This is a genomic window from Nonomuraea harbinensis (assembly GCF_019396385.1).
Classification (GTDB): Bacteria; Actinomycetota; Actinomycetes; order Streptosporangiales; family Streptosporangiaceae; genus Nonomuraea; species Nonomuraea ferruginea.
In genome coordinates, this window is sequence record NZ_JAHKRN010000053.1 from 1 (window position 1) to 56,078 (window position 56,078).

The 56,078-nt window shown below is 68.0% G+C and carries 54 protein-coding genes and 2 tRNA genes (1 of these 56 running past the window's edge); 25 read left to right on the forward strand and 31 right to left on the reverse strand.

The window, feature by feature from the left end; translation table 11 throughout:
- Nucleotides 1-687: 687 nt before the first annotated feature.
- From KME79_RS36545 to KME79_RS36560, 4 genes are all read left to right on the forward strand, one after another.
- Complete coding sequence (locus KME79_RS36545; RefSeq protein ID WP_219549931.1) at nt 688-1,572, forward strand: DUF2637 domain-containing protein; 885 nt, start codon at nt 688-690, stop codon at nt 1,570-1,572.
- On the forward strand, nt 1,572-1,871 hold the full coding sequence (locus tag KME79_RS36550) for a hypothetical protein (protein WP_219549933.1): 300 nt from the start codon (nt 1,572-1,574) through the stop codon (nt 1,869-1,871). The genes KME79_RS36545 and KME79_RS36550 overlap by 1 nt, the downstream gene beginning before the upstream one ends.
- Nucleotides 1,868-4,039: an FtsK/SpoIIIE domain-containing protein gene (locus KME79_RS36555; RefSeq protein WP_219549935.1), complete on the forward strand. Its 2,172-nt coding sequence runs from the start codon at nt 1,868-1,870 to the stop codon at nt 4,037-4,039. The genes KME79_RS36550 and KME79_RS36555 overlap by 4 nt, the downstream gene beginning before the upstream one ends.
- 212 nt (nt 4,040-4,251) lie before the next feature.
- Nucleotides 4,252-4,998, forward strand: a complete 747-nt coding sequence (locus KME79_RS36560) for a hypothetical protein (RefSeq protein WP_219549937.1) — start codon at nt 4,252-4,254, stop codon at nt 4,996-4,998.
- Nucleotides 4,999-5,101: 103 nt separating this feature from the next.
- On the opposite strand, the gene KME79_RS36565 is transcribed toward KME79_RS36560, so the two are convergent.
- The 8 genes from KME79_RS36565 to KME79_RS36600 form a co-directional block, all read right to left on the reverse strand.
- Entirely contained in the window at nt 5,102-6,982 is a 1,881-nt protein-coding gene (locus KME79_RS36565) for an NAD-dependent epimerase/dehydratase family protein (protein ID WP_219549939.1), read from the reverse strand.
- Nucleotides 6,979-7,626, reverse strand: coding sequence for a histidine phosphatase family protein (locus KME79_RS36570; RefSeq protein WP_219549941.1), 648 nt, complete (start codon nt 7,624-7,626; stop codon nt 6,979-6,981). The genes KME79_RS36565 and KME79_RS36570 overlap by 4 nt, the downstream gene beginning before the upstream one ends.
- Nucleotides 7,623-8,366, reverse strand: coding sequence for an aminoglycoside phosphotransferase family protein (locus KME79_RS36575; protein ID WP_219549943.1), 744 nt, complete (start codon nt 8,364-8,366; stop codon nt 7,623-7,625). Before KME79_RS36575 ends, KME79_RS36570 begins: the two co-directional genes overlap by 4 nt.
- The gene (locus KME79_RS36580) at nt 8,363-9,202 is read right to left on the reverse strand and encodes a class I SAM-dependent methyltransferase (protein ID WP_219549945.1); all 840 of its coding nucleotides are present in this window, start codon (nt 9,200-9,202) and stop codon (nt 8,363-8,365) included. The genes KME79_RS36575 and KME79_RS36580 overlap by 4 nt, the downstream gene beginning before the upstream one ends.
- 31 nt (nt 9,203-9,233) lie before the next feature.
- Nucleotides 9,234-9,746, reverse strand: a complete 513-nt coding sequence (locus tag KME79_RS36585; RefSeq protein WP_219549947.1) for a P-loop NTPase family protein — start codon at nt 9,744-9,746, stop codon at nt 9,234-9,236.
- Between the two features lie 63 nt (nt 9,747-9,809).
- Nucleotides 9,810-10,865 carry a glycosyltransferase family protein gene (locus KME79_RS36590; protein ID WP_219549949.1) on the reverse strand — a complete coding sequence of 352 codons (1,056 nt, stop codon included), beginning with the start codon at nt 10,863-10,865 and terminating at the stop codon, nt 9,810-9,812.
- A complete protein-coding gene (locus KME79_RS36595) occupies nt 10,862-12,544 on the reverse strand; it encodes a carbamoyltransferase family protein (RefSeq protein ID WP_246641033.1) in 1,683 nt (560 codons plus the stop codon). Before KME79_RS36595 ends, KME79_RS36590 begins: the two co-directional genes overlap by 4 nt.
- 29 nt (nt 12,545-12,573) lie before the next feature.
- Entirely contained in the window at nt 12,574-13,500 is a 927-nt protein-coding gene (locus KME79_RS36600; protein ID WP_308249183.1) for a thymidylate synthase, read from the reverse strand.
- 214 nt (nt 13,501-13,714) lie between these two features.
- Here KME79_RS36600 and KME79_RS36605 point away from each other — a divergent pair, with 214 nt between their 5' ends.
- Complete coding sequence (locus tag KME79_RS36605) at nt 13,715-14,923, forward strand: NsdA family TPR-like regulatory protein (protein ID WP_219549953.1); 1,209 nt, start codon at nt 13,715-13,717, stop codon at nt 14,921-14,923.
- The gene (ribD, locus tag KME79_RS36610) at nt 14,923-15,843 is read left to right on the forward strand and encodes a bifunctional diaminohydroxyphosphoribosylaminopyrimidine deaminase/5-amino-6-(5-phosphoribosylamino)uracil reductase RibD (protein WP_219549955.1); all 921 of its coding nucleotides are present in this window, start codon (nt 14,923-14,925) and stop codon (nt 15,841-15,843) included. The genes KME79_RS36605 and ribD overlap by 1 nt, the downstream gene beginning before the upstream one ends.
- Nucleotides 15,844-16,118: 275 nt before the next feature.
- On the opposite strand, the gene KME79_RS36615 is transcribed toward ribD, so the two are convergent.
- Entirely contained in the window at nt 16,119-17,174 is a 1,056-nt protein-coding gene (locus KME79_RS36615) for a site-specific integrase (RefSeq protein ID WP_308249184.1), read from the reverse strand.
- 285 nt (nt 17,175-17,459) lie between these two features.
- Between KME79_RS36615 and KME79_RS36620 the strand changes: the two genes are divergently transcribed.
- A complete protein-coding gene (locus tag KME79_RS36620; protein WP_219549957.1) occupies nt 17,460-18,422 on the forward strand; it encodes a phosphotransferase enzyme family protein in 963 nt (320 codons plus the stop codon).
- A 376-nt stretch (nt 18,423-18,798) separates the two neighbouring features.
- On the opposite strand, the gene KME79_RS36625 is transcribed toward KME79_RS36620, so the two are convergent.
- The 4 genes from KME79_RS36625 to KME79_RS36640 are packed head-to-tail and all read right to left on the reverse strand — an operon-like array spanning nt 18,799 to nt 28,185.
- Nucleotides 18,799-21,786 carry a DUF499 family protein gene (locus tag KME79_RS36625; RefSeq protein WP_219549959.1) on the reverse strand — a complete coding sequence of 996 codons (2,988 nt, stop codon included), beginning with the start codon at nt 21,784-21,786 and terminating at the stop codon, nt 18,799-18,801.
- A gap of 51 nt (nt 21,787-21,837) precedes the next feature.
- Entirely contained in the window at nt 21,838-24,558 is a 2,721-nt protein-coding gene (locus KME79_RS36630; protein ID WP_219549961.1) for a hypothetical protein, read from the reverse strand.
- On the reverse strand, nt 24,555-27,782 hold the full coding sequence (locus KME79_RS36635) for a helicase-related protein (RefSeq protein ID WP_219549963.1): 3,228 nt from the start codon (nt 27,780-27,782) through the stop codon (nt 24,555-24,557). The genes KME79_RS36630 and KME79_RS36635 overlap by 4 nt, the downstream gene beginning before the upstream one ends.
- Nucleotides 27,775-28,185: a hypothetical protein gene (locus tag KME79_RS36640; protein WP_219549965.1), complete on the reverse strand. Its 411-nt coding sequence runs from the start codon at nt 28,183-28,185 to the stop codon at nt 27,775-27,777. The genes KME79_RS36635 and KME79_RS36640 overlap by 8 nt, the downstream gene beginning before the upstream one ends.
- Nucleotides 28,186-28,322: 137 nt before the next feature.
- Here KME79_RS36640 and KME79_RS36645 point away from each other — a divergent pair, with 137 nt between their 5' ends.
- Complete coding sequence (locus KME79_RS36645) at nt 28,323-29,162, forward strand: hypothetical protein (protein ID WP_219549967.1); 840 nt, start codon at nt 28,323-28,325, stop codon at nt 29,160-29,162.
- A 92-nt stretch (nt 29,163-29,254) separates the two neighbouring features.
- Nucleotides 29,255-29,785 carry a hypothetical protein gene (locus tag KME79_RS36650; RefSeq protein ID WP_219549969.1) on the forward strand — a complete coding sequence of 177 codons (531 nt, stop codon included), beginning with the start codon at nt 29,255-29,257 and terminating at the stop codon, nt 29,783-29,785.
- Between the two features lie 57 nt (nt 29,786-29,842).
- Here the strand turns inward: KME79_RS36650 and KME79_RS36655 are convergent, their stop codons facing one another.
- The 5 genes from KME79_RS36655 to KME79_RS36675 all read right to left on the reverse strand — a co-directional run bounded on the left by KME79_RS36655 (nt 29,843) and on the right by KME79_RS36675 (nt 33,644).
- Nucleotides 29,843-30,379, reverse strand: a complete 537-nt coding sequence (locus KME79_RS36655; protein ID WP_219549971.1) for a helix-turn-helix domain-containing protein — start codon at nt 30,377-30,379, stop codon at nt 29,843-29,845.
- Entirely contained in the window at nt 30,379-30,642 is a 264-nt protein-coding gene (locus tag KME79_RS36660) for a hypothetical protein (RefSeq protein ID WP_219549973.1), read from the reverse strand. Before KME79_RS36660 ends, KME79_RS36655 begins: the two co-directional genes overlap by 1 nt.
- Before the next feature lie 49 nt (nt 30,643-30,691).
- Nucleotides 30,692-32,098 carry a DNA primase family protein gene (locus KME79_RS36665; protein ID WP_219549975.1) on the reverse strand — a complete coding sequence of 469 codons (1,407 nt, stop codon included), beginning with the start codon at nt 32,096-32,098 and terminating at the stop codon, nt 30,692-30,694.
- Complete coding sequence (locus KME79_RS36670) at nt 32,095-33,099, reverse strand: bifunctional DNA primase/polymerase (protein ID WP_219549977.1); 1,005 nt, start codon at nt 33,097-33,099, stop codon at nt 32,095-32,097. The genes KME79_RS36665 and KME79_RS36670 overlap by 4 nt, the downstream gene beginning before the upstream one ends.
- Before the next feature lie 254 nt (nt 33,100-33,353).
- Complete coding sequence (locus tag KME79_RS36675) at nt 33,354-33,644, reverse strand: helix-turn-helix domain-containing protein (RefSeq protein WP_219549979.1); 291 nt, start codon at nt 33,642-33,644, stop codon at nt 33,354-33,356.
- A 504-nt stretch (nt 33,645-34,148) separates the two neighbouring features.
- Here KME79_RS36675 and KME79_RS36680 point away from each other — a divergent pair.
- From KME79_RS36680 to KME79_RS47555, 3 genes are all read left to right on the forward strand, one after another.
- Nucleotides 34,149-34,697 carry a helix-turn-helix domain-containing protein gene (locus KME79_RS36680; RefSeq protein ID WP_219549981.1) on the forward strand — a complete coding sequence of 183 codons (549 nt, stop codon included), beginning with the start codon at nt 34,149-34,151 and terminating at the stop codon, nt 34,695-34,697.
- Nucleotides 34,694-35,962, forward strand: a complete 1,269-nt coding sequence (locus KME79_RS36685) for a tyrosine-type recombinase/integrase (RefSeq protein WP_219549983.1) — start codon at nt 34,694-34,696, stop codon at nt 35,960-35,962. The genes KME79_RS36680 and KME79_RS36685 overlap by 4 nt, the downstream gene beginning before the upstream one ends.
- A 194-nt stretch (nt 35,963-36,156) precedes the next feature.
- Complete coding sequence (locus tag KME79_RS47555) at nt 36,157-36,333, forward strand: CopG family ribbon-helix-helix protein (RefSeq protein WP_219549985.1); 177 nt, start codon at nt 36,157-36,159, stop codon at nt 36,331-36,333.
- Between the two features lie 94 nt (nt 36,334-36,427).
- On the opposite strand, the gene KME79_RS36695 is transcribed toward KME79_RS47555, so the two are convergent.
- Nucleotides 36,428-36,500: transfer RNA gene (locus KME79_RS36695), tRNA-Arg, on the reverse strand.
- A gap of 57 nt (nt 36,501-36,557) precedes the next feature.
- The gene (locus KME79_RS36700) at nt 36,558-37,103 is read right to left on the reverse strand and encodes a hypothetical protein (protein WP_308249185.1); all 546 of its coding nucleotides are present in this window, start codon (nt 37,101-37,103) and stop codon (nt 36,558-36,560) included.
- A 131-nt stretch (nt 37,104-37,234) separates the two neighbouring features.
- Here KME79_RS36700 and KME79_RS36705 point away from each other — a divergent pair, with 131 nt between their 5' ends.
- The 7 genes from KME79_RS36705 (at nt 37,235) to KME79_RS36735 (ending at nt 42,751) form a co-directional block, all read left to right on the forward strand.
- Nucleotides 37,235-38,368: a sensor histidine kinase gene (locus KME79_RS36705; RefSeq protein WP_246641034.1), complete on the forward strand. Its 1,134-nt coding sequence runs from the start codon at nt 37,235-37,237 to the stop codon at nt 38,366-38,368.
- Nucleotides 38,369-38,548: 180 nt separating this feature from the next.
- Complete coding sequence (locus KME79_RS36710; protein ID WP_308249186.1) at nt 38,549-39,220, forward strand: response regulator; 672 nt, start codon at nt 38,549-38,551, stop codon at nt 39,218-39,220.
- 10 nt (nt 39,221-39,230) lie between these two features.
- Nucleotides 39,231-39,551 (forward strand): hypothetical protein, encoded by a 321-nt coding sequence (locus KME79_RS36715; RefSeq protein ID WP_187281569.1) that lies wholly within the window; start codon nt 39,231-39,233, stop codon nt 39,549-39,551.
- Between the two features lie 384 nt (nt 39,552-39,935).
- Nucleotides 39,936-40,217, forward strand: coding sequence for a hypothetical protein (locus tag KME79_RS36720; protein ID WP_148036118.1), 282 nt, complete (start codon nt 39,936-39,938; stop codon nt 40,215-40,217).
- A gap of 1 nt (nt 40,218) precedes the next feature.
- Nucleotides 40,219-40,950: a prolipoprotein diacylglyceryl transferase gene (locus KME79_RS36725; protein ID WP_219549987.1), complete on the forward strand. Its 732-nt coding sequence runs from the start codon at nt 40,219-40,221 to the stop codon at nt 40,948-40,950.
- Entirely contained in the window at nt 40,947-42,500 is a 1,554-nt protein-coding gene (locus tag KME79_RS36730) for a radical SAM protein (protein WP_246641035.1), read from the forward strand. The genes KME79_RS36725 and KME79_RS36730 overlap by 4 nt, the downstream gene beginning before the upstream one ends.
- Nucleotides 42,497-42,751, forward strand: coding sequence for a hypothetical protein (locus tag KME79_RS36735; RefSeq protein ID WP_148036115.1), 255 nt, complete (start codon nt 42,497-42,499; stop codon nt 42,749-42,751). The genes KME79_RS36730 and KME79_RS36735 overlap by 4 nt, the downstream gene beginning before the upstream one ends.
- Here the strand turns inward: KME79_RS36735 and KME79_RS36740 are convergent.
- The 5 genes from KME79_RS36740 to KME79_RS36760 are packed head-to-tail and all read right to left on the reverse strand — an operon-like array spanning nt 42,744 to nt 46,538.
- Nucleotides 42,744-43,901: a hypothetical protein gene (locus KME79_RS36740; RefSeq protein ID WP_219549989.1), complete on the reverse strand. Its 1,158-nt coding sequence runs from the start codon at nt 43,899-43,901 to the stop codon at nt 42,744-42,746. The two genes, KME79_RS36735 and KME79_RS36740, sit on opposite strands and share 8 nt — an antisense overlap.
- Nucleotides 43,898-44,368 carry a SigE family RNA polymerase sigma factor gene (locus KME79_RS36745; RefSeq protein ID WP_148036113.1) on the reverse strand — a complete coding sequence of 157 codons (471 nt, stop codon included), beginning with the start codon at nt 44,366-44,368 and terminating at the stop codon, nt 43,898-43,900. The genes KME79_RS36740 and KME79_RS36745 overlap by 4 nt, the downstream gene beginning before the upstream one ends.
- A 36-nt stretch (nt 44,369-44,404) precedes the next feature.
- Nucleotides 44,405-44,863 (reverse strand): MaoC family dehydratase, encoded by a 459-nt coding sequence (locus KME79_RS36750; protein WP_148036112.1) that lies wholly within the window; start codon nt 44,861-44,863, stop codon nt 44,405-44,407.
- An 11-nt stretch (nt 44,864-44,874) separates the two neighbouring features.
- The gene (locus KME79_RS36755; RefSeq protein ID WP_219549991.1) at nt 44,875-46,071 is read right to left on the reverse strand and encodes a TolB-like translocation protein; all 1,197 of its coding nucleotides are present in this window, start codon (nt 46,069-46,071) and stop codon (nt 44,875-44,877) included.
- Nucleotides 46,068-46,538 carry a SigE family RNA polymerase sigma factor gene (locus KME79_RS36760; RefSeq protein ID WP_308249187.1) on the reverse strand — a complete coding sequence of 157 codons (471 nt, stop codon included), beginning with the start codon at nt 46,536-46,538 and terminating at the stop codon, nt 46,068-46,070. Before KME79_RS36760 ends, KME79_RS36755 begins: the two co-directional genes overlap by 4 nt.
- 243 nt (nt 46,539-46,781) lie before the next feature.
- Between KME79_RS36760 and KME79_RS36765 the strand changes: the two genes are divergently transcribed.
- Entirely contained in the window at nt 46,782-47,954 is a 1,173-nt protein-coding gene (locus KME79_RS36765) for a DUF8462 domain-containing protein (RefSeq protein ID WP_443684596.1), read from the forward strand.
- 103 nt (nt 47,955-48,057) lie between these two features.
- On the opposite strand, the gene KME79_RS36770 is transcribed toward KME79_RS36765, so the two are convergent.
- Nucleotides 48,058-48,849 carry a MauE/DoxX family redox-associated membrane protein gene (locus KME79_RS36770; RefSeq protein ID WP_246641036.1) on the reverse strand — a complete coding sequence of 264 codons (792 nt, stop codon included), beginning with the start codon at nt 48,847-48,849 and terminating at the stop codon, nt 48,058-48,060.
- 5 nt (nt 48,850-48,854) lie between these two features.
- Nucleotides 48,855-49,796 (reverse strand): hypothetical protein, encoded by a 942-nt coding sequence (locus tag KME79_RS36775; protein ID WP_148036107.1) that lies wholly within the window; start codon nt 49,794-49,796, stop codon nt 48,855-48,857.
- A 200-nt stretch (nt 49,797-49,996) separates the two neighbouring features.
- Between KME79_RS36775 and KME79_RS36780 the strand changes: the two genes are divergently transcribed.
- Complete coding sequence (locus tag KME79_RS36780; RefSeq protein ID WP_148036106.1) at nt 49,997-50,500, forward strand: SigE family RNA polymerase sigma factor; 504 nt, start codon at nt 49,997-49,999, stop codon at nt 50,498-50,500.
- Here the strand turns inward: KME79_RS36780 and KME79_RS36785 are convergent.
- Nucleotides 50,463-50,951 carry a MarR family winged helix-turn-helix transcriptional regulator gene (locus tag KME79_RS36785; RefSeq protein WP_219549999.1) on the reverse strand — a complete coding sequence of 163 codons (489 nt, stop codon included), beginning with the start codon at nt 50,949-50,951 and terminating at the stop codon, nt 50,463-50,465. The two genes, KME79_RS36780 and KME79_RS36785, sit on opposite strands and share 38 nt — an antisense overlap.
- A 100-nt stretch (nt 50,952-51,051) precedes the next feature.
- Here KME79_RS36785 and KME79_RS36790 point away from each other — a divergent pair, with 100 nt between their 5' ends.
- From KME79_RS36790 to KME79_RS36800, 3 genes are all read left to right on the forward strand, one after another.
- Nucleotides 51,052-51,615, forward strand: coding sequence for a YceI family protein (locus tag KME79_RS36790; protein ID WP_219550001.1), 564 nt, complete (start codon nt 51,052-51,054; stop codon nt 51,613-51,615).
- 166 nt (nt 51,616-51,781) lie between these two features.
- Nucleotides 51,782-51,871, forward strand: a tRNA-Ser gene (locus KME79_RS36795).
- A gap of 276 nt (nt 51,872-52,147) precedes the next feature.
- Complete coding sequence (locus KME79_RS36800; RefSeq protein WP_219550003.1) at nt 52,148-53,443, forward strand: hypothetical protein; 1,296 nt, start codon at nt 52,148-52,150, stop codon at nt 53,441-53,443.
- A gap of 238 nt (nt 53,444-53,681) precedes the next feature.
- Here KME79_RS36800 and KME79_RS36805 read toward each other — a convergent pair whose 3' ends face one another.
- The 3 genes from KME79_RS36805 to KME79_RS36815 all read right to left on the reverse strand — a co-directional run bounded on the left by KME79_RS36805 (nt 53,682) and on the right by KME79_RS36815 (nt 55,436).
- Nucleotides 53,682-54,242, reverse strand: a complete 561-nt coding sequence (locus tag KME79_RS36805) for a dihydrofolate reductase family protein (protein ID WP_219550005.1) — start codon at nt 54,240-54,242, stop codon at nt 53,682-53,684.
- A 131-nt stretch (nt 54,243-54,373) separates the two neighbouring features.
- Nucleotides 54,374-54,784 carry a hypothetical protein gene (locus KME79_RS36810; RefSeq protein ID WP_219550007.1) on the reverse strand — a complete coding sequence of 137 codons (411 nt, stop codon included), beginning with the start codon at nt 54,782-54,784 and terminating at the stop codon, nt 54,374-54,376.
- Nucleotides 54,785-54,854: 70 nt separating this feature from the next.
- Complete coding sequence (locus KME79_RS36815) at nt 54,855-55,436, reverse strand: hypothetical protein (protein WP_219550009.1); 582 nt, start codon at nt 55,434-55,436, stop codon at nt 54,855-54,857.
- 505 nt (nt 55,437-55,941) lie between these two features.
- Here KME79_RS36815 and KME79_RS36820 point away from each other — a divergent pair.
- On the forward strand, nt 55,942-56,078 hold the beginning of the coding sequence (locus tag KME79_RS36820; protein WP_219550011.1) for a hypothetical protein. The gene runs 640 nt beyond the window's last position; the window shows 137 of its 777 coding nt (coding positions 1-137); the start codon lies at nt 55,942-55,944; its stop codon lies beyond the right edge, outside the window.

The window sequence follows — 56,078 nt, forward strand, 5'->3', positions numbered from 1 at the left end:
GGATGTAGGTGAATCTCTGAAATCGCGTCTCTAGGGGCTTTCGGGTGTCTGCATCTCTCACGGCTGGATGACCTGCAGTTTCAGCTCTGCAGGACCTCCAGGACCCGCGAATTACGTCGAACCCGGGTACCAGGTGCGCGGCCGAGAGGACTCGAACCCCTAACCTTCTGATCCGTAGTCTCGGGCGGGAGGTTTGTGAAGGTCTATGGAGGCTCGTTTCGCCTGGTAAAGGCGTAGGACGAACCTCGGCGGACTATAGCGAACTTCGGTCGATTGCTACAGCGGTTGCTACAGCGATTGCTTCACCGAAACCCCGCGCCCATCAGGAGAATCCCGTCATCTCGACGGTGACTCCCGACGCTTGCTGTGGGGCGCTGAGGGACGCGCAGGCGGCTTCGGAAGCCATGATCGCCTCATGCTGCCGCCCATCCGCTATCGGAGCCTCGCGAGGCTCTACGGCGGCCCTGGCGATCTCTGTTACTCCTTCGCGTCGTCGTCAGTCGCCACGGTCGGCGGCTCGCACGCGCCCGCGCGCAGGGCGGCCCAAAAAGTCCGAAAACGGCCGAGCGCATGCCCGAGTGGATGCCCACTGACTCACGACCGAGTAGCAAGCGGCCGAGGCCCGGTGACTCCAACACCGAACCCCGACCTGTGACCCAGCAACCTGACCAAAACAGGAGCCAGGCCATGAGCCACCACCCTTCCACACCCACCGTCATCGAAGAAGTGAAGACCGTCGACCCGGCTCTGCCGCACGGCCTACGGCGGCTTTTCACCAACCCCTTCCGCCACCGCCGTGAGAGCGCCGTGCCGGTCGCTGAGGTGCCCGTAGCCACTGGCGCAGGCCGACTCGGCGATCGGGTCATCCTCGGCTTCGCGGTGTCCGTCCTGCTGGCCGTCGCCGGCGCGGCGGCCTATGTCTCGTACCACCACTTCTACGGCCTGGCCATCGCCCTCGGGGAGCGGCACGACATGGCCATCCTCTACCCGGCGATGTCCGACGGCGTGATCGTCATGGCGTCGCTGGTGATGGTCTACTGCTCGCGCCGCCAGATCCGTGTGCCGGTGCTGGCATGGGTCGCGCTCGCCCTGGGAGGCGCGGTGACCCTAGCGGCGAACGTGGCGCACGGCTGGTCCGGCGGTCTGGGATCGCGCCTGGTCAGTGCCCTGGCGCCGCTGGCGTTCGCGGGTGCGTACGAGCTGCTGATGTGGATCGTCCGCAACACCCGCCGGCCGGTCGAGGGCCCGGCGGAGGAGCACGTGTGCCAGCCGATCGAGACCCTCGTCGAGGTGGAGCGCGAGGTGCCGGTCCTGCCCACCGACCGGTACGAGGCAGCGCGGCTGGCCTACCTCGACAGCCTCAGCGAGGGCAAGCAGCGCATCGGCCGCCGCCCCCTGATGAACCGGTGGGGGCTGGAGCAGCGCGAGGCCGAGGACATCATCGCCGAGGTGGACAAGGAGCGTGCGCAGGCCGCCGAAGCCAAGGCGACCGAGGCACCCGGCCCCGATGCCGCGCCGCCATCGCTGAGCGGCGTGCAGCCGACCGGCACGAGCCAGGCGGAGGCGGCGTGATGACGAGCTTCCTGATTCCCGCCATGGGCGTGTTCGTGTTCCTGCTGTGCGCCACCCGGGAGGCGGACGCGGACGCCCGAAGTGCCAGGCAGATGTGGGCGGCCATGCGGCGCGCCGGATGGGGGCGCACCGTCTTCACGGCGGTGCGTGTCTTCGTGGTGGTCGTGCTGCTCATCCTGGCCGATCTGTGCCGCTTGGCCGGGCACGCGGTCGCCGGGACACGGGTCGTCGTCGAGGCGCTCGCCGTACACACCGAGATCCTCGGCTCGCTGGTCACACGGACGGAGGTGCGGGCATGACTGCCACGGAGGAGATGCGCGAGGGCATGGTGATCGCTCTCCAGGACGAGGACGTGCACGCCGCCGCCGAGGCCATGCCTGAGAAGGCCGTCCGGGAGGCCCCAGAGGAGAGCGACGGCGTCCTTGAGGGCACTGTGGTGCTCGTCGATCAGGCTCACCGGCCCGAACCAACGGACCTGCTCGCCGAGTTGGCCGCGCGCCGCCAGGAGCGGCAGCCGCTGGTCCCGTTGTGGCTGCGGTCGCGGGCGGACGCCTTGCAGGTGCTCAAGTGGCAGGCCAAGCACACCGGCTACGTGCTGGCCTACCACGCGCTGCGTGCCCCGAAGTACGCCGCCAAGCTCGCGGGGCGTTCCCCGGCCGGCGCCTGGCGGCTGCTGGTGGCGCTGGTGCGGTGGCTGTTCGACCTGGAAGGCCGCCCGGTGCGGCGGGCGGCGGCCACGAAGGAGGAGGCGGCGGAGTACCTGGCCCTGTCGCGGCAGCGTGACGACCGGGTCAAGGCGCGCCTGTGGACACTCCTCGTCGGCGCGATCACAGCGGTCCTGATCGGCATCTTCGCCGCCGTGGCCGCGCCCACCTGGGTTCACTGGGCGATCCTCGGCGTGCTCATCGCCGGGGCCGGGGTGCTCGGAACGCCCGCCGACCAGCCGCTGCTGGACCGGGCGGTCGTCCCCAACCGGGTGCGCAAGCTGACCAGTGACCAGGTGCTGGACGCGCTCGGCTCGCTCGGCATCTCAGCCATCAACCAGGCGCTCGGCAAGAACGGGCGCGGCATCACCTTCCCGGCCCCGATCATGCGCGATGGTCCGGGCTGGCGGGCCGAGGTCGATCTCCCGCTCGGCGTGACCGTGGCGGAGGTGCTGGAGAAACGCGACAAGCTCGCCTCCGGCCTGCGCCGCGCCCTCGGGTGCGTTTGGCCCGAGCCGGTCTCGGAGGAGCACCCCGGCCGGCTGGTGCTGTGGGTGGGCGATCAGGAGATGCGTAAGGCTCGGCAGCCCGCCTGGCCGCTGGCCAAGTCGGGCCAGGTCAGTCTGTTCGAGCCGGTCCCGTACGGCAATGATCAGCGCGGCCGGCCGATCTCGATCCTGCTCATGTTCGCCAACGTGCTCATCGGCTCGATGCCGCGCTACGGCAAGACCTTCGCGCTGCGGGTACTGCTCCTGGCCTGCGCCCTCGACCCGCTGGCCGAGCTGCGGCTGTTCGAGCTCAAGGGCACCGGCGACCTGTCGGCGCTGGAGAAGGTGGCCCACCACTACGCCAAGGGCGCCACCGACTCCGCCAAGGCCGCCTGCGTCGCCTCACTGGCCGAGGTGTACGCCGAGCTGGACCGCCGCGCGGAGGTGATCGACGGTCTGCCCCGCCACCAGGCGCCCGAGTTCAAGGTCACGCCCGAACTGGCGGCCTGGCGCGACCTCGGCTTGCACCCAATGGTGGTCGCGATCGACGAGTGCCAGGAGCTGTTTGCCGACGACGAGTACGGCGAGGAGGCCGCCAAGTACGCCACCGCCATCATCAAGCGCGGCCCCGCCCTCGGCATCATCCTCATCCTGGCCACCCAGCGCCCAGACAAAGACAGCCTGCCCAAGGCCATCTCGGCGAACGCGGGCATCCGGATCTGCCTGCGGGTGATGGGCTGGCAGGAGAACGACATGATCCTCGGCACCGGCATGCACCAGGCCGGCGTCAAGGCCACCATGTTCACCCTCAACGACAAGGGCATCTCCTGGGCCGTCGGCATCGCCGAGGACCCGCTGATCGTCCGCTCCGCCTATCTGGACGGCCCCACCTCCGAGCTGATCGCCGAGCGAGCCCTCCACCTCCGCCAGCAGGCGGGAACGCTGTCCGGGCAGGCGATCGGCCAGGAAGGGCCCCAGAGAGTCTCCTACGACCTGCTGGCCGACATCCTGACCGTCACCACGGCCAAGGAGGACAAGGTCTGGAACAGCACGGTCGTGGACCGGCTGGCCGAGTTCCGGCCGGACGCCTACGGCCAATGGGCACACCTGGAGGACGACGCCAAGACCGCCACACTGACCGCCCGCCTCAAGGAGTACGGGGTCCGCACGGAGGACACCTGGGGTCGCGACGCCGCCGGTAAGGGCCGCAACCGCAAGGGCTTCACCCGGTCCGACATCGCCGACGCGCACGGCAAGCGGAAGATTCAGCCCTAGCACGCCGATCACCTCATCGAATGCCTCTGGAGCCGCTTCCAGGGGCATTCGCATGGGGCCGCTAGAACGCTAGATCCCAGCTCAGAACGAGGCTGCACCGCTAGCCAAGCCGCTAGACCTCGCGGCTCCACCCGCTAGGGACGTCGCCTCGGATAGGCGACAACTACCTGTCCACAGGGGTCTGGACGCGGGCGGCAGGGAAACACAGCAGCGTGAAGTTGGAGGTTCGCGCGCAGCGCGCGGGTCAGTCTCTGGCCCGCTGGCTGGCGCCGCTGACGTTCACTGATTGGTCGGCAGCCCGGGTGACGGCCGAACTCACCCGCGCGGTGGTCGCCTGGGGCGTCGCCCACGGCTGGCGGGTCCGGCGAGAGGTGCCCAGCCTGGCCGAACTTCCCGGCGCCCATCCGGATCGGTCCGGTTATCTGGACGTGGTGTGCGAACGGCTCGACGGCCCGCCGATCGCCATCGAGATCGACCAGAGCGAAAAACCGTGGTCCGCCCGTAAGCTCCTGGTCGAGGCCGACTCCGGCGTGGTCCCTGTGTGGGTGCGCTGGGGAGAGCCGCCGTCCGGGACCGTGCCGGAACCGGTGGCCTTAGTCGTCTTCGTGACCACATGCCGCGCTGTAGGTCCCACCCGACGGCGGCTGTACTCACGCACCGTTGACCAGCATCCGCAGCCAAGCGCACCGCCCGCCCCGGCCACCGAGCAGCCCCCACAGCATGCGCCGACGAGGCCGCGATGCCGAGCCACCACCAAGAAGGGCGAGCCCTGCCCCATCGACGCTCGGCCGTCAGGACTGTGCCATGTCCATGATCCCGCCGTGCAATGCGGTCGCCTGACGAGAAAGGGCAGCGCGTGCACCGTGCCCACTGGCGGTGGCCCGTGCAAGTACCACCAGGACCAGTCTCAGAGCGAACCAGCTCCGCCGCTCCCGCCCTGGCTACCCGATGTGTCCTGACCGCTGATCACTCCGGATATCGGCGGTCCTCTGCATGTGGACGGCGCGGGCAGCCTGAGTGTGATCGTGGGCCGGTCTGCCCGCGCCGTGGCTTCTGGTGCCGTCAGACGGCCTCCGCCGCGACGGGGGAAGGGCTTCGGCTGGAGGCCATCCAGTCGAGCTGCGTGGCCATGCCGGTGACCAAGTCGGTGGTCGGGGCCCAGCCGAGCAGCCGACGCGCTGAGGTCACGTCGGCGCAGGTGACAGAGACATCCCCGCTCCGTGCGCTGGTGGATCGGACGTTGATGGGCTGGCCGGTGAGCTGGTGGGCTCGTTCTACGACGTCGTTGAGACTGATGGTGCGGCCGGCCCCGACGTTGATCACGCTGTTGGGCAGGTAGACGGTGCCTGCCGCGATGGTCGCGTTGATGGCGTCGTGAATGTAGGTGAAGTCGCGGCGCTGCTTGCCGTCCCCGTAGATCTGGAGGGTCAGACCGGTTGAGGCTGCGGTCAGGAGGCGCTGGACGAACATGTCCTCCCTCTGGCGCGGGCCGTAGATGGTGAAGTACCGCAAGGCCACCACGGTGGTGTCGCAGTCCGATCGGGCCGCGTGGGCGAGGCAGAGCTGTTCCTCCGCGAGCTTGGTCACCGCGTACGGGGAGGCGGGGCGCGGGTGATCGGTTTCGACGCTGGGGCGGTCGCCGTCGGGGGCGCCGTAGACGCTGGAGGAGGACGCAACGACGAGGCGCGGGATGCGCAGCCTCGTCACCGCGTGCATGAGCCGCTGGGTGGCCGAGATGTTGGAGGCGACGTAGTCGTCGAAGTCGGCTCCCCATGAGGGTTGGACGCCTGGGACGCCGGCCAGATGGAAGACGACGTCGGCGTCGAGCAGCAGGGGTTCGATGGCACAGGTGCGCAGGTCGCCGGTGGCGAAAACGAAGCCTGGGTGAGTACGGATGTCGGCCAGGTTGTGGGCGGCGCTGAGGTGCTTGCTGGGATCGCGGCGGTCCACACCGATCACGGTCACGCCTCGCGCTAGCAATGCCTGGCACAGGTGGGAGCCGATGAAACCGGCCGCACCGGTGACGACGGCTCGCCGGGGAAGTGACTCGCGGGGTCCATGGGCGGCGGCTGGCGTGGGCATAGGGGTCCTCTGAGGTGGTTGGTGGATGCTGGCGATGAGTGTGCGGCCGTGGGTCAGGAGTTCCGCGTTGTTCGCTTCGTGGCCTCGCACCAGTGCGGTCACCGCCTCCAGGAGGCGGAAGCGCTCCAGGAGCTGCTGTTCGGCGAAATTGAGTGGGCGGCCGTAGCCGTCGAAGAAGGCCGCGCAGAGGTGCGGCGCCCGACGCCAGTAGCGGTGTTCGAGGCGGGCGAAGTCGCGGATGCGGGCGTCGAGGCGGGTGTGCTCGAAGTCGACGACGCCGACCTGCCCCACGTCTCCGACGATCCAATTGCGTGGCTGGTAGTCCAGGTGGCACACCGTGGTCTCGAGCGTCTCTGCGGCCATCTCGTCCGCCCAGGAATACAAGATCTGCAAGTCCGAGGAGGTGATGAGGGCCGCCAGGTGCGCGCGGGCGGCCCACCAGCGCATGCGCTCAGCGAGGTAGGCAGGTACGTCGATCGTGGTGTGCTGGCCGGGCGGGGCTTGATGGAGCAGTCGCAGGACGTGCCCCGCGTGGCGGTGCGTAAGCCGTTCCGCGTCGGAGTCCTCGGGGAGCTGCGTGGCGCGTTGCCCGGGGATGGCGGTCAGTAGCAGCGAGAGGGTTTCGGGGTCGGTATGGATGAGGGACGGGGCGTGTTCCTTCAGGACCGGGACCCAGGTGGAATAGGCGTGGACTTCGGCGTGAAACCGGTCGGGCGTCTGGTGGTGCTTGAGGATGTAGCGCTGCCCGTCCGCCGCGGTGAGGACCTGGAGGTGCGGGGGCAGGTCGAGGCGCGGAAGCGGCGTGACGGGCCCCAGGTGCCGGCAGGCCACGGCCAGCAGGTCGGGGTCGGTGCCGCTCATGAAGTGGCCATCGTGGTCAGGTGGGCGGTGTCGTTGTGGCGTAGCAGCATCCATCGCTCGTCGCCGAACCGGTTGCGGTGGAGTTGCCAGTGGGTGATCGAGGCGTGGTCGATGGTGAAGCCGGTCATCAGGCCGGGGCGGAGGTCGAGCAGGAGGGTGTGCGCGGCGAGCACGGTTTCGCCGTGAGCGGCGAACAGGACGCGATCGCCTTCGTGGTGCCGGATGAGGTCGGCGAGCACCGCGCTGGCCATCTTGAGGTATCCGTTCCAAGTGTCGGAGCCCGGTGCCCAGGGCTGATCGGGGTGGGCGTGCGGGCCGCCGCGGAAGGCGGTCTTGACCTCGTGCCAGGGCTTGCCGTCGGCCTCGCCGTGGACGGGGCCGTCCAGCGGGTTACTGATGAGCAGCGGTAGGTCGAGGGCATCGGCCAGGATGAGACCGCTTTCGCGGAGCCGTCGGCGGGGTCCGGCGTACACGTGGGTGAACGGTTCGGCCTCATGTTGGGCGAGGAGACGGGCAGCGGTCAGGGCCATTTGCTGCCGGCCGAGGTCGGTCAGGCCGGTGCAGGTGCGGGGGCCGCCGACGACGCCGTCCACGTTGCAGTGCGCCTCGCCGTGGCGGGTGAGGATGAGTTCAGTGGAGATCACGTCAGGTCCTCCGGTCGGGGGCGGACGGTCGGCCACGGATGCCGGTAACCGCCCTTGCCGAGGTAGGGCAAGGTGAGCAGGTGATGCAGCTCGGCGTGGTCGAGTAACTGGCCAATGGGGATTGCGGGTAGATCGGCGTCGAGGAGCGGCTTGTTGTAGCGGGCCAGGGCCGTCGTGAAGGTCCCGGGCGGGAGCGGACCATAGGTCATGGCCAGAGTGACCAGCAGCTTGGCCAGGTCATAGCCGAACGGCGCCAAGGTGAGGTCGTCGAAATCCACCATGACGGGCCCGTCGGCGGTGATGAGGACGTTGCGCGGGTTGGTGTCCTTGTAAAAGGCGACCGGAATGGCCGGGTTGGCGGCGAGGAGCGATTGGGCGGCGGCGACCTGGTGGGCGTTGAAGAACCCGGCGTCGCCGTGCCTTCGCAGCGCTGCGATGCGTGGCGAGATGAAGTCGGGCAGCTCGCGGCCACCGGCCAAGGGGTGTGCAGTGGTGAGGAGCGCACGATGGAGATCGCTCTTCCACGCGGCGGCGTGGGCACGGCCGAGGACGGTGGCCACGGCTGGGGCGTCGGTGGAGCGGGCGTGGCGGCCTTCGACCGAGGTGAAGTCGATGCCGTTCGCGCGAACGGCCACGATGCCGGGAAGCCGCAGCGGGCCGCCGTGTTCGCTGAGCCATGCGTGGTGGGCGATGGTCTGTTCGAGGGCTTCCCGGGTGGCGTACGGCTTGCTGAAAGTCATGGCGCGTCACCTCGCCTGGCGACCACGTACGTGATGGTGGAGGTAGCCGCGACCGGGCCGTCGATCACCCGGGAGCGGAGTGCCGTGGCGATCGCATCCGGGTCGGTGGCCATGACGGGCGGCAGCTCGTACTTGGGCGTGGTGGCGAGGTAGGCGGCGACGTGGTCCAGCCCAGCGAAGGCGAATCGATGTTCCTCGTGTTCCACGTGCACGATCGGAAGGATCGGCGCTGTGAGAGCCACCAAGTTGCCGCTGTGCGCGGTCCCGTACAGGCTCGGCCGTCGGGTCGCACCGACGTCTATGCCTGCGGTGGCGACCAGGTGATCGAGGGCCTGGTAGCTGTCGGCCGATTTGGTGACCAAGACGGCGATGCCGCCCTCGACGAGAACACGGGCGATCTCGGCGATGACAGGGCGCGGGTCGGGGGAGTGGTAGAGGCAGAACGCGGCCACCACCACCGCGCAGGTAGCGTCTCCGAGGGGCAGGCGGTGGAAGTCGGCACGGATGTAGGTGACTTTGGTCGAATAGTCCGCGACCCGGGCACGCGCCGCAGCAAGCATCGCCTGCGAGGTGTCGATGGCCAACAGACGACGCGGCCGAAGGCGCTCGGCCAGAGTCCGGCTACTAGTGCCGCGGCCACAGCCCAGGTCCGCAACGATCGCCTGCCAAGGCTCGGCCAGATGATCCGCGGCCAGGTCGGCGATGACCTCGGCGACCGCCCGTCCCTGGATCTTCGCCTGGTGCAAGGCCGAGGTACGAGCCGCCAGGCGTGACTCCTCCTCGTACAGGCCCGATACGGTGTCCGGGTGCGTGAAGATGTTTCCGGGCGACGTCATGAGCGCCACCCGTCCACGCCGTTACGGCAGGTCAGCGGCCGGCGGCCACCTGCTCCAACCAGCGGCGCGTCTTGGCGCGGCTGGTCAGGAACACCACCTGCTTGCCCGCGGCGAGTTCGTGGATCTTCGCCAACACCTTGGGCCGCATGCGCCGCCGGTAGGTGGCCACGTAGGTGATCACGCCCCAGTGGATGCGGTTGTAGACGCCGGAGGTGTGCTGGCCGGCGCCGTGCCGGAGCTGGCGGGAAAAGATGCCCCACAGGGCGGCCCAGGTGGGCACGTCCATCATCACCACGGTGTCGCACGCTTCCAGCCGGACGTGCAGCGAGGAGTTGTAGTTGCCGTCGATCACCCAGCGCGATGCCGTGATCAGCTCCCGCTGGGCCGCCTCGAACTTCTCCGGCGGCAGCGGGTTCCATTCGTCGTCGTAGTAGACCGAGTCGAGGTGTGTGACCGGTGCGTTGAGCAGACGGCCGAGTTCGCGGGCCACGTGGGATTTGCCGCTTCCGCCGGACCCGACGATGGCCACCCGGTTCATCTGCATGGTGCTCCACGATAGTAGAAACGGGGCTGGTCAAAGCGGTAACGGTGTGATGCGGGGCCGCGTTCATCGGCGCCTCCAGGCGGTGTGAGGGCGTAGGACGTCGAAGGCGGCCAAGATGGTCTCCACCGTCCGGAGTTGATGGCTGAGTCGGAACATGTCCAGCTTGGCCAGACACGCTGAGATCAGCTCGGCGTGGGCGGCGGTGCCGCCGATGGACAGCAGCCGCTGCACTGCGGCGAGCACCTCACGCCCGTCGTTGACGATCAGCTCCTCCGGCACGAACCGGCGGATGCAGGCGATGTCGGACGGCGCCAGGGGCAGGCACCCGGCCAGGACCGCCTCGAAGATGCGCTGCGTCACTTGGCCCGCGGCCGCGTACCGCTCCGGGAGCAGCAGGACCGTCGCCAGGCTCTCGCCGTACATCCGGCCCACTTCGTTGAAGGGGACCCTCCCGAGGAAGGTCACCTTGGGCCAGCGGCCGATGGTGGGCCACTTACCGGCCACCTGGTGGGGTAGGCGGGCGGCGGCCGGGGCGAAGTAGTGGTCGAACGCCTGGTCGCGGTCGTACTGGTTGCCGATGTAGGTCAACGGAAGGGGACGCGACTGTGCGGCGAGCACCGGCGGGTCGGCCTCGTCCAGGAGGACGTCGTCCAGAGGGAACAGCAGCGGGCGAGACCCGACGGAGGGAAGCAGTGCGGCCTCGCAGACCACCACGCCGTGGCGGCGGCGTAGGGGGTGTTCCAGCGGGAGCTTCCGGTCCTTGTCCCAGATGATCGTGGGCGTGCTGCGAGCGTACGTGTAGTGGTCGAGCAGTTCGCCTTGGCGATGGAGATCGCAGGTGTGCCCAGGGGCGTCGCAGGCGGTCGTGTTGCGGCCGGGAATGGGCCAGCGCCATTCGGCGAAGAGAACGTCGATCTCAGGCAGGTCGGCATCGAACGCGTACCGGTCGGCGATGTGGTCGCCGGCCTCGGCCAGGTCACGGTTTCGTTGGAGGAAGACCACCTCGTGGCCGGCGGCGCGGATGGCGTCGATGAAGGGACGTCGATGGCTGCGCCCGCCGTCCGGAGTGTCGGTGATGCCGGGTCCCAGGAAACCCCAGAAGCTGTAGCCGATCCTCATCTGGTGATCCACCTGCCTTCCAGGAGCAGGGCGTCCAGGCCGGTGCCCGCCAGGCACTTGAGCGCCATGACTGGTGTGCCGCAGATGGGCTTGCCCTTGACGTTGAGCGAGGTGTTGATCAGGACGGGGATGCCGGTCCGGCCGGCGAAGGCGGTCAGTACGGCGTGCATGAAGGGGTTGCCGTCCTTTGTGATGGTCTGGACGCGTGTGGTGCCGTTGGCGTGTACGACTGCGGGAATCCGCTGACGGGCCAGCTCGGTCACGCCCGACGCCATCGACATGAACGGCGACTCCTGGCCGAGGGTGAAGTAGTCGGCGGCGTGCTCGGTCGTGACCATGGGCGCGAACGGGCGGAAGGGCTCGCGGAACTTCACGGTGTCGTTCAGCCGCGCGACCACGTCCGGGATCAGCGGAGAGGCAAGGATCGACCGGTTCCCGAGCGCGCGAGGCCCGGCCTCTACCCGGCCCCGGAACAGGCCGACGATCTGACCGTCAGCCAGCCGCTCCGCCAGGAACGCGGCGACGTCGCCGTCGATCTGGTGCTCCGTGAGCCCTGTGACCTCTGGCATCTGGCCGGGAAAGGCGGGGCCGAGGTAGGACGTGCCCGCGACGCCGGCCAGAGGGCTTGTCCCGCTCTCCAGGTGGACGGCGGCGGCTGCGCCGATCGCCGTACCCGCGTCGCCCGGAGCGGGAGGCACGAACACCTCCGCGAAGAGACCCGACTCCACGATCTTGCCGACGGACACGCAGTTGGTGGCGACTCCACCGCCGAGGCACAACCGCTTCATCCCGGTACGTGTCCTGGCCAGGCCAGCCAGATGCAGCATCACCTGCTCGGTCCGCTCCTGGAGCGCGGCGGCCAGGTCCCGATGGACTTGGCCGATCGGGGCGTCCCCGGCGCGGCGTGAACAGGTCTCGGCAGCGAAGCGGGGTGTCAGCCGGGTGAAGGACGACGACAGCACCCGGGGCGCGAAGTAGGCCGGGTGCAGGGAGAAACCAGTCGGCGTGATGGGGATGGCGTCGGCGAAGAGGTCTCGGAAGCGGGCCGGATCGCCCAGCGCGGCCAGCGCCATCACGGTGCCCTCCTCGTCGCCCCGGCGCCAGCCCAGGTGCTCGGTGACGGCGCCGTAGGCGTAGCCGAGCGAGGCCGGGTCGGTCAGCTCGTAGAGGGAGCGCAAGGCCGGTTGGCCGGGCTGGAGCTGACGTCCGAGCGCGATGGTGGTGGTCTGGGCCTCACCGAGGCTGTCCACGACCAGGACGGCCGCGCTCTCCCAACCCGAGGCGGCGAAGGCGTACATCTGGTGGGTTCGGTGGTGGAGGAGCGGGTGGATGCGAGCACGGGGGAAGCGGCGCCTCAACCCGTGGACGCGGCGAAGAGTGCGAAATCCCACCTTGGTGAAGCTGGCCGCGCGCCTTCCCGCGAATTCACGAGTGGCAGGGTCCAGAGCCAGGCCAAGGGCAGTGGGAACCACCTTCAAGTAGTGGAGGCCGTGGAAGTTGTACGCGACAGCGTTCACCTCCTCAGAGCTGATGCCCGCCTCGGACAGCAGCCAGGCGACCGCCCGCTCGGGGTAGGCACGGGTGTGCTTGACCCCGGACAGGCGTTCCTCCTCGACGAATCCGATCAGCTCACCATCGACGAGCAGGGCTGCGGCCGAGTCGTGCGTGAAGGAGCACAAACCGAGGACGATATGGGGAGGCATCGAGATCACCGGCTCCTCAGAATGGCGTACCAGGCGCACAGAGCCTCACCGAGGAGGCCGCCGACGCCCTCGGCGCTGCGTACGGCGGCGTCGCGGTGGCCGCGTTTCCACTGCTGGTAGCTGGCCAGCACGGCGGCCATGATGTCCCAGCCGGGATGATCGACCATCCGGCCGGACCGGACATCGGCCAGCAGGGCGTCGAACCCCTCCCACGGCGTCTCCAAGGAGGGCAGCTTGCCAGGCGAGGAGACTGCCTCATCCAGGACGGCGACCGCCTTGTCCAGGTCGCGCTCGTACACGTGGAGCGAGTCCACGTGGTGGTGGTACTCTCCCAGCTCGACACCCAGCCAGCCGGCCATCAGCTCGTGCAGGGTGGTGGCCGCGAAGATGTCGTAGGGCAGGCCGGTCCACAGGTCCTGGCTGCGCATGGTGGTCGCCATGTGCAGGCGACCGCGACGGAGGTGGAAACGGTAGCCCAGTGTGCAGGGCACGTCCCGATGCCCGCCGGCGTCACGGGCCGGGTCGTAGAGCTGGATGACGGCCCGTCTCGAATCCGGGTCACCCCGGAGGGTGGACAACGCCAGGGCGAGCTGATCGACCGAGCCGTCCCAGCAGCGCATGCGCGGCCCGTAGGCGCCTCGCAGGATGCCGTCGTCCTCGGCGTACTGCCGGAGCTGACCGTTGAACTCATAGATCCATGGCGCGTCGGACCCCGACAGGATCCAGACGGTCTCGGCGACTGCGAACGCGGTGTTCAGCACGCGCCCAGGCGGAGCGTGCAGTAGCCGCGAGCGAGGCTCTTCAAGCAGCAGGCGCACGTCCAGCAGCTCGCGGGTGTCCATGCCGCGGGGGCTGACCTTGTCGCCGTCGATGGTCAGCCGCACCGCGCTGGCGAACAGCTCGTTGAGCGTGCCGCCGGTAATGGTGGTCACTGGTGTCACCTTCCTGGCCTGCTTCAGCGAGCAGGCGTCGGGCGATCGTTCTGTCCTCGGATGACGCCGTCTGCTCGGAACCGGACTCCGGTGCCGGACAGGCACAGAACCATCACAGCCTGGTGGGACGCCCGAGCGGCAGGGGAGACTAGGGGAAGCACGAGGAAGGCTTTCCGCCCCCCTTCCCTCCCTTTCTGCGGCGAGGTGCATACGGATGAACGATCAAGCGTTGCCCGAGTGGGCGATAGGGCTCCGCCAGGCCAGGCTGGAGCGGTTGCTCAGTCTCAAGGGCCTTGCCCGGCTGATGCGCCAGGCCGCCGGGGATGACTTGCCGCTGCCCAAGACCGCGAGCTTGTGCCGGAACATCCGCTTCTGGGAAGCGGGCGCCTACCAGCCCAACGCCCTCTACCGGGTGCTCCTCTGCAAGGCCCTCGACCTGACGGAGGCCGAGCTGTTCGGCGGCGAAGCCCCGAAGCCGGCCACGTCGCTCCGGCGCCGTGCACCGGTCTCGACACCTGGCAGACAGCAGTACGGCGACGTCCTCGACCACCTGCGCGAGCAGTGGCATCTACTCGTCCAACGCGACAACCTGCTCGGCCCTCGCCATACCGTTTCGGCCGTCTGTGAGCAGATCGCCGTCCTAGAGGATCTGCTGGTGCCTGCTCGTGGGCACGATCGCGTCCAGGTCCTCAACCTCGCGGCCCGCTACGCCGAGTCGGCGGCGTGGCTGTACGAGGACGCCGGAGAGGTCGAGCAGGCCGGGCGCTGGACCGACCGCGCGTCCATGTGGGCCTATGAGATCGGCGACGACGAGATGATCGCGTGGACCATGTTCCGCGGCAGTCAGCAGGCCATGGGAAAACGCCGGGCCGGTGACGTGCTCGGCCTGGCCGCCTCCGCGCTTCGGCAGACCGGCCACCTGCCGGCACCGATGCGCGCGGCGATCGTGCAGCAGCAGGCCCAAGGCCACGCCCTCGACGGCGAGGAACGGGCCTGCCACCGGCTACTGGACGAGGCCCACGAACTCGCGTCGCCGGTCAATGACGATGGCGACGCCCGAAGCGGACACGGGTCGTTCTGCACGCCCGCCTACGTCGAGGTACAACGTGCCCACTGCTGGCTGGAGCTGAGGAAGCCACAACGTGCGGTCGCCACCTTTGAGCACGCGCTGCCTGCACTGCCATCGGTGTATCGCCGGGACCGCGGCATGGCCTTGGCGGGATTGGCCTCTGCCTACGCTGGGCAGGGAGACCCTGAACAGGCAGCCACGACGGCCGTCGAGGCGCTCAATATCGCCCGCGCCGCTGGCTCGGTGAGAATCATCAACGTGCTGACCTCAGTCGAACGCTCGCTGGCCGCCCATCGGCGCCTCCCCGCCGTGGCCGCCTTCCGGCTGGCCCTGGCCGAGGCGGTGGCCTGCTGATGGCCTCCCACCTCGAACTCCAGGCCATGCGGCGCGCCATCGCGCTGTCGGCCCACGGTCTCGCCTCCACCAGCCCCAACCCGCCGGTCGGCTGCGTAATCCTGGACGCCGCCGGCCAACCTGTCGGCGAGGGCTACCACGCCCGCAAGGGCGAAGCACACGCCGAGGGGAACGCTCTGCTGGCCGCCGGGGCGGCGGCGAAGGGCGGAACGGCCGTGGTCACTCTGGAACCCTGCAACCACGTGGGTCACGCGCCCGCCTGCCGGCAACTCCTCATCGACGCCGGGATCGCCCGCGTGGTCATCGCCGTCATCGACCCCACCTCCCGCGGCGAAGGCGGGGTGGCTGAGCTGCGCAAGGCGGGCGTGAGCGTGGAGACCGGCGTGCTCGCCGAGGAGGCGATGTTTGTCCTCGGCGGATGGCGCACCGCCCTCACACTCAACCGCCCCATTGTCACGTTGGTCTATGCCGAGACCGCCGAAGGGAGGATGAGCGCCTTCAACCGCATCCCGTCCTCTCGCGATCTGCTACTTTCCGCCGATGCCGTCCTGTACGCCGATGGACACCTTGAGGAAGCGATCCCCCGCAGCCACGGTCCCGGCATGATCCACCTACCGGAAGATCCCATACGACTCGGCCACCGCGACCTGCTGAAGACGCTCCACACGGGGGGAGTCCGCCGTCTCCTCCTCGACGGCGGCTCCGATTTGGCCGCGCCCTTCCTGGCCGCTGCACTCGTGGACCACGTCGTCGCCTATCTCCCCGACCGCGGCCCATCGGCTTCCCCTGGGATCAGCGAGCAAGGACTGATACCAGACGGCTTCTACCTCACGGGCATCGACCGCGTTCCCCGCTACGTCAAGGTGAGCGCGGCCAGGAATGACGGAGAGCGACAAGATCACCTCTCCCCATCCTCCTAGCCAGGTCGATCACCTGCGGCGCTCCTGGGCGGTGCCAGGGCTCCAGGCCGCGCATCGGCTGGTCCCCGCCACTCGTCGGCCGCCCCGATATGCCTGTGGCTCACCGGTGACTTCTCCGATCAGTGGCTGGGTCGGGCGACGGCGATCTCCGCCGGCCACTCGCACATCGGCCAGTTTTCGGTCTAGCGCGCGTGCGCGTAAATGCCTCGCGAAACTCCTGGTACGCCCTTCGCCGATCGGTTGAGGGGTGAGGGGCATCCACAGCGCGGACCGTCTCAGAGCCCCACCCCGCGCATGGGGTTGTCTCGCCATTTGTCGGCTATCCGGATGTAGCCGTGCACCACCGGCGACTTCTCCGACCAGCGGCCGTGCCGAGCGATGGCCGACACCGAGGCCCCCGCCTTGGCCGCGGCTGTCGCCCCACCGGCGCGCAGTGAGTGGGCGGTGAAGGTGTCCGCGTCCTTGAGACCGGCCCGCTTCGCCGCGCGTCGTACGATCTTGTTGAGCCCGTCGCCGGACATCCGGCCGGTGCCGCGCATGGTCGCCCCCAGCGTGCCGGACAGCCGCCCGTGCCGGTCGATGGCACGCAGCAGCGGCCCCTCAGCCACGCCGTGCTCCTCCAACGCGGCCAGCCACGCCTGCACGACCCGTACTGGGCAGGTCGCCGGGTGCGAGCCGTACGGCAGGGGCACGATCTCGCCGATCGCGTCCTGGTCGGTCTTGGACCGGCGGATCGCCACCTCCAGCCCATCGGCGCTGAACGTCAGGTCGGTCATGTCCAGCGTCGCCAGTTCGGAGCGGCGGCCCATGAGGGCGAAGCCGAGCACCAGGACCACGCGGTCGCGCAGGCCGACCAGGGTGGCCGGGTCGGTGGTGTCGATCAAGGCGCGCAGCACGGTCAGCTCGGCGGTCGGGGCCTTACGGGTGCGCTGCCCGGCCGTGGCGCGCTCCTTGCGGTAGTCGCGCAGGGCAAGGCGGGCGAACCCGGCGTTGAGTCGGAGCCCGGCCTTCTTGTGCCGGGACTGGACGCAGGCCAGCGCCCGCTCGATGGTGGAGGGCGCCGGTAGGGTGCCCTTGCGAGTGGGGGTGGCGGCCAGGTGGGTGACGTACTCGGTGACCGTCTCGGGGGTGGCGGGCAGTGGGCTGCGGCCGAGAGCGGCGCACCATGCGGTGAAGGCCTCCCAGTCCCGCTGGTAGGCCCGGCTCGTGTTGGCGGCGAACCCTCCGGCCACCCGCGCCCGCGCCGCGTCGGTCAGCTCCCGGTCGGCCGCGCCCACTGGAGTCGGCAGTGAGGCGGTCGGGTCGTCATCCAGCCGTGCCAGCTCCGTCACCGGCGTCTCCCGTCTTCAGGTGATCAAGATTCTGGGTCGCGATAAGGCATATTATCGCGACCCAGAATTGATCGTTAGGAATTTGCCGAGATGACCGAGCGTCCTTGCTCAGTGCAGGTGATGCGGCTCAGTCAAGCTGACGTCGTGACTCAGTAGGTCTGATGTCGGCTCAGTGAAACTGATGCGGGCGCGCCTATAACCGGTTGCGCGCCGGTCTGGGCATGCCGCCAGAATTGGCGCGTGAGCGCGCCCGCCGATCTCGAGTTTCTGCCCCGGCTGCTTGCAGTGTGGGGTTTCCCCGCGGGCACGACGATCATCCGAGCCGAGCAGGGGACCAACAACCAGACGTTCTTGCTCCGCCAGGCGGACCTTCGATTCGTGCTGCAGGTCAGCCAGTCCCTGTCCGCCGCGCAGGTGGGCGCCGAGCACCGGCTCTTGCGGTGGGTACGGCAGGCCGGACTTCCCTTCCAGGTGCCTGAGCCAGTCGCCGCGCTCAGCGGGGACACGGTGATCGAGACTGCGACCGGGCCCGCGACCGTCTGCCGGTGGATCCCCGGCGTGCGACCCGACCTCACGGGCCAGACGGCACTGGAGCGCTTCGGCCGGGCGGCCGGGTTGCTCGGCGAGGCGATGCTAGGCGTGCCGCCAGTAGAGGGGCTGGGGGAGTGGCGCGGTAATCCTCTGGCGCACCCTGCCGTGCCGCACGTCGGCAGCCTTTGCCGTGAGCTGCGCGCCGCTGGGATCAGCGCGGAGCAGGTCGCCCGTCTCGACGCCGTGGCGCGCCGCGTCGGGCAGGAGTGGCTTGCGGGCGGCGGCGCGTTGCCGACCCAGGTTATCCACGGTGACCTGGCGGTCTCGAACGTGCTGGTCGACGAGGACACCGGGGAGGTTAGCGGGCTGCTTGACTTCGAGTTTGCCGGGGTCGGCTTCCTGGTCCAGGACGTGACGGCGGCGCTGTTCTACAGCGGGGCCTTGGAGACGCGCGACTGGCAGCTCCGCACGGCGGCCTTCCTCCGGGGGTACGCCTCGGTCCGCCCGCTGGACGCCGCCGAGGCCGACGCGCTGCCCCGGTTGCTCCTCGCCCGGGCCGTCGGTAGCGCCCTGTCGCGAGGGGGTCGCTGGCTGAACGGGAAGGCCCAGCTCTGCGAGGTCGCCGACCGGATCCGCAAGCTGGAGGACACGACCCGCTGGCTCGACGCCAACGGCGGGAAGCTCCGGTCACTCGCGACCGCCGGCGGGCACGGGTGACTTTGACGGACGGCTGGCGCGAGCCCACGACGGGGCTCGGTACCCCGATATTTTCGCAGGTCAGAGAGTTCAAGATCCGCTCACGGCCGGAATTCCTGTTATCTCGGCTGACCCTGATCTTCTGCGTGCATCAGCTTCGCTGAGCCGCATGGCTTGTCCGTGGATCAGCAAACTGATGCACTCCAGGTCGGCGCCATGCTCATGCATCAGATTCGGTGAGTCGAGACACCGAGCCTTTTAGTCGAACAGCTGGTCCGGGAAACCCTGGGCCCACGGCATCGGCTGGGTAGCCCTCAGGTCAACTATGGAGGACCACCCAACGTCCGACGATGTGAGACCGAACGAGGTGCGCCCGTTCGATGGGGTGGCGGGGCTGTCAGATCTCCTTGAACGTCGCAGTAATCCCCAGTTCCACCAGCCGTTCCCGGAGTTGCTCCGCGGCCTCGGCTTGCAGCACCAGCTGGATCGTGCCCTGGAGGTAGCTGATCTGGCGTTCATCCAGCGTCATGTAGAAGGCTCGGAACAGTGCGGCGAACCCATCGGCGGAATCGCTGTTGGCCAGTAGATTGCTGCTGAAGGAGAACGCGACCTGCTGGTCCTTGGCCTTTGTCGGTGTGTCGCCGCTGCCCGATTCGGATGCGTTGCCTGCCCCGGATCCGCTGCTCCCCGATTCCCCTGACCCGGTCGACGAGTCCGACCCCGAAGTCGTGCCGTCCGTAGTGCCGTCCCCGCTCGTCGAGCACGTGCCGTCATGAGCAGGCCGGCCGCATTTCCGGCACGATTTGGGTTGGGCTTTGGCGAGCCTCAGGCCCGTGCTGGCGAGGTTGACTTGGCTGGGCGCGGTCACGGCGACCTCGGTGCCGGCACCGTCGACAATGCTTACCAGCCCGCCGCTGACGGCATCGTAGATCGCCTGCTGGAGGTCCCGGTCGCCGTCGTACAGTAGCGGTAGACGAGGGGCGCTGTAGAACGCGGCCCGGATATCGGAGAGGGTCTTTCCGTAGTCCTGGTCCCGGAGGTTGTGCAGCAGGGCTCGGGCCCCGAACTGACCTTTGTCGAAGACCTTGTCTCGGTCGGCGAGCGCCTTCCAGACGCTGGTGCCGTCCAACGCGGTGGAGTTGTCCTCGTCGAAGGTTAGCTGGTCGAGGTACCGGTCGCCGTTGGGGTCGGGCTGAGCCAGGTAAACGACATGCTGGTAGGCCCGCTTGAGGGACTTCTCCAGCTGCTGCCGCGCGTCATTGAGATCCTTAGTCCCTGTGGCCTTGAGCTCGTCATCATTCTGGACCTCGGGCGCTGCGAGTGCCCTGAGCCTCGCCAGGTATTCCACTGCGACGCCCCTCGCCAGACCACGACGCTGGGTGTTCACGACCGCGAACACGGCGCTGCTGGCCCACAGCACGGGCAGTTGCTGGGCTCCTTGCCCGAGTCCCATCGCGATGGCCAGCGCCTCGATGGTTGACTGCTCCGTGCCATTGCGCAGGCTGAACTGCGCAGGGTCCAGCACGATTAGCCGCGTAGTGTGTGCGGTGTCCAGACCGCTGGTGGCTAGGACGGCGGCTGGCTCTCGCTGGAGGTCCGCAGGGACAAAGGTGAGATCGCGGAACGGTCCGGTGTTCGCCAGCTTCTTGGCGAACTCGGCGATGACCTGGTCCCGCTCGGCCGGGGTGATAGTGCGCCGGATGTTGTTGACGAGCATCCGGTGGGTCAGGCGGGTGGACAGGAAGTAGCGGGCCGGCTTGTTGTTGCCCTGGCCGGGGATGATGTCAAGTGCGCTCATACCCCGTTCAGGGTTGACCAGCTCATCGACCACAGCGTCGGCGTCGGTGACCGTGTAGCTGGCATCTGGGACGCTCGTGGCTGCCTTGACCTCCGGTGCGCTGGCGCCCCGTCCACGTCCAGGACGGAGGGTGCCGACAATGCTGGCCAGGAAGATAAAGGTGGCGGCGCGCTCGGTCGCCCGCGGGTTGGCTCCGCTCCATTGGACAGCCGTCCGCTCGAGATCCTGTCGGCGGGCGGTGCCAGCCGAGCTGTCGTGGTTGACGACCTCGATCTCCGCCAGGCTTCTATAGTTGGCGATGGTGCGTTCGTCCTCTACCAAGCCGCTGCCGAGTAGGGCCTCCCTGACCGTGCTGTCGGACAGCGGCAGATCTCCTGGGCCGATGAGCGGCGGTACCCACTCGCCTGACATGCCGCGCTGCTGCTGCGCGTATACGGTGGCAGCGAAAATTCGGATGGTCGAGCGAACTCGCTGGAATCCTGTGACCTTGCTCCACTCCTCCTTCGCCAGGCTCATCAGCATGGGGTGGAATGGATAGCAGGCGGCGACCTCTGCCTTCCACCGGTGCCGCCAGCTCGCGCCGACTGCGTCCCAGACGTGCTTGGACCAAGCCTTATCGCTCAGCACGGGCTCATGAAGCGCGGCGGTGGCGTTGATGATCTCGGGGCTGGGCTCGGCCTCGAACAGGCGCCGCCGCAGAATGTCTGCGAAGTCGCCCACCTCCGTGACCGTAGCCGGGATGCCGTTGCGCTCCAGCAGGGTGTTCAGGTCGTCACGGCGGTCCTGGGCAGCCCTTGACAGCGCCGTCTTGTCGGCGTCGGAGGCGATCATCACCACGAGCATCGCGACGTGAGGCACGTCGTTGACGACATCGAGCAGCGCCCGTAGGAACGCCATGTCCTGCGCCGCGAGCTCGGGCTTGCTCGCGCCGTCGAGCCCGTTCCCGATGTAGTCGAGTACCTCATCGACGATGATCAGTACGGGCCGGTTCACGGCGCGGATAGCCTCGGCGATCTTGTTTTTATCGCTCCAGTACGGCAGGTAGCTCTCGTAGAGCGGATAGTCCTTGGCGAACAGCCGCCAGAGGAACCGCTCATAGAGGCTGCGCGCCGGTCCGTCGATCTCCTGGACGCCGGCTCCGGGGGTCATGTGGTCACAGGGCAAGACAACGACGTGAGGCCGCCCGAGGTCGGCGGCCAGGTGCCGCCCCATCTTCGCCTTCGCACGATCCGCGACCCTGTGGCCGAGTTCGGTGTCGAGCAGGGCCTCGGGGTTGGCGGCCAAATGGAAGGCACCGATGCAGGCGTGAGATTTACCGCCGCCCATGCCCTGGTCGAGCCGGGTGACGGCCCGCGCCTTCAGATAGTCGTCTCCGCCACCCACGCGGACCGCGATCTCGGTGAGCAGGTCGATGAGCCGTTCAGTGGGATGGGTGATCTCCCCGTAGTAGGCGGCATCAGCGTACGGCGGACGATCTGCTCCCGTTCCATGGACGGCGCGGAAGAGCGACATCTGGACGTCGTCGATCTGGCCGGACGCGCTGAGAATCTCCTGGCGAAGCTTCAGTGCCTTCCACCACGGCGTCACGGTGTCCTCCTGGGCTGCTAGGCATGGGGGCTCGGGGGATGTTCGCCATCATCAGATCAGCCTCAACTGGGCGTCGTCTATCTCCTGGCGGCGGGCTTCCTCGCGGTTGCTCATTGCGACCGCTTCGGCAGCGTTGCCGATTCCGACCCTCGTTCGCAGCACGCGGGTAAACGCGATGGAGTCCAGGTCATTGTCGGGAAGCCGATCAGCGAGGAACTGGATGGCCGACCACAGATAGGTGTCGTCGGTCGCCCGACCCGAAGCCGCTAGCACCTGGCCCATTGCCTGCAGACCTTCCTCAGATGCGGCGGCGAGCGCTAGCGCGACGTCGATGACGGCCGAGTCTCCGTTGATCTTACCGGAGTACTCGTGCGAGGTGATGAAACGGACACCCTTGTCGGCGTCGGGCACCAGGTCACGCACCAAGACCAGATCGAGCGAGGATGCCAGAGCCTGCCAGCGCAGTTCGGACTTCGCCTGAGGCTGCCGACCATAAAGCCTGATCCACCACAGCGCGAAACGAGTACGGGCATCGAAGGCCGCTAGCGGCTCGTGGTTGATCGTGACCGCCATGGCGTCTTGGACGGCCGCACGCGCCAGCGGCAAGAACGTGTAAATGTCGACTGGCTCCCCTTTGGCATCGAGGACCTTGCTGTAGCGGCCAACGACCTCCATTGCGGGCCCGGCGGCGGCCATCAGCATGTCTGCTGGCGCCAGTCCCCACCGCTCCCAATCGGGGTAGCGCCGTTTCACCTCTGCCATGATCTCGGCTTCAACCGTGCCCTTGCGGCCCGCCGGCCGCCCAGCCGGGGCAGGGCGGCAGGCCATGGTCAGGGTGGTCTCGATATTCGCCTTGCCCTGTTGCCCGCCGGATTCAGTGTTAGCCGGCCACGATCCAGTCATGACCAGCCCGGCCCGCTCGATCGAATGCAGCAGCCGTTGCCAGACCTCGGGTTCTCCATGGCCGAAGACGATCGTCACGACGCCGTCATCGCGGACGACCTGCCGCATCTGTGCGAAAGCCTCGGCAATCAGCGTGTCGTAGTGCTCGCGTGTGCGATGCTCGTTCGGGGCCGCTCCCCTCACGCGCTTGACGATGATCTCCTGGCTCTTGTCCTGACCGCCATGCGGATCTGCGGTGATTGCGAGCTCCGGCCAGGTGTTGTGCAAGCACCGCTTGACCCAGACGTAAAACAGGTCCGAGGCATCGGCGTAGGCGATCATCTGGTCATAGGGTGGGTCGGTCACTACTGCGGTGAAGGTCTTGGCCACGAAGGGCAGCGAGGTGGCGGTCCCCCGCTGCACAGATGCTGGGGCGCCGCGCAGACCGGAGAACAGGTTGCGGCAGGCGGTCAGCACGTTCTCGGAGATCGACATCCACGTGCCGGGGCCGTCACCAATGCCAGCCTCGAAGAAGTCGTGGGAGAAAGTGATGGATCCTTCGTTGACGAACAAGTCCCCGACTCGGGCACCACCCGAGCTCTGGAACCGGGCACCGCGGGTGGAGCGCCGCAGCTTCTTCACCACGACCGCTGTCGCATAGCCGGTCAGGGCCCGCACGTAGTCACGCGAAAGTCCGACAGCGGTGAGCTCATCTCCGAGTTCATTGATGATGCGTGCCAGTCGCACATACGACAGGGTCTGCCGGTCGATCATGAAGTCGCCGTAGGTCTTCGCCCCGTAGATGCTCGGCCCGATGATGTTGTTGTTCCCCGGCGCGATCTCCTCGTCTGGGATGGCCGGTAGGAACGGGCTGAACGCAGACTCGTCTGCCAGTGCCCGGCTGGCTGCCATGACCGCGTCCTTCTCGGCCGTCGTAGGCTTACGGAACGTTTTCCGGCTCCGAGCATCGATGTCGGCGGCAAGAACTAGGGCGTCCTGCCCCAATCCCTCCTGCAACAGCCGCCGGTGCACTGCCAATGGGTGGACGTGGCTGCAGTACACGCAGATCGCGCTCTTGCCAGCTACTTTCTTGCCGTTGACCACGGCGTTGGTCAGGGTGGGAGACCTCGTGGGTTTCCCTGAGGTGACGACAGCCTCCCAAGTACCGGAGGCTCGATCAGCGTCGATGTAGAACGAAACGGCCTCCCGGTCACCACGGCCTGGCATGAGCTCGTAGGAACCGATGAGTGGGAACCGCTGACTGCACTCCTGGCATGGGATCGTGACAGCCCAGAGGTATCCCCATGGCAGCTCGCCATTGTGTCGTGGGTAGAAGTCGCGCATCGCAGACGCGTGCCGCGCCTGGATCTCCTTGAACAGGGTGGCGAGGTCTCCCAGCAGTCGGTCGGTAGGGGAAGCCAGCATGTGGCTCCGTTCTTCTCCGAACGGAAGCTCTGGTTCCTCGCTCCAATCCTCGAACGGGGCCGAGGTAAGGAGGTGGCTCGCGAGGACCGCGACGGGGCTGTAGTCGACAGCGAACGCCCGTACGCCCAGTCGCGCGGACTCCAACGGAATCATTCCCCGCCCCGAAAACGGGTCAAGGGTGGTGGTGCTCTCGGGGTTGGCTTTCTTGATCTCAGACTGCAGCTCACTCCAGGCCGCGTAGCGACCCTTCATCGCTTTTCGCACCAGGTCCTGCAACCGCTTCTGTTCTGCGGGGTCGTCGGGCCATGGCAGCAGCGAGCAAATCGTCGCGGCCTTGGCCTGGGCAGTGGGTCGTTTGGCGAACCACATGAATAGAGAGATCTCGCTGTTCCCCGATCCCCAGCCCTTGTCGCTGTTAGCCGACACTTCTGCGCTGGGGAACCATCGTTCGATCATCCTGGTCATACATTGCTCCCCGGTGCGTTCTTGAGGCTGCTGCCGGGAATGCGGAAGATCGCGTTCCCGGTCATGTCGGTGGCGAAGAGGGTGGCCGGGTCCTGGTAGGCCCCGAAGAAGCGGCCTTTGGCGTCGGCGCACTGGTCGACGACGTAGAGCCAGTACTCCTTGCGGTGCTGGGTCGCGATGAGGACCTCGTTGCCAGTCATCCGGATGCCATCGCTGGCCGCGCTGCCCAGGACGCCCTTGACTTCGATGTGCCGGACCTGGCTGTTGCGCCGAGCCTCCAGGTCGTAGCCGCGGCTTTCCGTGTGAACGTCCTCGACGACCCATCCGTCGTCCAGGAGCAGTCGCTGGACATGGCGCATGGAGACGAGTTCGGCGTCGATCTCTGCCTTGATACTGACGTCGGCCGCAGCCAGGACCCGGATCCTGCCAACCAGTTTCGGCTGGGTCAGTTGCACGTCGGAGAGTCGCTCGAGCTCTTCAAGCCGCAGTGCGGTCTGAGTCTGGAGCTGGCGCCGCAACTCCAGCCGAGTGTTTCGGTCGGTGATGGTCTCAGTCAGACTCAACGGCAGGTTCATCAGGTCTCGGCGGGCCTGAGCGAACCAGTCGGAGCGTACCTTCCGGTGCTCGGCGACGGTCGCGGCTGCCACGTTGCGGGCCGCAGTGCTCGCGCGGTCCTCGCGTGCGGGATGGGGCGCGGTGCCTCGGTCCTCCGTGGGTACGAGATTTGCGAGGGCTTCCCACCGGATCGGGCGTGCGTTGCCGCTGTCGTCGACCTTGATGAGGGTCGCCCACATACTGGTTCGCTTGCCGTCGCTCTCTGTGAGCGTCGCCTCGTAGGCGTACAGGTCATAGGGAGTGAGGCTGGTGGGGTCGGCTGCAGCGCCGGACTGGTACAGGTCTTCGGCCAAGCTCTGTGCGGCCATATCGATTAGGTCAGGGAACCCAGGCTCCCCGGGCCCGAGGGTGATGGTGCCGCTGACGTCAATGCTTTCCGCGGCCTCGCGCACCGCGTCCCCGCTGGTGGCGATGTGGACGTCGCTGCCACCTCCAAGGGTGGCCGGGAACGTCGCACCGCCGTTGAGAGACAGTCGCCGGAACCCGGCGCCCGCGGCGGTCGGCGCGGAGTGCAGCACGCCTGCAGCTGCGAGCCGGTCGAGGTATGCCTCGACGATGGCTGGGTTGATCCGTGCGAACAAGTCACGCTGCAGTAGGGTCAGGGCAGCGACTGCGTCGACTTGACTGGCCAGGCGCCGCTCATTGTCGCGTACCTGGCGGGCCACCCGGATGAGCTCTTGCGCCAGAACGGCGTCGGCGGCGTCCATCGCCTGCTGCTTCTTGAGCTCGTCATCGCCGTACATGTCCGAAAGCCACTTGTCGTAGTCGACCCCCGTGATCTCGGCAACCGCCGACAGGCTGTCGAACATCTGGCCGCGCAGCTCGTTCGCCGCGGTGACGAAGTTGTCCAGCAACCGCAGCAGCGTCTCGCCCTCGCGTGTGTCGGTGGCGACCAGGTTGTAAAGGTAGACGTCGCGCTGCTGCCCGACGCGGTGGATACGGCCCATCCGCTGTTCGAGGCGGACGAGAGACCAGGGGATGTCGTAGTTGACCAGGACGCGAGCGGCCTGCAGGTCGATGCCTTCGTTGCCGGCGTCAGTGGTGACGATGATCTGGAACTCGCCGCGCATGAAGGCTTTGCGTACCTCGTCGCGTTCCGGCTTGCTCTGCCGGCCCGAATACAGTCGGGCGGTGTAGCCCTGGGTTTCGAGCCGTTCGGCGATCCATACGGCTGAGTCCGTGTACTCGGTGAAGATAACCGCCTGCTCGTCATTTCCGGGGCGGATGCCGTGCTTGGCGAGGCAATCGTTGGTGAGCCGGTTCCACTTCGAGGGCCGCCATTTGGGGTCCTTGATCGTGACCTCGATCTGCTCAACCAGGGTCTTGATCGCAGTTCGCTCGGCTCTAGCGGAGGTCGAGCTGGCGTTGATGACCTTTGCCTCTTCGACTTCGGACTCATCACCCTGGTCGACGCTCTCGGCGATGAGGGCCGCCTCGGCCTCACTCATCGCTCCCATGTGGTCATGCCGCCTGCGAAGAGTCTCGGCGAGCGCGTGCAGACTGGACGCGGCGCGCTTGCCGTACACCATGCGGGCCAGCCGTTGGGCGGTCTGCGGGAAGAACCGGTCGACCATGTCGAGGGCGGCCTGGTAGTAGCTGTACTCGGTCTGGGACAACGGGACGTTGTGGTTGCGGGCGGTACGTCCTTTGAACAGACGGGTCCGGCCGTCGTAGTCGACCAAGTCCTCCTTCATCCGCCGGAGGAAATGGATCGGGCCGGGCCGTAGCGCGTTGAGTTCGACGTTGGGGTCGTTACCGGGGTCGGGGTAGATCGCTGGGTCGACGAGGTGCAGCAGGTGCCGGAAGAGCCATTCCTTGCCCCGGTGTGGTGTGGCGGTCATCAGCAGCGCCCGCGGGGTGTTCTTAGCCAGCAGCCGGCCGACCTGGTGAAACCCTGCCGCAGTCGGGGTGAGTCGGTGCGCTTCGTCAAAGACCACCAGATCCCAGCCAGCCTTGTCCGGTCGGATGGCATCCTGGACTGCGGGGTTGACCGCCGCGAGTTCGAGGGAGACGACCCACAGGTCGTTGGAGTTCAAGGCATCCTCACGCACCGTGGCCGAGGTGAGCTGACGCAGACCGCCGCCCAGCAGCCGCTGGAAGTCATCCACCCACTTGGTGGCGAGGTTGGCCGGACACACGATGATGGCGCGTTTGACTAGGCCCAGCCGCTGCATCTCCCGGATGTACAGACCCGCCATGATGGTCTTGCCGGTGCCCGGCTCGTCGGCCAGCAGAAAACGCAGCAGCGGCTGGGGCAGCATCGCCCCATAGACGGCAGTCGTCTGGTGCGCGTACGGCTTTAGCGGTGTCGAGGCCATCGCGCTGGACTCGGCGTTGGTAGCTGCCGCGTCCATCCACCGGGTCCACATTGCCGCCAGTACCCGGGCGGAGTCGGCTCGCCCGTCGCTGAGCAGCAAGCGGACGGTCTTAGAGTCACCGGCCGCAAGGTTCACCTCGTGCCGGAGGTCCTGGTCGTCCACCAGGATGAGGTCCCAAGAACCGGGCTCGTCGCCAGGGATGGCATAGCGGATCGTCGCGAATTCGGGGATGTTGGGATACTGGACGCGCACGCGTTGTCCACGCTTGAAGACCGTTCCTTCGTCAGGCATGCTCATGCGCGCGTCCCGTAGTTGTTTCGGATCCACAAGGCCAGCGGATCAGTGACCCGCCATTTCCGCCCGGCCTCCTCGATGCGCTGGCGAGGGCCTTCTGTACCGAGGACCGCACCCCGGGCATGTGGCTGCCCCAGGCGCGTTCGATTCGGAGCACGAGATCAGCCAGGCTCGCTACTTCGAACAGATTAGCGGAAATCACCGCCAGTCCATCTCGTTTGCCTTCGGCCGCGACTTTGCCGATCAAGCTGGTCTTGCCGAAGTGTCGCGGTGCGATCAGCACCATGAGACGACCTCCACGAGCCCAGACGCGGATCATGCCACCTTCTTCGTCGCGGCCGATCGTATGTTCAGGGGAGACCGGCTCGTCGGCCTTGAACGGGGCCATGGTCTCCGACATCGCCTACTCCAAGAGAATTGCCGTGTCTCCCAACACTGGTACGGCCATAAAGGTACTCGTTCGGCACGCCCCCGGCGTACTGATGAGCTCGCCCCTTTGATCAAGACTGGTCGCCGACAGGACACTCTCGCGGGGCCATGGCTTCGCGCGTCGCCGAACACGCTGATCCGGTCTATCGCGCCGCCCGCGTGGCCGGCATGATCGCCTATCGTTCCCCAGCCGACCCGATGCAGGTTCCCTCGGTGCTGCCGCTCTTCATCGACATCGTCGCCGCCGAGTACCTGCTGCCCGCCGAGCGCTGCCTAGACGACTGCATGACGCTCGCCTACGCCTACGCCCAACTCGGCATCCCCGCGCACGTCCGCGCAGCGGAACTGAGCATCACTAACACCTTGACCAAGACCACCGTGGTTCACGGCAGCCTGACCCCTCATTGGGATGACGACATGATCTACGGGCACACCGTCGTCTGGCTGCCGACCCTAAACCACCTGGTCGACGTAACCGCCGAGCAATTTCCCGAGATCGCGGCCCTCGATCAGGGACCGATGATCGCCGGCCGCGACGGCTACCAGGCCGCACATATTCCGGAGGAACGCATCCAGGTGAAGCGGAAGAACCTGCGGATGGCCTACACGCTGGCGCCCTTGGATACCACCGTCGCTCTGCTGGACCATCCCGTGCCTCGGGCCTCGATGGCCGACTACCACCGCCGCGGCGTCAACGTCGCCACGGCGGCGGTCATCATCTTGGCCGACTCCCTGCCGCAGGAGCGCCTCGCCCTGGTGCCACATCGACGGGCCGCCGCGCTGATCGAGGCCGTGCGCGAGCTACCTGAGTACCGCACCCCCGCCGGGGACCGACGCTTCCTCCTACGCGGTCCCGACGGTGCCCAGATCGTGGTGGAGCTTGACGAGATCCCGCTTCCCGTTGGCACTCCTTCAGCCGCTGAACTTCCCTGGCGTGAAAGCAACTGACAGGATTATCGCGCTCGCAGGCGGGCGATGAAACGCGTGCGGTCGTCGATAGGCTAAACGCCGCGCAATCGCCAATCCGCAAAGGGGCGGACATGGAAGCCGCTACTGGAGATCTCGCCACCTGGACCGGGGTCGTCGTCGCTCTCGCGTTTTCCTTCTCAGCCTTCGTGGTGTCCCTGATCTCGCTCAAGTTCCAGCGCGACTCTGCCAAGGCGGCGAAACGAGCTGTCGAGGAAGCCAAGCGGTCGGCGGTCGCCGCCGAAGAATCGGCAATGGCCGGTTCGCGGTCGGCGGCTGCAGCGGAGCGCTCGGCGCTCGCCGCCGAGCAGGTCGCCGAGATCGAGGCGATGCGGGACATGCAGCCGACTGTCGCATGGGAGGTGACCCGCGAGTCGGAGTTCGCCGCCTACCTCCGGAACGCCGGCGCCGAGACCGTGACCGGCGTCATGGTCGATACGACGGTACCTGGCGTAGACCAGGCCCCGGACGGTGTGACGTTGGAGCCGGGTGCTTCGGCCAAGCTGATGCTCAGCTCGTCACTGGTGCATGGCACTCCGCGGGAGATCAGGGTGACCTGGGATGGCGCTCCCTCACCGGTCGTCGTCCCTGTCCCCCCGTGGTGACGCCGGCGAGCGAGAGAACGCCACGTCCAGCGCTTGGCCTGGGTGAGCTGCTGACATCTACTCCGCGTCGGCCACTGACAATGTCTCCGCGCTCAACACCTCCGATGCTTGGTGGCGCCGGGCCCTTACCTTCGCGATGCGCTGGATGATGCCCTCGATGACTGCGTCGTTCTGATCCAATCTCACCGGACCACCTTGCGGGCCGGAGACCTCGACGGCTTTTACGGGTCGCCATTCGTCCGGGAACATCCGGGCGAGAAGCTCCAGAGCAATTCGCCCGTTGGGTGGGGTCCAAGCGCGCTCTTGGGTGCCATCCGGGCGAATGACCTCGCGGACCAACGTGCCCCCGGCGGCATCGGCAAAAGCCGCCGACACGAGGGTGACCGAGGCTCGCGCGCGTGCGCGTGTAAGGGCCTCCCGAAACTCCCGGTACTGGAGGTCTGTGCCCTCCTCCTCTCCCCAGGCCATCCACCTGTGGACGGTGGACCGGCCGACTCCGCACAGGTCAGCGGCGGTGCCGAGGAAGCGGCCCGCCTCCAGATGCTTGCAGAGCTCGTCGCGCAGCTCTGGGGTCAGCTTGGAGGGGCGTCCCATTATTCAAACTCCTGGCGTCGAGCGGCGAGGAGCCGACGAGCTTCGGCGGCTCCCCGATGGGCGATGCTGGGGTCGGTGGTTCCATGCCGACGGGCAACCGGCAGGGCAGGACGGGCCGAGGTAGGCCGCAGGCCATGCCGCATGAGCAGCGTGACCGCGTCGGCCGCCTTGCGTTCGGCCCCGGGCACCTCCCACTCGGCGAGCAGGATGGCCAGGGCTCGTTGAGCATTTGTGATGTTGGCGGCGATGCTGCTGCTGCTCAAGTCTCGGTCCTCCGTTCTGAACGATGTGGCCAGGGAACTCGCCGCCGGGCTAATGCTCGGCGACGAGCGCGATACCCCGGTATGCCTGTCCGGAGGCGGTGCGTTTCTTCTCATGGCCGCGCTTGGCCATGGAGTCGGCGAACGTCACCTCCGAGCCCGCTTCCTCCCCGGTCGCGATGCACCACTTCGACCAGGTGGCGAACAGATGTCGCGCACCCACGTGGTACTGGCTGGCCTGGATAGTTTGGTCCTGCAGGAACCGGCCGAGCGGGTCGGATTCGACCTGGTACCTGTTGGTGCGCTCGGCGACGACGTCGGGCAGCACAAGGCCGCTCTCCTCGTAGTCCCGATATCCCCGGTACGCCCAGGCGAGGAGCGCGGGTAGTTCCTCGGCGAGCCGCTCGGGCAGCCTGCGGTCAGGCTTGGCGACGACCACGTCGAAGGGCACCACGCGGATTCGGCGCCAGACTGCGGGGTCGTCGCCGGAGACCTTTGGCTTGTGGTTGGTACAGAGGATCAGGACATGACTCGGGTCGAACTCGAAGAAGTCCTTGCGCATCTTGCGGGCGCGGAGCCGTTCGCCGCCGGTCAAGCGCTTCATGGTGGCCGAGGCGAGGCTCCTGCCCTCGTCTGTCTCGCTGCACACGGCCAGGCGTGCCCCCTTCAGGTCGGCCAGGCCGGTCGGGTGCGCCGCCTCACCTCGGGACACGAGAAGGTCGGGCTCGGCGTTGATGGCGTAGTCGCCGAACGCCTTACCCATCGCCTCCAGTAGCGTCGATTTTCCGTTCTGGCCGGTCCCCGTGAAGATCGGCAGTACGTGCTCGCGGACCAGCCCCAGCATCGAGTAACCGAAGATCCGCTGCACCCACGCCTGGAGCCCTACGTGGCCAGCGTCGTCGGGCAAGATCTCGTTGATGAACCGGTCGAACAGTTCGCTTCGAGCCTCGACGTCCAGGTCACAGCCGGCCACCTTGGTCAGCATGTCAGCGGGGTCGTGCCGCCGCTGTTCTCCCGTTCGCAGATCGAGAGTGCCGCTGGGAGTGTTGAACAGGTGGGGAGCGGCGTCCAGCACGTCTGGCGACACGGTGATGGGCTCCAGCGATCCCGCGATGCGCATCATGCCCTCCAGGCCCGACGCCGACTCGCACTTGCGGATGTCGGCGTACAGGTCATCCCTGTCCTCCTTGTTCTCAAGGTTCGGGATGTCCGCGAGGGCCGCCTTGACCGTGGCCACGGCTGCGCGCATCGCGGCGCCGTCCTTGTCAGCCACCCAGCGGGTCGAGTCCCAGACGTGCCAGCCAAGGCTGTGGGCGTGCATGAGCCGCCCAGCGTGGAGCTTGGCGAATCGCTCGGCCATGCGGAGCTGACCCCGGTGTATCTCGCCGTTGATCGGCGACTCCTTGGTGCCCCTGCCAACGCCGAGTTCGTCGAGGATCTGTTCCGGCGTCTTCGTCACGATGCCCTCATTCCGCGACGCATGCCGCTCCCGATCGTGCCGCGACCAAGGGCGACGCCGATCTCCGATTCCGTGAGGCCGATCTCCAGGCCGGAGGCCCAGAGCACGCTGTAGGCGGTGGCCTCGTCGATGGCACCCTGCGCGACCATCTGGCCGGCGCAGCACGCGGCCCAGTACAGGACCGCATTCCGCTCGCCGGGAGCAGCCTTGAGGACGGTTCGTACGAGACCACCGAGACGACCCCGCACACTCCCGGCCCTAGATCCTCGGCCGGGCCTGTGAGGCTGTGGTGGCTTCTCCTGCAGCCGTTCCAGGAGGGCGGGGTGGAGGTCGGCCAACGGGAGCGCGAACTGGTCGCTCATCCACCGATAGGGCTGACCCGTGCGGGGGTGAAGCGAGGGAGCCACCACGATGTACCCGCCGTCGGCCTTGACGTCGATCTGCGGTCCGGCCTTGCCCACGCCGGAGGGGACACGGACGCCAGGGTGCCGGTAGACCAGGTGCAGGCCGCCCGACCCTGTGATCGCGGTGACCGTGCCGGGCAGTATGCCCCCCTCGTCGAGCCTGGCCATGGTGTTGAGGCCGCCGGGGGCGTCTACGTCGATGACGACTGTGCCGGAGGGGCTGCCAGTGCGGACCGCGACCAGGCCGCGCGGAACGCGGCGGTTCATGGCACGGATGCGATCGGGGTCGGTCGTGGCGGCGTAGAAGCCGTGACAGGTCAGGCATGGGCAGGTTTCCATCTGCTCCGGGGTGACGTGCTCGTCACGGCACGGGTCACAGTTCCGCAGAGGTGTCTTGGAATCGGAGAGGACGAACACCGGCCAGCCGTGAGCGGCGTAGCGAAGCATCGCCTGCAGGCGAGGGTGGGCGGGGCTCACGCGGAGGTCGGGAGCGCCTTCAACCATGCCGGCATCGGGCTCGTGAAGTCCGCGCAAGGGGTTGCCGCTGTTCAGCGTGTTACCGTGCTTTCCAGCGGCCGAAAATCTCTGGTCGTGCATGATCCTGTCCATCTCGGATGCATCGAGGGGATGGGCTCGGGCGCCTGGGTGTGCGACCACCCGGGCGCCTTCTTGTACGCCGCGTCAACTGAGCCGTCGGCGTGGGTACCTACAACAGCAGGCCGGAGCAAACCCGGACCGCCGGACGAGCAGCCGGTCCTTCGCCTCATGCGGACGAGCCGCTCAAGCGCGACACGACCTGCCGGTCATCCAGCAGTCGTGGGGAATGCGCCTCCACGGGCAGCGCTGGCGCGTCAGGCCGCCGAGGCAGTCGTGCGGAGCTGCTGGACGTAGGCCAGGAGGGAATCCCTCGGAACGCGCCTGCTGCGGCCGATGAGCACGGACTCCAGTTCGCCCGATTTGATGAGCTGGAAGTAGACGCTGCGCCCGATCTGGAGCAGTTCAAGGACGTGCTCCTCTTTGAGGAGGAGCGGGAAGCACGCGCACGGCGACGCCGTGGACGTCGGCTCGCCAGCGGGCGGCATGTGGGTGTGGCGGCTGGTCAGAGGTTCTCCGACCGTGCTCAGCCCCCTAGCATTGGACATAGCTCAGGTCCTTCGAATCGACGCGACTGGCTTGGGCAGCCCTCGGCGGGAAATCGTGCGATGTTCGGAGCGCCAACTCCGTTCACCAGCACCCCGCCGGGGGCTTATTGCTGTCCGGACCGTGACACCGGGTGGGTTCCCACTCCGTAGTTCTCGGCCGTACGAAGATCACCGTAACGGTCCATGGCGGCTCGCGCAAGTTTCCGATCGCATATCGCTGCATGCGACGCAAGCGGTCGTTTGTGATATGCGGCCCCGCTCTTCCGGCAACCACGACGAGCGTTGAGAAGCCCGTTCACCAGGGGATTCCGTTAGTTCGAGGAGGGAAAGCTTCGTATGCTACGCGGCCTCGTCGCTTACGTCATCTCTCGCTGTTTATCGCCTGGTGGGCGATGCTGATGGTGACGCCCCTCTGTCTGATGTTGCTCGATGATCTTGCGGGTTGTGCTCTGTGTCATTAGAGTCCACATGCATTATCCGCATCCCATGGAGGAGTCAGCATTCATGCCGGAGGAGAACGAGTTCTACGTCTGGCTTGCAGCCACGGCGCGTGCCAGCGGGTACGGGTCTGACGCACAGCTCGCCGAGGCGCTCGGCCTACAACAGTCGACAGTTTCGCGGTGGCGGAAGGGGACCCGCCCGCACATCACACATCTGGTGAAGCTGGGTCAGCTGTTCCGCATGAGCATCGAGCCGATGCTCGTCATGTCCGGGCATGTCCCGGCCGACCTACTCGGCAACACCGAGCCGCCGGCGCTGCCCACCCCGCAGATCGTCCGCCAGATCCAGGAAGCCCCACTCCCTGACGGCGTCAAGAAGGCTCTCCTCGAATACTGGGACGAGCGGCTTGAGGAAGAACAGACTCGGGTCGCCGAGCTGATCAAGTTGTTCGGGTCGAACTTCGGCGGGGCCAGCACTGCGGATTCAGTGGCCGGATCGTTCGGGCTCGCCAGTTCCAACCTGCCGCGGCACTTTGCCGGCCTCATGCAGCAGGCCGTCAAGGGCCTGAGGTCATCCGCGCGCCGCGCGCGAGGAACAGCGGCGAACCGATGATGGCCACGAAGAAGCGCTCCCGTGGCAACGGGGAAGGCAGCTTCTACCAGCGCGGGGACGGCATGTGGATCGGCGCCGTGACGCTGCCGGGTGGCGAGCGGAAGACCGTCTCTGCGAAGGACAAGACCAAGGCGCGGGAGGAATGGCGCAAGCTGCTCCGCCAGGTCGAGGAGGGCAAGCCGATCACCTCCGGCCGCGGCGTCACCCTGGAGCGCTACCTCAACCAGTGGCTCTCGCTCACGCTGGCGCAGCGGGTGGCCGCCGGGAAGATGGCCGAGTCCACGATGATCTCTTACTCGGACAACATCCGGCTGCACGTCATCCCGCACATTGGGGGCGAGCCCCTGACCAAGCTGACCCCCGCGCGGTTACGGGCGTGGCTCCTGGAGCTACAGCGCAAGCCGGCGGCCCGGCAGAAGAAGGCCGTCGAGGGAGAGGACCCGCCGCCGGTGGTGCTCCTGTCCGACCGTACGGTGAACTACTGCCACGCCATCCTCCGGGCCGCGCTCAACGATGCGTTCAAGGACGAGCTGGTCTCGCGCAACGTGGCCATGCTGGTCGAGCCGCCGTCGGGAAAGAGCAAGCGCGGGACGGCGCTGACGAGCGAGGAGGCCGACAGGCTGTTCGCGGCGGCGCATAGCCACCGGTGGGGCGTGCTGTGGCTAACGATCCTCGGCCTCGGCCTGCGCCGTGGTGAGGCGCTCTCGCTGCGTTGGGAGGACATCGACCTGGACAACGCCGTGATCAAAGTCGGCCCCTCGCTGCAGCGCCTGCGGGGCGAGCTCGACCAAGAGACCGGACGCCGGCGCGGCCGACTGGCCGTGGTCCGCGCGAAGACGGAGGGGTCGGACGCGAAGCTGGCGATTCCCCGGGCCGTGGTCATGCTGCTGCGGCAGCACAAGGTGGACCAGGCCGCCGAGCGGCTGGCGGCGAAAGTGTGGGCGGACCCGGGGCTGGTGTTCACCACATCGGTGGGGACGCCTATCGAGCCGCGGAACGCCAACCGGGCATGGAACGCGCTGTGCGACGAGGTGGGTATCACGCGGCCGGACGGCAAGCGGGTGAGGATTCACGACCTCCGGCACACCGCCGCGACCTGGCTGCACGGGGAGGGCGTGGACATGAAGACCATCCAGGGGACTCTTCGGCACAGCCGACTCGCCACGACCTCGGAGATCTATACGCACCTCACCGAGGAGGTACAACGCCGGGCAGCGGACTCCATGGACGGGGCACTGTCCCGGTTCGGCCGCATCGCTCAATGACCCGATGCACGCTGACCTGCGGGAATGTAGGGGTGTGTAGGGATTCAGGTATTAGCTCTGTACGTATAGGCGCGTAGGTGGAACAGGTAAACCCTACACAGCCCTACACACCCCCTGTGAAGTGGAGAAACACGGGTGGACCCCTGCACGCTAGCGATGTAGTCAGATGTAGTCACCTGTATTACTATGTAGTCGTGTCGAACAAGCCGACCACTGTCCGGCTGACGGATGAGCAGAAGGCAGGGCTCGACGCCATTGGCGAGCGAGAGGACCGGAGCCGATCGTGGCTCATCTCGAAGGCCGTGGACGAGTACATCGCGCGGCATCTACGAAGCGAAGAGACAACTACGAGCGGAGGTGAACCTCGGTGAACGAACCGGCGCTGCTACAGCCGTTGCTACAGCACACCCCTAGAAACGACTCAGGGAGTCCCTTTGAATCAAGGAACTCCCTGGTCAAGCTATGCGCGGCCGAGAGGACTCGAACCCCTAACCTTCTGATCCGTAGTCAGATGCTCTATCCATTGAGCTACGGCCGCTCGCTGCGTAAGCAAGCATAGCGGGTTCTGAGCGATGCCTCGAACCAGTTACGGCTTTCATGACCCCGCCGGTTCCTCCTTCTTGGGCCACAGCGTGTAGCTGACCGGCCAGATCAGGGCGATCAGTGGGACCTTGGCCGCCTGGCCGAGGAACATGTACAGCTCCCCCATGCTCCCCGGCTTCCCCACGAGCCAGCCCATGACCAGCACGACTGCCCAGACGATCCCGTACGCGAGGACGATCCGCAGCCAGAAGATCCACTCGGAGCGGGTTCTGGCGGAGCCGGCCTCGGGCGGCCGGGGCGGTGGGGGGCCGCCGGCGTAGCGGTGGTGGAATTTGGCGTCGGCCCACTTGAGCGTGCTGTGGCCGAACACGATCGAATAGGCGAGGTACGCGGCCGCGAGGCCGTGTTTGAAGTCCGCCGGGGCGCCGCCGCGCATGTCGATGACCGCCGCCGCGAGCAGGATCACGTCCAGCAGGGGGACGCTGACCAGGAGCGCGGTGCTGAGGGCGCGGCGGTTCCACAGGTAGCGGCAGGCGAGGCCGAGACCGAGCAGGATCCAGAAGCCGATCTCGCAGGCGATGATGACGGCGACAATCACGATGTCCAGTCTTCCGGCTCGTACAGGGAAAACATCCTCTTGGGGAACGGCCTGTGGATACATCGAAGTGTGTATCCACAGGCCGTCCCGCGAAGGATCGAATTCGCCGCGCGACGTGGTGGGATGTGGGCATGAACCGCGTGGCGCTGGGTGCGGGCCTGGCCTTTCTCGTGGGCCTGGCGCTGATCGAGTCCGGGGCCCGCATCGACCGCGGCGTGCCCGATTGGGTGCTCGCCATCCCGCTGGCGATCACGTGTCTGGCCGTGCTGCTGCGTTACCGGTCGCCGCTGGGCTCGCTCGGGCTGGGCACGGTGGGAGTCGTCCTCGACCTGTTCGTGGGGCCGTCGCTGGGCACGGTGCTCGTCTACACCGACAATCTGTACGCGGCCGCGCTCTACGGGCCGGCCCGGTTCTCCCGCTGGCTGCTGGTGATCACGACGGTGGCGGCGGTGGGGACCGGGGCGGTGACGGGGTTTCTCTGGGCCGACTGGCGGGCGCTCGCGCTCACCGTGGTCCAGCTGGGGCTGATCCTGGTCACGCCGGTGACCACCGCCCACATCCTGCGCCAGCACCGCGACCAGGCGGCGGCCGAGCGGGCCAGGGCCGAGCAGGTGGCGCGGCTGGCGGAGCTCGACCGGCAGGCGGCCATCACGTCCGAGCGGACGCGGATGGCGCGCGAGCTGCATGACATGATCGCCAACCATTTCAGCGCCATCGCCATCCAGTCCACCGCGGTGCTGTCACGCAAGGACCTCGACGCGGCCACCGTGCGGACGATCATGGAGTCCGTACGGGAGAACAGCGTGCAGGGCCTGGCCGAGATGCGTTCCATGATCGGGCTGCTGCGGCAGGAGGGCGACGAGGGCGAGGCCCTGAGACCTCGGCTGCGCGACGCCGAGGGCCTGGTGGAGCGGTCACGCCAGTCCGGGCTGGCCACCGAGCTGAGCGTCGACGGCCCGGCCCGCGATCTGCCCGCCCCCATCGACCTGGCGGCCTACCGGATCCTTCAGGAGGCGCTGACCAACGCGCTCAAACACGGCGACTCCCCGGCCAGGGTTCATCTGGTGTACGAGCCGGACCAGGTGTCGATCACCGTCGACAACGCGGCGAGCAGCCGGGACGACCGGCTGCCGGGGGCCGGTGCGGGCCTCGTGGGGATGAAGGAGCGGGCCGGTCTCGTGGGCGGGACGTTCGAGGCCGGGCCGCACGCGGACGGCTGGCGTGTCTCGGCGACGCTCCCGGCGCCGGGCCGGGAGGCGACGTGAAGTCCTCCAGGGCGGATGAAGGGCACCGTCGCCGGACGGACGGTGGCAACGCGGCATACGTCAAGGGGATCGCTGGGCGAGCTCGCAGCGCGGCATACGTCGGTGAGACCGGTGGACGAGGTTGCAGCGCGGCATACGTCGATGGGGCCGGTGGGGGAGATTGCAGCGTGGCATACGCCGGTGGGTGAGCTGGTGAAAGGCGAGGTGGGCCGAGTGGGCATCAAGGTGCTGGTGGCTGACGATCATGCCGCCGTGCGGGCCGGGATCGTATTGATCCTGGATGGCGACGAGGACATCGAGGTGGTCGGGGAGGCGGCCGACGGCGTGGAGGCGGTCGCCATGGCCAAGGAGCTGCGGCCCGACGTGGTGCTGATGGACATCCGCATGCCCAGGATGGACGGCATCTCGGCCACGGCGGAGCTGGCGGGCATCACCGATGTGCTGATCCTGACGACGTTCGACGTGGACGAGTACGTGTTCGGCGCGTTGCGGGCGGGGGCCGCAGGATTCCTGTTGAAGAACACGGACGCGGACGCGCTGGTCGACGCGGTGCGCTTGGTGGCCGGGGGTGACGGGTTGATCTCGCCGGGGGTGACGCGCAGGCTGATCAAGGCGTTCGGGGAGCAGGCGCCGGCGCGGCGGGAGCCGGTGGATCCGAAGACGCTGACGCCTCGGGAGCGGGAGGTGCTGGCGTGCATCGGGCGGGGGCTGTCCAACGCGGAGATCGCCGAAGAGCTCGCCATGGCCGAGGCGACGACGAAGACGCACGTCAGCCGGGTGCTCCACAAGCTGGGCCTGAAGAGCAGGGTGCAGGCGGCCATCTACTACTCAGAAGGGGAGATAGGGCCGTAATGTGGGCGTCGTGTCCATGCCGCCGCCTCAGCAGCCACAGCAGCCCCGGTCCACCGGCGTGGTCGTGGGGCTCGCGGTGGTCGGGCTCTTCGCCTACATCGTGGTCAACGTCTTCGTGGGGGTCGTCGCCGTGTCGATGGCCACGAACGTGGTGCTGGCACTGGCGGCCGGTTTCCTGGCCGTCGGCGCGCTCGGGGGCGGGGTGGTGTTGCTGTCGCTGCGCAGGCCGTGGTCCAAAGGGCTGGGCCTGGGGTTGATGATCGGCTGGGGGTTGGTGTCGATCGTGTCGGCCGGCTGGTGCACGGGGCTCAATCCGGGGTTGTACGCCTGAAAGCGGACGTCAACCGGCGGGTTCCATCCTGTTCGTCGGTCAAGAGGGAGAGGGATGACGACACCACCGCCGGACGATCCCGGCAAGCACGATCCGGGCCAGGAGGGGCCGACCCGAAACTTCCGTGACGGGCTTCCGGGACAGGTTCCGCCGCCACCGCCACAGGGAGCGCCGTGGCAAGCGCCTCCCCCGGAGGGTCCTCCCTGGCAGGGCCCGCCGCAAGGCCACGCGCAAGAGCCGCCGCCAGGGCCTCACTGGCAGGGCCCGCCGCACGGTCCACCCCATGGCCCACCGCCCGGGCCCCCGTACGGTCCCGGGATGGGCGGTTGGGCGCCGCCCCCTCCCCCGCCGTCCACCGGCGACAAGGTCGGGATCACCATCGGGATGGCATTCGTAGGCTTGACCGTCTACAGCGTCATCAACGCGATCCTCGGCTTCTTCGTCTTCCTCGGCGCCATCAGCACTCCCGAACACAGCCGGCCCATGCTCATCGCCGGCACCGCGACGCTGGTGGGCCTCGGGCTGGTCGCCGGCCTCGTCCTGGTGCTGATCCGCAGACCCTGGACACGCGGGATCGGGATGGGGTTGATGATCGGCTGGGCGCTCTGGTCGATCTGCACGGCAGGGCTGTGCACGGGGCTGAACCCTGCACTGTACGGCGCCTGACATGCCGCTGCACGAGATCTTCGTCGGCCTCGGCGTCGCGGTCGCCTCGGTGGTGTTCTTCTACGAGGCCCGCAGCAGGGGCGCGCTCAACGAGCAGTCGCTGGTGGCCGTCACCGGCGCGCTGGTCGGCGGCGCCATCGGCATGCGCCTGGCCGGCTGGCTGGAGACGCTGGACCTGCAGCAGCTGTGGCTGTACGGCTCACGCAGCGTCCTCGGCGGGCTGGCGGGCGCGTACGTCGGGGTCCTGGTCGCCAAGCGGATCATCGGCTACAAGGAGCGCACCGGTGACCTGTTCGCGCCGGCGGTGGCGCTGGGCATGGCGGTCGGCCGGATCGGCTGCCACCTGACCGAGGCCCCGGGCCGGCCGACCGGCCTGCCGTGGGGCGTCCACGCCCCCGCGAGCACGCCCGACTGCCCCGGCTGCCTGGCGGGGCAGGCGATGCATCCGTCGTTCCTGTACGAGATCGTCTTCCACGTGGCCGCGTTCGCCGCCCTGCTGTGGGCGCGCAAGCGGCTGACCCGGCCCGGTGAGCTGTTCACGTTGTATGTCGCGGCGTACGCGTTCTTCCGGTTCTGTGTGGAGTTCACCCGGGCCAACGACATCCTGTGGCTGGAGCTGACGGGCCCGCAGTGGTTCCTCCTGCCGGGGATGCTGCTGCTCGGGCTGAGGCTCGCGTACGGGTGGCGACGCGGCTACTACGCTGCCCTCTTCAAGCGAAAGGTCATGACATGAGCACGGGGATGGGTCTCCGAGGCGACCGCATCGTCCGCTACGTGAACGCGTTCTGCCCCCACTGCCACGGCCGCGACCTCGACCGGATCGAGCGGCTGAGCGGCTACCTGGCGGTGCGCGACGGCAAGGTGTGGCTGGAGCGGGGCTGCAGGGAGCACGGGCTGGTGCGCACGCTCTACGACGAGGACCCGGAGATCCTCGCCTACCTGGAGGAGTGGACCGCTCCAACCAAGCAGCACGTGCCGGATCTCGCGGGCAACTTCGATCCGGTGCCGGCGGCGTACCTCAAGGGGCTGCCCGAGCTGCAGACGCAGCACACCTGCATCCTGCTGGAGGACATCGCGGAGGCGTGCAACCTGCGCTGCCCCACGTGCTTCGCCGACAGCTCGCCCGAGCTCAACGGCGTGGTGCCGGTCGCCGAGGTGCTGGCGAACGTCGACCAGCGGCTGGCCAGGGAGAACGGCAAGCTCGACGTGCTCATGCTGAGCGGCGGCGAGCCGACCCTGCACCCCGAGTTGAAGACGCTGCTGCACGAGCTGGCCGCACGCCCGATCACCCGCATCTTGATCAACACCAACGGCGTGCTGATCGCCCGCGACGACGCCCTGCTCGACCTGCTCACCGAGCACCGCGAGCGGGTGGAGGTCTACCTGCAGTACGACGGCTCCTCGGCGGAGGCGTCGAGACACCACCGCGGCGGCGACCTGCGCAGGCTGAAGCGGCAGGCCGTGGCGCGGCTCTCGGAGCGGGAGATCTTCACCACGCTGGTGATGACGGCGGCGCTCGGCGTGAACGACGGCGAGATCGGCGACGTCGTCAAGGTGGCGCTCGACACCCCGTTCGTGGGCGGCGTGTCGCTGCAGCCGCAGTTCGGCTCGGGCAGGTCGGGGACGATCGACCCGATGGACCGGCTGACCCACACGGGCGTGCTCAAGCGGCTCGGCCCGCAGACCGGCGGGCTGGTGACGTGGCGTGACCTGACCGCGCTGCCGTGCTCCCACCCGCACTGCTGCTCGGTCGGCTACCTCATCCGCGACGACTCGCAGCGGTGGCGCTCGCTGGTGGCGCTGATCGGCCACGACCGGCTCAAGGAGAACCTGGGCCTGGTCGCCAACCGCATCGCCGACTCCGAGATCCCCCGCGAGCTGCGCCTGGCGGTGCAGGAGTCGCTGCTCGACCTGCTGTCGGAGCAGTCGTCGCTGTCGCATCCGCAGATCGGCGAGCTGTGGCGCAACATCTGCGAGAACTGCGACCTCGGCGTCTCCACGCTGCTCACGCTGGCCTCGTCGGCGCTGCCGGGCCGGCGCAAGAAGCTGCGCCGGATGATGGGCGAGCGGGTGGTCCGGATCACGATCAAGCCGTTCATGGACATCTCGACCATGATCGAGGAACGGCTCACGCAGTGCTGCGTGCACGTCGGCACACGGTCGGCCCAGGACCAGTGCGCGCCGTTCTGCGCCGTGCAGGCGTGGCCGCAGCTGTCGGCGCAGCGACTGTCGGCGGTGGCGTCCGAACCGCGGCTGCGGCTCCCGCTGGAGGTGCTCCCGTGACGACTCCACCAAGCACGCCGTACGATCCGCTCCGGTTGTGCGTGTACGCGACGATCGCGCTCCTGGCTTGGGTGTTCGGGCCGTGGGCGCTGCTGGCCTTCGCCGGGCTGGGGTTCGCGGGTTACTGGAAGGCGCGGCGGGCCGGGCTGACCCGGAGCAAGTGCCTGCTCCGGGACACCCGGCTGGTCCTCGCCTACCTGGGCGTGCTCGCGCTGGCGGCGGTGACGGCGATCGTGCTGTCCTTCACATGACGGCGAGCAGGTTCACCACGGTCAGGTTCGAGCCTTCCCGCCAGGAGAAGACCGTGGGGACGCCGCCGCCGAACTCGGCCTCGTCAAGGCCCACGACCTCTTCGGTGGTGAGGTCGTACAACGCCTGGATGACCGGCCCGGAGGACAGCCGGCCGAGCACGAACCGGTCGGCGGGCAGGCCTTCGAACACCAGAGGGCGCAGGTCGGCGGGGATCGGCCGGCGGTCCGATCCGTCGGGCCGCTGGCGGAAGGGGCCGCCGTCGAGCACGCCCGCGCACCACTGGATGCCGCAGATCAGACCGCGGGCTCCGCTCGGCACCGAGACGTCGGCCGACCGGCCGGTTTCCAGGTTGACCGTGCGGTTCTGGTTCCGCTCGTGCGACTCGCCCGCGGTGTAGCCGGCGGCCAGCGGCCATGACCTGAGATGGAGGCCGTCGGTGCCCTTGATCTTCTCCGGCTTGCCGCCGGTCAGCGGGAGCCGGTAGACGCCGCCCCGCTCGACGGAGAACACGATGTGGTCGCCGGCGATGTCGAAAGCGTCCACCTGGGCCAGCTCTCCGGTCAGCTTGGCGACGTGCCCGGACTCGCCGCCGGCTCGCGGCACGTACCAGAAGTCGGCCCATGCGCCTTCGCCGGCGTGAGGCGTCTCGCCCCACCAGACGATGTGATTGTCCCTCGCCTTGACGTCGCGGAAGCGGTAGCCCGGCACGTTGGGCTTCGGCATGCTGGTGACCGTCCGGAACTGCCTGATTCCGGTGTCGAACACCTCCAGGCGATCCGGCTTCACGCCGGGTGCCACGGCGCTCACCAGCACCTCGGCCGGGCTGATCGCGGCCATCGGCTGGTATTCCCGGCCGTCGACGGCCGTGCCCGGCACCGTGAACATCGCCTCGGGCCAGACCTCGACGGCCCGCTCGACGCCCCGGGTGGCCTCGGCCGCCGGTCGCGCCCGCCCGCCGCCGTCGGACAGGACCGCCGTCGTGCCTCCCGCCACCAGCACCACCGCGGCGGCGGCCAGCGCCGTCCGCGCCCACCCCGCACGCCGGCGCGACCGGCGGCGGGCGGCCACCGAGGCCGCCAGCGTGAGCTCCGGCTCGGCGTGCCCGGCGGCGGTGCGCAGGGTGCGGATCAGGTCCTCTTCGCTTCTCATCGCGCCTCCTCCAGCGCATGCGTGATCCGGAGCTTGCCCAGGGCGCGCGCGGCCTGGCTGCGCACGGTGCCGCGCGAGACGCCGAGGATCTCCGCGATCTCGTCGTCGGGGAGATCCTCGTAGTAGCGCAGCACGAGCACGGCACGCATCCGGCGGGGCAGCCTGCCCAGCTCGGCCCAGAGGTCCGCGTCGTCGTACCGGTCGAAGTCGCCGCGCTCGGGCACGGCCGCGACGAGGTCCTCGCGGTGGCGGCGCCGCCAGGCGTTGATGTGCAGCCGCACCATGGTGGTGCGCACGTAGCCTTCGGGGCTGTCCTTCTTGCGCACCCGCGACCACGCGTTGCCCAGCCTGGCCAGCGCCTCCTGGACGAGGTCGGCCGCGTCCTCGGTGTTTCCGGTCAGTACGTAGCCGTACCGGAGGAGAGCGTCACCCCTGGCTCGGACGAACTCGTCGAACGATTGGTCCACGGATCCAAGGACCGTGAGAGGGGCGCTTCTGTTGCATCACTCGGCGGGCACGTACAGGGAGAGGGTCTCGGCGACGCAGGCGGGGCGGCGCTCGCCCTCGACCTCGATGGTCATCTTGAGCGCCGACAGGTAGCCCGCCGGGGTGCCCTTGACGCTGGTCAGCTCGGCGACGGCGCGCACGCGCGAGCCGACCGGGACGGGGCGGGGGAAGCGGACCTTGTTCAGGCCGAAGTTGACGCCCATCTGGATGCCCTCGACGCGGATCAGCTCGAACATGAACGACGGCAGCAGCGACAGGCTCAGGTAGCCGTGGGCGATCGTGCCGCCGAACGGGCCCTCCTTGGCCCGCTCGGCGTCGACGTGGATCCACTGGTGGTCGTCGGTGGCGTCGGCGAACAGGTTGACCCTGTCCTGGGTGATCGTGCGCCACTCGGTGGGGCCGAACGTCTCGCCGACGCCGTCCTTGAGCTCCTGGATGTTCGCGAAGGTCCGCATGAGGCCGAACGCTATTGGGCAGGTGGGACGGCTGCCAAGTTGAGCACCCGGAACTCGTCCGGCTTGTCCCCCTTGGTCGCTCCCCAGTAGAGGATCGTGCTGGGCTCGGACGAGGTGCCGGTGCCGTACCAGTCGGTCGGCTCGTCGAGGCGGCCCAGCTTGTCCGTGGCGAGGTCGTACACGTCGCTGTCGACGAGGAAGCGCTCCAGCGCGGGATAGGCGTGCATCCTGACGCCGCGGACCTGACGCGACCGCGGCGTGCCGGTGCCGTCGGCGCGCTGGATCAGCAGGCCGTCGTCCCTCTGGCCGTGGCACCAGACGGGGCCGCACCTCCAGCCGGTCACGCCCGGCGGCGCGGCCGTGGTCCGGGTCGTGCCGTCGGCGAGGTTCACCAGCCGGGTCTGGTTGTGCTCGAAGCCCTCGGGGCCCTTGGCGACGTCGGCGGCCCAGGGCCACGCGATCAGGTGGAGGTCGTCGCCGCCGGGGACCCGCTCCGGGTCGCCGCCCGCGAGCGGGACACGCCACACGCCGCCGTCGGTCTCGGACCAGACCACGTGGCCGCCGCCGATGGAGATCCCGTCGAGGTCGGCGTCCTCGCCGGTGCGGGTGGCGAGGAGCCTCGCCGCGCCGCCGGCCAGGGGGGCGGTCCAGATCTCGCGTACGGGGGTGCCGTCAGCCCGTTCGCCGGATCCGGACCAGGCGATGTCGGCGGGGCCCACGGTCACGGACTGGGGGAAGTACCTCTTCCGGCCCCTGCCTGCCGGCACCCGGGTGACCACCCTGGCCGTCCCGGTCCCGGTGTCGTAGATCTCGAACGTGCCGGCCTTCTCGAACGAGGACTCGGCGGCGAGCAGCACCTGAGTGGCGCTGAGCGCGGTGACCGGGCGGTAGCGCCGGCCGTCGGCGTTGGTCGCCGGCATCGTGAACAGCGCCTGCGGCCACAGCTCCGTCACCGTCGCCGCGACGGGGGCCACGGTGACCATCGCGGTGGCCGCCGGCCGGGAACCCTCTGCTTCTCCCGGGCCAAGGCCCCTGACCACCGCCGTGCCCGTACCCGCCACCGCGATCACCGCCGCCGCGGCGAGCACCTGGACCCGGCGCATGGTGCGCCTTCGGCGGAGCCGGGCGACGCCTGCCAGCAGATCCGTGTCGGGCGCGCCCGCCGCGCCTTCACGCAGGGCCCTGACCAGCTCTTCCTCGGTCCTCACGAATGCCTCCCCTCGAAGACGGCCGGCCGTACCCGGAGCGTGTTGAGCGCACGGAAGGCCAGGCTCCGAACCGTTCCGCGTGAGATGCCGAGGATGTCGGCGATCTCCTGGTCCGACAGGTCCTCGTAGTAGCGCAGCACCAGCACGACACGCTGCCTGCCCGGCAGCGTGGCCAGCTCCCTCCACAACTCGCCGGTGGAGTGGGCGTCGGTGTACGAGCCCTCGGGGACGTCGTCCGTGATCCGCTCGCGCCGCCGCCCGCGCCACCAGCTCACGTGCTGCCTGGCCATGGTGATGCGCACGTACGCCTCGGGGTTGTCCTTGTTGCGCACCCGCCGCCAGGAGTCGCCCAGCTTGAGCAGCGCTTCCTGTACGAGGTCGGCGGCGTCGTCGGGGTTGCCCGTGAGCACATACCCGTAGCGCAGCAGGGCCGGCCCGCGGGCACGGACGAAATCCTCGAACTCCACACTTCCATGACGCACGGGGGCGCGGAGCTGTTGCGAAGATCTTTACCTGAAATCATCGCGCACCTGTTCGAGTCCGCGCTACAGTCGTACCAGCGCGAATCGAACAGAGGTTCGGCCTGGTGAGAGGGGGTGTGTCCGGTGACGGTGCTCGCGATGCCCCCTGCTCGGACACGCCATCACACTTTCTTCCCGAATCTAAGACGCCCGCTATATGGCGCAATAAAGTCGGAGAGCGTGGACCCCGTGCGCAATCCTTACGCCCCCGGAGCCGGGCAGCGTCCGCCGGAGCTCGCCGGGCGCGACCGTGAGCTGCAGCAGTTCGAGGTCGTGCTGGAGCGGGTGGCCCGCGGGCGGCCCGAGCGCAGCATGGTCATCACCGGCCTGCGCGGCGTCGGCAAGACCGTGCTGCTCAACACGTTCCGCTCGATGGCCATCCAGCGGCTGTGGGGCACCGGCAAGATCGAGGCCAGGCCCGACCAGTCGATCCGCAGGCCCGTCGCCGCCGCCCTCCACATGGCGATCCGCGAGCTGGCGCCGCGCCACCGCGCGCCGGAGCGCATCGAGGAGTTCCTCGGCGTGCTGAAGGCGTTCGCGATGCGCGACCCGTCCGCCGCCAAGGGCACCTCCCACTGGTCGCCCGGCATCGACGTGCCGGCCACGCGTGGCCGCGCCGACTCCGGCGACCTGGAGATCGACCTCACCGAGCTGTTCGTCGACGCCGCGGGCGTCGCGACCGACCTGGGCGTGGGCATCGCGCTGTTCATCGACGAGATGCAGGACGTCCAGTCCGCCGACATCTCGGCCCTGTGCGCCGCCTGCCACGAGCTGTCGCAGACCGGCGGCCCGCTGATCGTGGTCGGCGCCGGGCTGCCGCACCTGCCGAGCGTGCTGTCGGCCAGCAAGAGCTACTCCGAGCGGCTCTTCCGCTACGCCCGCATCGACAAGCTCGACCGCGAGGCCGCCGACCTGGCGCTCATGCTGCCCGCGCGCGAGGAAGACGTCGAGTTCACCCAGGAGGCGCTCGACGCCCTCTACGACGCGGCCGACGGTTACCCCTACTTCGTGCAGGCCTACGGCAAGGTCGCCTGGGATCTCGCGCCGCGCAGCCCGATCACGCTCGACGACGTCCGGGTGTCGGCGCCGGAGGCCGAGGAGGAGCTGGCCGTGGGCTTCTTCGGCAGCCGCTACGAACGCGCGACCCCGGCCGAGCGCGACTACATGCGGGCCATGGCCGAGATCGGCGACGAGCCGGTGGCGACCGCCGACGTGGCGGAGTCCCTGGGCCGCAAGCCGTCGAGCCTGTCCCCCGCCCGCGACAGCCTGATCAAGAAGGGTCTGATCTACAGCGCCGAGCGCGGGCTGATCGCGTTCACCGTGCCGCATTTCGGGAGGTTCCTGCGTGCCCAACCGATCTAGACGGCACCCCTAGGCCTCTATTGGGTTGTCTAGAGGGGAAGCTAGATAGCCCAATAGAGTTAAATCGTCATGCCCGTCGAGGGAAATCTAGCCCTCTCTAGCGTCAGGCCGATACTGGCGTATACGAGGGCAGAGACTCGCTGTCCGCCTCGACCACCGCCACCCTGACGGCCGGTCGGCGGCCGGCCATGAAGACGGCGAACACCACGTCGTCCTGCTGGTGGTTCTTGAACGCGAAGAACCGCCAGCACAGCTCGCGCCAGCTGTCGTAGGGCTCGGCCGTGGTCAGCTCCGCCCGGTGGGCCCGCCACGTGCCGCTCGACCGCAGCCGCGCCAGCATGACCCCCTCGGCGGGCCCGCGGCGCTGCTCACACGGCGCCCGGTGGCGGGCCCGCTCGATCAGCTCGTCGATCTCGGGCGAGAGCACGGCCAGCACCAGCAGCCCGGCCAGCGTGAACTCCCACGACGGCTGGGCGAACGCCATCCAGCCGGGCACCGGCGCCCACACCGTCACCACGGCCATGCCGGTCAACGCCATGGTCCTGGCGATCGACCGTACCCCGACCGGAGCCGAGCTGACCTCGCCGAAGCACCCGCAGCCCGCGTCGGGCCGGCGCCTGCGCAGCTCCAGGAGCACGTACGTGGACATGGCGAAGAACGCGACCGTCGCGAAACGGAAGATCGGGTGCGTGGTGAGCAGCAGCCCGGCGGCCAGCACCAGCTCCGCCGCCCCGCACGCCAGCAGCGCCGGGGCCCGGAAGCGGCCGGGCACCAGCACGGCGGGGCCGAGCCTGGCCAGCGCGTTCGGCTCCCTGCCGGACCGTATGACGGCCACCTTCGCCGCCGTGCCGAGGCACAGCAGGACGATCAGGACCGGCAGCTGCGATGCCAGCATGTACCTCACCCCAATCCGATCTGTGCGTTGAAACACCCTTTGACCAGGTCGCCGCCGAGTTCGACGTACGAGAGGGGCGACAGCTCGGCGATCCGCCCGCGCGGCGAGGTGTCGCACTCGACGCAGCGGTCGCAGAAGCGCCCGGCCAGGCAGCCGCACGCGACGATCGGCACGTTCACCGAGCGGCCGTCGCACACATTGTGCACCTGCAGCAGCGAGCCGATCGCGAGGTAGGGCAGCCCGGCGCAGGACACCCCGGCGTCCGGGCAGCCCGCGTCGGAGCGCTCCACCATGGGGTAGGCCGCGCCCCGCTCGTCCTCGTCGAAGGCGTCGGCCCAGGTGACGGTGCCGGAGATGCGGGAGGTCATGCCGCCGTAGGCGGGCGGCGGCGCCGGCACCGACCGCGCAGGGTAGGCGGGCTGGGAGGTGGCGGGCAGCATGGCCAGCGCCGTGCCGTCCTTCCTGATGCCGATCGCGTCGAACAGGTAGCCCGGCTCGAACTGGGGATGGCGCACCCGCAGCCTGCCGGTCGCGCGGTACGGGATGAGAATGGTCCGGCGGCCCCGGTGCGGCCCGCAGTCGAGCTCCACCGTGACGTCCTTGCGGCCTTCGACGGACATGATCGTGCCGGTGATGCGGATCGTGTCGGCCCAGATGCGCTCGACCACGCGGCCCTCGCGCGTACGCATGACGACCCTCGCCCCGACGGGCAGGTCGGCGGGCGTGACGTCGGCGCCGTGCCAGGCCTTGGCCCACGGCGCGATGACCAGCCGCTCGCTCCCGCCCTCGGGGGTCTCGACGAGGATGAGGTGCGGGCTGACGTCGCGGATCTGCCCGGTGACCGCGCGTAGCGGCTCCCCCTCCGGGCCCGGGCCCGGAACTCCCGGCTCGCGGCCCAGCACCGCGGCGGCCAGCACCCGCCTGCGGTCAACGCTCGGATACGCCATGCGTTCTAGGGTCACACGGCCGGAAGAGAGGTCGCGCCGTACGCCGCAGACAAGAGCAAAATACGCATCCCCCAGTGAAGGAGATGACATCCGGCGTCGAACAATCTGCCACCGACCTTGACGGACCTTTGTCGTCGGCGGGCCGAATCCTGGATTGCGGGTCAGCCTGATCAGGGCTCTGGGCTGCGATTCTGGCCACGATGCAGACGGCCAGGGTGGAAGAAGAGTTCCGCGAGTACGTACGAGCGCGCGGTCCGGCGCTGCTGCGTGCCGCGAACCAGCTCACCGGGCACCCGCTGGACGCCGAGGATCTGCTGCAGAATGCGCTCACCAAGACCTATCTGGCCTGGGACCGCATCCAGGACAGGGCCGCGCTCGACGGGTACGTGCGGCGGGCCATGGTCAACATCAACATCTCGCAGTGGCGGCGCCGGAAGCTGGAGGAGTACCCGTCGGACGAGCTGCCCGAGACGGTCATCGTCACGGACAGTGCCGGCGGCGAGGTGCACGAGCGGCTGGAGCAGGCGTTGCAGGGGCTGCCCGCGCGCATGCGGGCGGCGGTCGTGCTGCGGTACTACGAGGACATGACCGAACCGGAGATCGCCAGGAGGCTCGGCATCAGCGTGGGCACGGTGAAGAGCACCGTGTCGCGGGCGATGGCCAAGCTCAGGACTGAGCTGTCACCTCTACAGCCCCCGCCGTAGCGCAGGGCCGCACGACGCTCCGGATCTTGCGGAGCGCGGCCAGGAACCCATCCAGCTCCTCCCCGCTGAGCAAGCCCGTGAGGAGCTCGTCGACGTCGGCCAGGTGCTGGGGAAGCACCTCCTCCAGCTTCTCCCGGCCGGCCGGGGTGAGCGTGGCGTACGAGGCGCGGCGGTCGGTGGCGCACGCCTCGCGGATGACCAGGCCGTCACGTTCCAAACGATCGACCACGCGGGTCACCCCGCTCGTGGACAGGCCGGTCTGCGCCGCCAGGTCGGTCATGCGCAGCGCCTGCCGGGGCGAGCGGCCGAGCCTGATCAGCGTCTCGAAGTCGATCTCCGACAGGCCCGCGGCGTTGAACACCGGCTGCAATCTGGCCGTCAGCCCTGCGTAAACCTCCGTCAGCAGCCCGATGGCTGTCAGCCGAGGGTCGTTCATGTTGGTCACACCCATACTGTAGACGACGTTAGTTGACGGAGGGAATATTCCTCGTGTAGATGTTTGTTGTCGCAACTGTCCGCACAACAAGCACACTCCTGAAGGACTTCTTCCCATGACCACTCGCACCTGGAACGGCCTGACCATCCCCGTCGCGGGCACGTACGCTCTCGACGTCGCCCACACCACCATCGGCTTCGTCGTCAAGCACATGATGGTCAGCAAGGTCCGCGGCAACTTCTCCGAGTTCTCCGGCAGCATCACGATCGCCGAGGACCTCCTGCAGTCGACCGCCGAGCTCACGATCAAGACCGAGAGCATCGGCACGGGCGTCGGCGACCGCGACGGCCACCTGCGCAGCGACGACTTCCTCTCCGTCGAGAAGTTCCCCGAGATCACCTTCCGGAGCAAGCGCGTCGTCGCCGACGGCGGCGACGAGTTCAAGGTCGTCGGCGACCTCACGATCCGCGACGTCACCAAGGAAGTCGAGCTCGACGTCGAGTACGGCGGCGTCGGCACCAACCCGTGGGGCCAGCCGGTATGGGGCTTCTCGATCAGCACCGAGGTGGACCGCGAGGAGTTCGGCCTGACCTGGAACCAGGCCCTGGAGACCGGCGGCGTCCTGGTCGGCAAGAAGGTCAAGATCGAGATCGAGGGCGAGGCCAACCCGGCCGCCTGAGTCCTGGGTTATCCACAGGCTTGAGTCCGCCCTCGACCAGGGGCGGGCTCTTTTCCACAGCCCGTTACCCACAGGCTGTGGATGACTCGCTCCCACGGTGGACGGGTTACCGCTTTGCTGCCTGGGCCGAAGGCCGGTACTCTAACTCTGGCCACACGGCTCCCGAGGAGGATTCGCCTAGTCAGGTCTATGGCGCCGCACTGCTAATGCGGTTTGGGTTTACCGCCCATCCGGGGTTCAAATCCCCGATCCTCCGCTCTTCGAAGGCCCTTCCCGTATCGTTCGGGAAGGGCCTTTTTGATCTTCGGATGTCCAACGGTTGCCGTTCGGGTTGCAGGACGAAGCCGTCCAAGGGGCGTACGGGGCGGACTGTGCACCGGGTGGAGTTCTACCGCCGGCGGGCCTCGACTTTCTCTCGCGCACCGGCAGCACGGTCACCGTCCAGCCGATGACGAGTCGGACCCTGGCCTCTGACCTCTGGGCAAGAGTGCGAGGTAAGCGAATCAATATCAGGCGCTCCTACGATGACGCCATGCTGCGGAAGATCTCTCGTGCGAAGCTCATTGCCATCGGCGCGGCCCTGACTGTCCTGGTTGCCGGGCTGCTGGTGGTGGGCGGAGGGGACGAGACAGCCCTGGGCTTCGATACCAAGATCGTCGATTGCGGCGAAGGGCAGTGGAAACGGGACTACATGGGGCGACTCCAGTTGGACCCCCTCCATAAGTGGCCCACCCGGGGCAACAGGACCGGCGACCAGGACCTTCTGAAGCGGGCGCGCGCCGCCATCCTGAAAGCCCTGCCGGACTTGGAGGCCGTAAGGTTGCGACTCCTCTACGCCGGAGAAGAGGACAACGAGTTCCCCGAACGGACCGTTCTCGCGCTGGACATGGACGGGTACCGACTCCTCACCTTCACCACAAGTAGCCCGGAGAGGGAGTCCGACCCCGGAAGGGTCGTCGTCAGGGCGGCCGACAAAGATGATCGGCCTGCCGGCCTCATCAAAGTCTCGTTCTCTGACTATTTACTGCCGCCCTGCGTCACATCCGTGGAGAAGGCACGACTGGACGCGAAACAGCCCGAGTGGAAACAGCTGCCGATGAACAACGGTCTCATCAATGAGTGGTGGTTGGAGGAGCCCGACCCCAACAGGCTCGTGGACGGGGATCGTGTCCAGGGTGACGTACTCAAGTTGCACAGGGGTGCGCAGACGGTGACCGTCATACCTGCCCCGCAGACCAAAAGTCGGTCGGTCGAGGAGGACTTCGACCACACCGATCAGATCTTCCTCGAAGGGGTAGAGGACTTGGGCGCGGACGATTCCTGGCGCGACATCCGCGACCTTGCCTTCGATCGACGCCAAGGCTTCATCTGCCGCAAGCTCTGGACAGGGAACATCAAAGCGGTCTCCACCGTCCGCCTCTTCACCTGTATCGACGAGATCTGGGGCATTGGCCGGAGCCGCGACCGCCAAGCGGCGGCGGTCATCCTGGAATCTGATGGGTTCACCCTCGCGCCGGTGGACAGCGGTTCAGGCGTCGATGCGTACGGCAACGTCGCGGCAGTGTGGATCCACGCGAGGAACAAGCGATGGCACCTCGTCGCCGCGGGCGGTCCCGCGACCGAGAAGCTCGACGTGGGCGGTTCCGAGATCGAGAAGCTCGCCGTGTCCGGTGAGATCAACAAGAAACCATCGCGCGAGTTCGGTGTCCTGGCCTCGGTGCCCGCGGACGCCGACCCCGAGAGCCAACCGCCGGCGGTCGTCGTCATCGCCACAGACGAGACGAACCGCCCCGTCGCCATTAAGCCGGCCGCCTACTATGACCAGTAGGTGAGTGACCGGATTGCTGATCAGGCAGAGATTCTGCAGGTCAGGGCGTGTGTGGTGACCTGCGGAGATCTCGGGGCCAAACGTGGGCAATCCCCCATGGAGTGGTGGCTTTGAAGTTGAGTCTCGGTGTCTACCTGTCGCCGGTGTCACTGGTTTCGTTTGAGTTGGGTCGTGGACTCCTCGGACAGGTAGCGGCGCTCGCGTGACTTCCGTTCGTCGTGCATGTCCGGTCGCTGAGTCAGCGGTGTCGCCCGTACTGCAGATAGACGATCCCGTTGCTGGAGGCGGTGCTGGAGACCAGGTCGAGCTGGTAGGACTTCGGGACACCGTCGAACAGCCGGGTGCCCTCACCCGCGACGTAGGGGAACATGCTCAGCCGGAGTTCGTCGATCAGGTCGAGCCGCATGAGCGACTGCCAGAGGCTGACGCCGCCCCAGACCACGATGTGGCCGTCACCGCCCAGCCTGAGCTTGTCGATCTCTTCTGCCGTGTCACCGGCGATGACGGTGGTGTTGGCCCAGTCGGCCGTCTTCATGGTCCGGGAGAAGACGACCTTGCGCCCGGCGTTCAGAATGTCGGCGAACGGGTGGTCGGTGGTCGTCATGGCCCTGGCCATGCCTTCGTACGCGGTGCGGCCCATGAGATGCGCGTGGGCGCTCTGGAGAAAGTCCAGGTGCGCCGGGTCGTCGGGCTCGCGGTTCTCGGGCAGGTCGAAGCAGAACTCGAAAAACTGGGTGCCCTCGTCGGCGAGGAAGCCGTCGAGGGAGTAGTTGAACACTGTCGCTATCAGCTTCCGCATGTTCAGAACTCCGTGGTCTCGGGTCGTCTAAGACCCACGGGCCGCAACGCTCGCGGGGGCGCGGCGTCCGTGGCCTGTCGCTGATGCTGTAGACGACGTTGCCGCCCGGAATTCATCGGTGCCACGGAATGTCAGGTGGCGGCGGGCGGTGCCGGCTGCGACGGGGTGCGTGGGCTTTGCTGTGCCGGGGCGAACCACGTTCTCGCCGGAGGAAGCAGGAGGAGAGTCACGATGAGCGCGGACCAGGGTGCGGTGAGGACCCACCCGAGGGTGTCTGAAATCAGGAAGTCGATGAAGTCGAGCAAGGGGATGGCGAGCTGAACTGCGATGGTGGCGTGACGGACCCACGGGCGACGGGTGTGCCACTGGTTCGCCAACCAAGCGGCGGCGAGTGGTGGAAGGTAGAAGGGGGCATAGGACAGTCCTTCCAGGGATTCACTGGGTTCTAAGACCAGGCCCATGATGAGCAGGACAATGCCGAGCAGGGTGATTGTCGCCTGGAACCAGATCAGGTTCCGCGCGATTTTTACAGACAGGGGCATGCTGGGGTCCTCTTTCAGAGGGCAGTTCGCGGGTTGACGTCCCATTGATCGCTCGGCCTAGCCATCAGGCTCACCAGTTGTCCCATCCATGATGGCCGAACCAGCGACCGCTGATGTGGCGGTACTTGTCATCGATGGTCTCCGCCTCCGGTTTTCCATGAGGCACCATCAGGAAGCCGGTGTTACTGTCGATGACCCATTCTTCGGTGCTGAGGTAGGCCGAACCGGGGACCGCTTCCGACTCGACGTAGTGGGGGGACGAGTAGCACACCCGATACAGACCGACCCACTCGCAGGGTGCGTCGACCGACTGCTCCTTCACCGTCGCCGCATACTCCTCCATCTCGGGAAGAGAGACCGCGAACCTCAGATGGAAAGGCGCGTTCGTGACGAGCGCCAGTATCGTGGCCCAGACAATCAACGGGGCTACCAGCCAACGCCATGGGCGACCGCTGACCTGACCTTCGAACGAGGCCGTGGTGAGGCGGCGGATGTAGACCAGAACCAGCGGGCCCAAGATGAAGAGCCCGATCAGAAACATCTCGATGCCATACCAGAACGGCACGCTGGCCCAGTAGAGCACGAGCAGGCACGGGGCCAGCAGTCCGATCAGGAAGATCCAACCCGGCGGCTTGGTGATCACGGAGATCATCAGAACACCTTAGAGGGCGGTTCGTCTGTCGATGCAGCGGTTGGCTGAGGCGGACTGCCCCGGTCACTGGCGGCTGGTCACACTACGACCTCGCGGTCATCAACTTTCGAACCGCCCTCTCAGTTCTCGGGAGCACACCGCGCGGACGACTCGCCGTACCAGCCGCGTTTCTTCGAGGCAGTTGATCTCGTTCGCTCGGGAACAACGAGAATCGGCATCGGGAGCAGCACCTGATTCGCCACGTGATGCAGTTCCCTACGGCTGCTCTCTCGCGACACACACCCAAAGATCGGTCGTATGTCGGCGCGAGTCGGGTTGAACTGATCGGCACTCCCCGCACGTGGGCGTTCCGCCGCCTGGATCTTCTGCCTCGGTGGCGCGGTCGCCAGGTACGCCGGGTCAGCGGGGCCCATATCGATGAGCCATTCGGGCGCGATCCTCGACACCCCGAGCGCGAGATAAAACGACATGCGGCTGTGATCATCGCCGGGCAGTATGGCCACTCATGAAACTTGTGATCACTTTCGTGGCCGGCGCGGCCCTGTTCCTCGCGCCGTTACCCGCACAGGCCGAGGCCGCCGCCAAGAATCCCGTCTCCGCGCTCAAGGCGCAGCTCAAGGCCGGGAAGGGAGTCCGGTTCAC

Bases quoted from the DNA above. Each gene is read 5' to 3' on its own strand.
- KME79_RS36640 (WP_219549965.1), bottom strand. From the start codon at position 28,185: ATGTCGGAGACCATGGCCCCGTTCAAGGCCGACGAGCCGGTCTCCCCT.
- KME79_RS36730 (WP_246641035.1), top strand. From the start codon at position 40,947: ATGAGCACGGGGATGGGTCTCCGAGGCGACCGCATCGTCCGCTACGTG.
- KME79_RS36815 (WP_219550009.1), bottom strand. From the start codon at position 55,436: ATGATCTCCGTGATCACCAAGCCGCCGGGTTGGATCTTCCTGATCGGA.
- KME79_RS36575 (WP_219549943.1), bottom strand. From the start codon at position 8,366: ATGACTTTCAGCAAGCCGTACGCCACCCGGGAAGCCCTCGAACAGACC.
- ribD (WP_219549955.1), top strand. From the start codon at position 14,923: ATGGCCTCCCACCTCGAACTCCAGGCCATGCGGCGCGCCATCGCGCTG.
- KME79_RS36650 (WP_219549969.1), top strand. From the start codon at position 29,255: ATGGAAGCCGCTACTGGAGATCTCGCCACCTGGACCGGGGTCGTCGTC.
- KME79_RS36785 (WP_219549999.1), bottom strand. From the start codon at position 50,951: ATGGGTGTGACCAACATGAACGACCCTCGGCTGACAGCCATCGGGCTG.
- KME79_RS36655 (WP_219549971.1), bottom strand. From the start codon at position 30,379: ATGGGACGCCCCTCCAAGCTGACCCCAGAGCTGCGCGACGAGCTCTGC.
- KME79_RS36550 (WP_219549933.1), top strand. From the start codon at position 1,572: ATGACGAGCTTCCTGATTCCCGCCATGGGCGTGTTCGTGTTCCTGCTG.
- KME79_RS36645 (WP_219549967.1), top strand. From the start codon at position 28,323: ATGGCTTCGCGCGTCGCCGAACACGCTGATCCGGTCTATCGCGCCGCC.
- KME79_RS36775 (WP_148036107.1), bottom strand. From the start codon at position 49,796: ATGGCGTATCCGAGCGTTGACCGCAGGCGGGTGCTGGCCGCCGCGGTG.
- KME79_RS36805 (WP_219550005.1), bottom strand. From the start codon at position 54,242: ATGCGGAAGCTGATAGCGACAGTGTTCAACTACTCCCTCGACGGCTTC.
- KME79_RS36680 (WP_219549981.1), top strand. From the start codon at position 34,149: ATGCCGGAGGAGAACGAGTTCTACGTCTGGCTTGCAGCCACGGCGCGT.
- KME79_RS36810 (WP_219550007.1), bottom strand. From the start codon at position 54,784: ATGCCCCTGTCTGTAAAAATCGCGCGGAACCTGATCTGGTTCCAGGCG.
- KME79_RS36675 (WP_219549979.1), bottom strand. From the start codon at position 33,644: ATGTCCAATGCTAGGGGGCTGAGCACGGTCGGAGAACCTCTGACCAGC.
- KME79_RS36580 (WP_219549945.1), bottom strand. From the start codon at position 9,202: ATGACGTCGCCCGGAAACATCTTCACGCACCCGGACACCGTATCGGGC.
- KME79_RS36585 (WP_219549947.1), bottom strand. From the start codon at position 9,746: ATGCAGATGAACCGGGTGGCCATCGTCGGGTCCGGCGGAAGCGGCAAA.
- KME79_RS36555 (WP_219549935.1), top strand. From the start codon at position 1,868: ATGACTGCCACGGAGGAGATGCGCGAGGGCATGGTGATCGCTCTCCAG.
- KME79_RS36720 (WP_148036118.1), top strand. From the start codon at position 39,936: ATGGCATTCGTAGGCTTGACCGTCTACAGCGTCATCAACGCGATCCTC.
- KME79_RS36605 (WP_219549953.1), top strand. From the start codon at position 13,715: ATGAACGATCAAGCGTTGCCCGAGTGGGCGATAGGGCTCCGCCAGGCC.
- KME79_RS36630 (WP_219549961.1), bottom strand. From the start codon at position 24,558: ATGACCAGGATGATCGAACGATGGTTCCCCAGCGCAGAAGTGTCGGCT.
- KME79_RS36590 (WP_219549949.1), bottom strand. From the start codon at position 10,865: ATGAGGATCGGCTACAGCTTCTGGGGTTTCCTGGGACCCGGCATCACC.
- KME79_RS36770 (WP_246641036.1), bottom strand. From the start codon at position 48,849: ATGCTGGCATCGCAGCTGCCGGTCCTGATCGTCCTGCTGTGCCTCGGC.
- KME79_RS36705 (WP_246641034.1), top strand. From the start codon at position 37,235: ATGAACCGCGTGGCGCTGGGTGCGGGCCTGGCCTTTCTCGTGGGCCTG.
- KME79_RS36800 (WP_219550003.1), top strand. From the start codon at position 52,148: ATGCTGCGGAAGATCTCTCGTGCGAAGCTCATTGCCATCGGCGCGGCC.
- KME79_RS36635 (WP_219549963.1), bottom strand. From the start codon at position 27,782: ATGCCTGACGAAGGAACGGTCTTCAAGCGTGGACAACGCGTGCGCGTC.
- KME79_RS36685 (WP_219549983.1), top strand. From the start codon at position 34,694: ATGATGGCCACGAAGAAGCGCTCCCGTGGCAACGGGGAAGGCAGCTTC.
- KME79_RS36725 (WP_219549987.1), top strand. From the start codon at position 40,219: ATGCCGCTGCACGAGATCTTCGTCGGCCTCGGCGTCGCGGTCGCCTCG.
- KME79_RS36750 (WP_148036112.1), bottom strand. From the start codon at position 44,863: ATGCGGACCTTCGCGAACATCCAGGAGCTCAAGGACGGCGTCGGCGAG.
- KME79_RS36780 (WP_148036106.1), top strand. From the start codon at position 49,997: ATGCAGACGGCCAGGGTGGAAGAAGAGTTCCGCGAGTACGTACGAGCG.
- KME79_RS36790 (WP_219550001.1), top strand. From the start codon at position 51,052: ATGACCACTCGCACCTGGAACGGCCTGACCATCCCCGTCGCGGGCACG.
- KME79_RS36670 (WP_219549977.1), bottom strand. From the start codon at position 33,099: ATGCACGACCAGAGATTTTCGGCCGCTGGAAAGCACGGTAACACGCTG.
- KME79_RS36565 (WP_219549939.1), bottom strand. From the start codon at position 6,982: ATGAGCGGCACCGACCCCGACCTGCTGGCCGTGGCCTGCCGGCACCTG.
- KME79_RS36740 (WP_219549989.1), bottom strand. From the start codon at position 43,901: ATGAGAAGCGAAGAGGACCTGATCCGCACCCTGCGCACCGCCGCCGGG.
- KME79_RS36545 (WP_219549931.1), top strand. From the start codon at position 688: ATGAGCCACCACCCTTCCACACCCACCGTCATCGAAGAAGTGAAGACC.